This is a genomic window from Stenotrophomonas sp. GW821-FHT02D01 (assembly GCF_059421765.1).
Map to the genome: position 1 here is coordinate 282,670 of NZ_JBWKVP010000001.1, position 53,957 is coordinate 336,626.

44 protein-coding genes and 8 tRNA genes (1 of these 52 running past the window's edge) are annotated in these 53,957 nt (G+C 65.7%); 34 read left to right on the forward strand and 18 right to left on the reverse strand.

Translation table 11 applies throughout. The features are described from left to right. The 3 genes from AC07UW_RS01265 to AC07UW_RS01275 form a co-directional block, all read right to left on the reverse strand. On the reverse strand, positions 1-233 hold the start of the coding sequence (locus AC07UW_RS01265; protein WP_495211253.1) for an FAD-dependent oxidoreductase. It extends 1,798 nt beyond the left edge of the window; only the first 233 of its 2,031 coding nucleotides appear in the window; its start codon is at positions 231-233; its stop codon lies beyond the left edge, outside the window. A gap of 108 nt (positions 234-341) precedes the next feature. Next, positions 342-971 (reverse strand): membrane protein YczE, encoded by a 630-nt coding sequence (yczE, locus tag AC07UW_RS01270; protein WP_336025076.1) that lies wholly within the window; start codon positions 969-971, stop codon positions 342-344. Positions 972-1,076: 105 nt separating this feature from the next. Further along, positions 1,077-2,096 (reverse strand): zinc-binding alcohol dehydrogenase family protein, encoded by a 1,020-nt coding sequence (locus tag AC07UW_RS01275; protein WP_495211254.1) that lies wholly within the window; start codon positions 2,094-2,096, stop codon positions 1,077-1,079. A gap of 358 nt (positions 2,097-2,454) precedes the next feature. Between AC07UW_RS01275 and AC07UW_RS01280 the strand changes: the two genes are divergently transcribed. The 4 genes from AC07UW_RS01280 (at position 2,455) to AC07UW_RS01295 (ending at position 5,520) form a co-directional block, all read left to right on the forward strand. Then, complete coding sequence (locus AC07UW_RS01280) at positions 2,455-3,543, forward strand: OmpA family protein (RefSeq protein WP_176021648.1); 1,089 nt, start codon at positions 2,455-2,457, stop codon at positions 3,541-3,543. Positions 3,544-3,760: 217 nt separating this feature from the next. After that, positions 3,761-4,267, forward strand: a complete 507-nt coding sequence (locus tag AC07UW_RS01285; protein ID WP_025878093.1) for a hypothetical protein — start codon at positions 3,761-3,763, stop codon at positions 4,265-4,267. A 20-nt stretch (positions 4,268-4,287) separates the two neighbouring features. Next, on the forward strand, positions 4,288-5,097 hold the full coding sequence (locus AC07UW_RS01290; RefSeq protein ID WP_025878094.1) for a pseudouridine synthase: 810 nt from the start codon (positions 4,288-4,290) through the stop codon (positions 5,095-5,097). Between the two features lie 84 nt (positions 5,098-5,181). Next, the gene (locus AC07UW_RS01295; protein ID WP_495211255.1) at positions 5,182-5,520 is read left to right on the forward strand and encodes a hypothetical protein; all 339 of its coding nucleotides are present in this window, start codon (positions 5,182-5,184) and stop codon (positions 5,518-5,520) included. A gap of 123 nt (positions 5,521-5,643) precedes the next feature. On the opposite strand, the gene kbl is transcribed toward AC07UW_RS01295, so the two are convergent. Further along, positions 5,644-6,849, reverse strand: a complete 1,206-nt coding sequence (kbl, locus tag AC07UW_RS01300; protein WP_059066100.1) for a glycine C-acetyltransferase — start codon at positions 6,847-6,849, stop codon at positions 5,644-5,646. Between the two features lie 210 nt (positions 6,850-7,059). Here kbl and AC07UW_RS01305 point away from each other — a divergent pair, with 210 nt between their 5' ends. Further along, positions 7,060-7,752, forward strand: a complete 693-nt coding sequence (locus tag AC07UW_RS01305) for a TorF family putative porin (protein WP_495211256.1) — start codon at positions 7,060-7,062, stop codon at positions 7,750-7,752. Between the two features lie 185 nt (positions 7,753-7,937). Here the strand turns inward: AC07UW_RS01305 and tdh are convergent, their stop codons facing one another. Next, positions 7,938-8,960 (reverse strand): L-threonine 3-dehydrogenase, encoded by a 1,023-nt coding sequence (gene tdh / locus AC07UW_RS01310; protein ID WP_099819385.1) that lies wholly within the window; start codon positions 8,958-8,960, stop codon positions 7,938-7,940. 477 nt (positions 8,961-9,437) lie between these two features. Here tdh and AC07UW_RS01315 point away from each other — a divergent pair, with 477 nt between their 5' ends. From AC07UW_RS01315 to AC07UW_RS01345, 7 genes are all read left to right on the forward strand, one after another. After that, a complete protein-coding gene (locus tag AC07UW_RS01315) occupies positions 9,438-11,600 on the forward strand; it encodes a S46 family peptidase (protein ID WP_223494327.1) in 2,163 nt (720 codons plus the stop codon). Positions 11,601-11,798: 198 nt separating this feature from the next. Beyond that, positions 11,799-12,443 (forward strand): histidine phosphatase family protein, encoded by a 645-nt coding sequence (locus AC07UW_RS01320; protein WP_223494328.1) that lies wholly within the window; start codon positions 11,799-11,801, stop codon positions 12,441-12,443. Between the two features lie 42 nt (positions 12,444-12,485). Then, positions 12,486-13,757 (forward strand): bifunctional tetrahydrofolate synthase/dihydrofolate synthase, encoded by a 1,272-nt coding sequence (gene folC / locus AC07UW_RS01325; RefSeq protein WP_495211257.1) that lies wholly within the window; start codon positions 12,486-12,488, stop codon positions 13,755-13,757. 81 nt (positions 13,758-13,838) lie between these two features. Continuing rightward, on the forward strand, positions 13,839-14,876 hold the full coding sequence (locus tag AC07UW_RS01330) for an SPOR domain-containing protein (RefSeq protein ID WP_495211258.1): 1,038 nt from the start codon (positions 13,839-13,841) through the stop codon (positions 14,874-14,876). Positions 14,877-14,922: 46 nt separating this feature from the next. Further along, positions 14,923-15,702, forward strand: coding sequence for a CvpA family protein (locus AC07UW_RS01335; RefSeq protein WP_033830450.1), 780 nt, complete (start codon positions 14,923-14,925; stop codon positions 15,700-15,702). Between the two features lie 30 nt (positions 15,703-15,732). Further along, entirely contained in the window at positions 15,733-17,199 is a 1,467-nt protein-coding gene (purF, locus tag AC07UW_RS01340) for an amidophosphoribosyltransferase (RefSeq protein ID WP_025878104.1), read from the forward strand. Positions 17,200-17,209: 10 nt separating this feature from the next. After that, entirely contained in the window at positions 17,210-18,034 is an 825-nt protein-coding gene (locus AC07UW_RS01345; RefSeq protein ID WP_336025094.1) for a ferritin-like domain-containing protein, read from the forward strand. Positions 18,035-18,108: 74 nt separating this feature from the next. Here the strand turns inward: AC07UW_RS01345 and AC07UW_RS01350 are convergent, their stop codons facing one another. Next, positions 18,109-19,575 carry a T6SS phospholipase effector Tle1-like catalytic domain-containing protein gene (locus AC07UW_RS01350; RefSeq protein ID WP_495211259.1) on the reverse strand — a complete coding sequence of 489 codons (1,467 nt, stop codon included), beginning with the start codon at positions 19,573-19,575 and terminating at the stop codon, positions 18,109-18,111. A 226-nt stretch (positions 19,576-19,801) separates the two neighbouring features. Here AC07UW_RS01350 and AC07UW_RS01355 point away from each other — a divergent pair, with 226 nt between their 5' ends. Further along, positions 19,802-21,055 carry a zinc-dependent metalloprotease gene (locus AC07UW_RS01355; RefSeq protein ID WP_025878107.1) on the forward strand — a complete coding sequence of 418 codons (1,254 nt, stop codon included), beginning with the start codon at positions 19,802-19,804 and terminating at the stop codon, positions 21,053-21,055. Positions 21,056-21,142: 87 nt separating this feature from the next. Here AC07UW_RS01355 and lpxH read toward each other — a convergent pair whose 3' ends face one another. From lpxH to AC07UW_RS01405, 10 genes are all read right to left on the reverse strand, one after another. Next, positions 21,143-21,889 carry a UDP-2,3-diacylglucosamine diphosphatase gene (gene lpxH / locus AC07UW_RS01360; RefSeq protein WP_105163510.1) on the reverse strand — a complete coding sequence of 249 codons (747 nt, stop codon included), beginning with the start codon at positions 21,887-21,889 and terminating at the stop codon, positions 21,143-21,145. 17 nt (positions 21,890-21,906) lie between these two features. Beyond that, on the reverse strand, positions 21,907-22,446 hold the full coding sequence (locus AC07UW_RS01365; protein ID WP_180163719.1) for a phosphatase PAP2 family protein: 540 nt from the start codon (positions 22,444-22,446) through the stop codon (positions 21,907-21,909). Then, on the reverse strand, positions 22,427-23,572 hold the full coding sequence (locus AC07UW_RS01370) for a glycosyltransferase family 4 protein (protein ID WP_495211260.1): 1,146 nt from the start codon (positions 23,570-23,572) through the stop codon (positions 22,427-22,429). Before AC07UW_RS01370 ends, AC07UW_RS01365 begins: the two co-directional genes overlap by 20 nt. Before the next feature lie 166 nt (positions 23,573-23,738). Then, positions 23,739-26,663 carry a TonB-dependent receptor domain-containing protein gene (locus AC07UW_RS01375; RefSeq protein WP_495211261.1) on the reverse strand — a complete coding sequence of 975 codons (2,925 nt, stop codon included), beginning with the start codon at positions 26,661-26,663 and terminating at the stop codon, positions 23,739-23,741. 329 nt (positions 26,664-26,992) lie between these two features. Next, complete coding sequence (locus tag AC07UW_RS01380) at positions 26,993-29,962, reverse strand: TonB-dependent receptor domain-containing protein (RefSeq protein WP_223494336.1); 2,970 nt, start codon at positions 29,960-29,962, stop codon at positions 26,993-26,995. Between the two features lie 316 nt (positions 29,963-30,278). Then, a complete protein-coding gene (gene ppx / locus AC07UW_RS01385; RefSeq protein WP_223494337.1) occupies positions 30,279-31,805 on the reverse strand; it encodes an exopolyphosphatase in 1,527 nt (508 codons plus the stop codon). A gap of 463 nt (positions 31,806-32,268) precedes the next feature. After that, positions 32,269-34,356 (reverse strand): polyphosphate kinase 1, encoded by a 2,088-nt coding sequence (gene ppk1, locus AC07UW_RS01390; protein ID WP_025878118.1) that lies wholly within the window; start codon positions 34,354-34,356, stop codon positions 32,269-32,271. 4 nt (positions 34,357-34,360) lie between these two features. Further along, positions 34,361-35,692 (reverse strand): phosphate regulon sensor histidine kinase PhoR, encoded by a 1,332-nt coding sequence (gene phoR / locus AC07UW_RS01395; protein WP_025878120.1) that lies wholly within the window; start codon positions 35,690-35,692, stop codon positions 34,361-34,363. Between the two features lie 105 nt (positions 35,693-35,797). After that, complete coding sequence (gene phoB, locus AC07UW_RS01400) at positions 35,798-36,487, reverse strand: phosphate regulon transcriptional regulator PhoB (protein ID WP_025878121.1); 690 nt, start codon at positions 36,485-36,487, stop codon at positions 35,798-35,800. Positions 36,488-36,603: 116 nt separating this feature from the next. Beyond that, positions 36,604-38,250, reverse strand: a complete 1,647-nt coding sequence (locus AC07UW_RS01405) for a M48 family metalloprotease (RefSeq protein ID WP_484600460.1) — start codon at positions 38,248-38,250, stop codon at positions 36,604-36,606. A 146-nt stretch (positions 38,251-38,396) separates the two neighbouring features. Between AC07UW_RS01405 and grxC the strand changes: the two genes are divergently transcribed. The 7 genes from grxC to AC07UW_RS01440 all read left to right on the forward strand — a co-directional run bounded on the left by grxC (position 38,397) and on the right by AC07UW_RS01440 (position 43,567). After that, positions 38,397-38,687, forward strand: a complete 291-nt coding sequence (grxC, locus tag AC07UW_RS01410) for a glutaredoxin 3 (protein WP_025878124.1) — start codon at positions 38,397-38,399, stop codon at positions 38,685-38,687. Further along, positions 38,684-39,076, forward strand: coding sequence for a carboxymuconolactone decarboxylase family protein (locus AC07UW_RS01415; RefSeq protein ID WP_005408260.1), 393 nt, complete (start codon positions 38,684-38,686; stop codon positions 39,074-39,076). Before grxC ends, AC07UW_RS01415 begins: the two co-directional genes overlap by 4 nt. 320 nt (positions 39,077-39,396) lie before the next feature. Further along, positions 39,397-40,401: an isocitrate dehydrogenase gene (locus AC07UW_RS01420; RefSeq protein WP_033830456.1), complete on the forward strand. Its 1,005-nt coding sequence runs from the start codon at positions 39,397-39,399 to the stop codon at positions 40,399-40,401. Positions 40,402-40,531: 130 nt separating this feature from the next. Continuing rightward, positions 40,532-40,942, forward strand: a complete 411-nt coding sequence (locus AC07UW_RS01425; protein WP_313248902.1) for a hypothetical protein — start codon at positions 40,532-40,534, stop codon at positions 40,940-40,942. 130 nt (positions 40,943-41,072) lie between these two features. Then, on the forward strand, positions 41,073-41,816 hold the full coding sequence (locus AC07UW_RS01430) for a cysteine hydrolase family protein (RefSeq protein ID WP_313248900.1): 744 nt from the start codon (positions 41,073-41,075) through the stop codon (positions 41,814-41,816). 53 nt (positions 41,817-41,869) lie between these two features. Then, a complete protein-coding gene (locus tag AC07UW_RS01435; protein ID WP_495211262.1) occupies positions 41,870-42,778 on the forward strand; it encodes a LysR family transcriptional regulator in 909 nt (302 codons plus the stop codon). A gap of 27 nt (positions 42,779-42,805) precedes the next feature. Beyond that, the gene (locus AC07UW_RS01440) at positions 42,806-43,567 is read left to right on the forward strand and encodes a sulfite exporter TauE/SafE family protein (protein ID WP_495211263.1); all 762 of its coding nucleotides are present in this window, start codon (positions 42,806-42,808) and stop codon (positions 43,565-43,567) included. 4 nt (positions 43,568-43,571) lie between these two features. On the opposite strand, the gene AC07UW_RS01445 is transcribed toward AC07UW_RS01440, so the two are convergent. Both AC07UW_RS01445 and AC07UW_RS01450 read right to left on the reverse strand, forming a co-directional pair. Further along, on the reverse strand, positions 43,572-44,204 hold the full coding sequence (locus AC07UW_RS01445) for a flavin reductase family protein (protein WP_080149934.1): 633 nt from the start codon (positions 44,202-44,204) through the stop codon (positions 43,572-43,574). 95 nt (positions 44,205-44,299) lie between these two features. Then, a complete protein-coding gene (locus tag AC07UW_RS01450; protein ID WP_099819174.1) occupies positions 44,300-45,058 on the reverse strand; it encodes a Bax inhibitor-1/YccA family protein in 759 nt (252 codons plus the stop codon). Positions 45,059-45,239: 181 nt separating this feature from the next. Between AC07UW_RS01450 and AC07UW_RS01455 the strand changes: the two genes are divergently transcribed. The 14 genes from AC07UW_RS01455 (at position 45,240) to AC07UW_RS01520 (ending at position 53,955) form a co-directional block, all read left to right on the forward strand. Further along, positions 45,240-45,316: transfer RNA gene (locus AC07UW_RS01455), tRNA-Pro, on the forward strand. Positions 45,317-45,354: 38 nt separating this feature from the next. Further along, positions 45,355-45,431: transfer RNA gene (locus AC07UW_RS01460), tRNA-Arg, on the forward strand. A 173-nt stretch (positions 45,432-45,604) separates the two neighbouring features. Beyond that, positions 45,605-45,681 (forward strand) — tRNA-His (locus AC07UW_RS01465). Between the two features lie 79 nt (positions 45,682-45,760). Continuing rightward, a tRNA-Lys gene (locus AC07UW_RS01470) sits at positions 45,761-45,836 on the forward strand. Positions 45,837-45,987: 151 nt separating this feature from the next. Then, positions 45,988-46,063 (forward strand) — tRNA-Lys (locus AC07UW_RS01475). A gap of 477 nt (positions 46,064-46,540) precedes the next feature. Further along, positions 46,541-46,867: a hypothetical protein gene (locus AC07UW_RS01480; RefSeq protein ID WP_495211264.1), complete on the forward strand. Its 327-nt coding sequence runs from the start codon at positions 46,541-46,543 to the stop codon at positions 46,865-46,867. A 122-nt stretch (positions 46,868-46,989) separates the two neighbouring features. Beyond that, a tRNA-Leu gene (locus AC07UW_RS01485) sits at positions 46,990-47,074 on the forward strand. A 191-nt stretch (positions 47,075-47,265) separates the two neighbouring features. Next, a complete protein-coding gene (tig, locus tag AC07UW_RS01490; RefSeq protein ID WP_495211265.1) occupies positions 47,266-48,561 on the forward strand; it encodes a trigger factor in 1,296 nt (431 codons plus the stop codon). A gap of 76 nt (positions 48,562-48,637) precedes the next feature. Then, positions 48,638-49,264 carry an ATP-dependent Clp endopeptidase proteolytic subunit ClpP gene (clpP, locus tag AC07UW_RS01495; RefSeq protein ID WP_025878142.1) on the forward strand — a complete coding sequence of 209 codons (627 nt, stop codon included), beginning with the start codon at positions 48,638-48,640 and terminating at the stop codon, positions 49,262-49,264. A gap of 126 nt (positions 49,265-49,390) precedes the next feature. Further along, the gene (gene clpX / locus AC07UW_RS01500; protein ID WP_099819177.1) at positions 49,391-50,680 is read left to right on the forward strand and encodes an ATP-dependent Clp protease ATP-binding subunit ClpX; all 1,290 of its coding nucleotides are present in this window, start codon (positions 49,391-49,393) and stop codon (positions 50,678-50,680) included. Positions 50,681-50,822: 142 nt separating this feature from the next. After that, positions 50,823-53,276 carry an endopeptidase La gene (gene lon / locus AC07UW_RS01505; protein ID WP_495211266.1) on the forward strand — a complete coding sequence of 818 codons (2,454 nt, stop codon included), beginning with the start codon at positions 50,823-50,825 and terminating at the stop codon, positions 53,274-53,276. Between the two features lie 218 nt (positions 53,277-53,494). Beyond that, complete coding sequence (locus tag AC07UW_RS01510) at positions 53,495-53,767, forward strand: HU family DNA-binding protein (RefSeq protein WP_004146343.1); 273 nt, start codon at positions 53,495-53,497, stop codon at positions 53,765-53,767. Between the two features lie 11 nt (positions 53,768-53,778). After that, positions 53,779-53,853: transfer RNA gene (locus AC07UW_RS01515), tRNA-Val, on the forward strand. A 25-nt stretch (positions 53,854-53,878) separates the two neighbouring features. Further along, positions 53,879-53,955, forward strand: a tRNA-Asp gene (locus tag AC07UW_RS01520). Positions 53,956-53,957 lie beyond the last annotated feature (2 nt).

Sequence of the window (53,957 nt, forward strand, 5' to 3'; positions counted from 1 at the left end):
CCGAACGGCTTGAGCCAGCCGACCACGTTCGGCGCGAAACCACCGGTGACGATCAGGCCGACGCCACCCTCGGCGCGCTCTGCGAAGTAGGCGGCCAGGCGCGGGAAGTCGCGTGCGCGGTCCTCCAGGCCGGTATGCATCGAGCCCATCAGCACCCGGTTGCGCAGCTGGGTGAAGCCCAGGTCCAGCGGGGAGAACAGGTGGGGGTAGGCGCTTTCGTTGGCTGGCGACATGTCGATACGCTTGCGTACGGAAGCGCGAAGGGTGCCGCGAAACGGCTCCCGGGGCAAGGGCTGCCTCGCGCTCGGTGGCGCCGGGCCATGCCCGGCCTACCGGTCAGCTCAGGGCGATTGCGGTTGCCGGCCAGCGGCCGGCACTACCGGTGTGCGGCCGATCCCGAACCAGCCAAGCGTGACCCCGCACAACGGTCCGATCAGCAACGCGAAGGCGAGCGTGCCGACGCCGACATTGCCGCCCAGCCACCACCCCAGCAGCAGCACGCTGCCTTCGATCAGGCTGCGCACCTTCCAGATCGGCCAGCCGGTGCGCGCGTGCAGTCCGGTCATCAGGCCATCGCGCGGGCCAGGGCCGAGCTTGGCGCCGATGTACAGGCCGGTGGCCAGCGCCACCAGCAGCATGCCGGCGCAGAACGTCGCCACCTGCCAGCCGAGACCGACGGCCGGGGGCAGCAGCCACAGTCCGAACTGGGCCGAAGGGCCGATCAGCATCACGTTGAGCACGGTACCGACACCGGGCTTCTGCCGCAGCGGCCACCACAGCAGCAGTACCAGCGCGCCGATCACGTTGGTGGCCAGGCCGAACGACAACGGGGTCTGTGCAGCAATGCCCTGCGACAGCACATCCCACGGCGCGACACCGATGGCGGCGCGGATCATCAGCGAGGCGCCGAAGCCATAAAGGAACAGACCGATGATCAGTTGCAGCAGGCGCAGGGGCAGGGCGGTGGGCATGACGGGCTCGGGGGAGGGGGATCTGTTTCCACCCTATCCCCGAAACAGGCCGTTCAATAGATACAGATGCCGGCCAATCCACTGCGACAGGCTGTGGGTGGTGAATCAGTCGTCCCAGCCGGCCAGCGCCAGCTTGCCGATGGTGCGGCCGCCGGCCAGACGTTGATGCGCGACGTCCAGGTTGGCCGCATTGATCGGGCCCAGCACTTCGCTCAGCGTGCCGCGCAACTGGCCCGCGTCGATCATGCTGGCGGCGCGGTTGAGGATGCGGTGCTGCTCAATGCGGTCGGCGGTGGCAAAGCGCGCGCGGGCGAACATGAATTCCCAATGGATGCCGATGCACTTGGCCTTGTAGGGATCGCCGATGCGCAGCGGGCCGCGGGGTTCCACGATCAGGCCTACATGTCCCTGTGGTGCCAGCAGCTGGCCCAGTTCGTCCCAGTAGTGATCGGTGTCGGCCAGGTTGAGTGCCACCTGCACTTCGTCGACGCCAAGCGCCTGCAGCTGCGGCAACAGGGGCTGGCGATGGTCGATGACATGCTGGGCGCCCATCCGCCGGCACCAGTCGATCGAGGCTTCACGCGAGGCGGTGGCAATGACCTCAAACCCCGCGTGGTGGGCCAGCTGGATCGCCATCGAGCCGACGCCGCCGGCACCACCGATCACCAGCAGGCGCTGGCCGGCGTGGCGGCGATCATCTAGCTGCAGGGGCATGCGCTGGAACAGCAGTTCCCAGGCAGTAAGGGTGGTCAGCGGCAGCGCGGCCGCTTCGGCGAAATCGAGGGTGGTCGGTTTGCGTGCCACCAGCCGCTCATCCACCAGCTGGTACTGCGCATTGCAGCCAGGGCGGGTGACATCTCCTGCGTAGTAGACCTCGTCACCGGAGGCGAACAGGCTGGCCTCCTCGCCCATCGCTTCGACCACCCCTGCCGCGTCCCAGCCGAGAATGCGCGGGGTATCCAGCGACGCGGCCGGTGTAGCTGCACGCAGCTTCCCGTCGACGGGATTGGCGGAAAGTGCTTGGACACGGATCAGCAGGTCACGGCCACGCGGCGGCTGCGGCGGTGGCAGCACCAGATCGCGCAGGGCAGGGGCGGAGTCACGGCACAGGGCGACGGCTTTCATTGCAGCTCCAGCTCGGTTCCTGTCTGCATCATAAGGTTCCTCACCTCGATGGGCGCGCGCTGAACCGCTTTGGGATAACCCGCGCCAAATCTGACGCATCTGGCCGTTAAACCCTTCCAAACCCTTGTGGTGCGTGGGTCTTGCGGATTTTCATCATCCTGTATAGGGTTTCAACGTCGGACCGGTGGCCGGTCGTGCGCGGCGCTTCACATGTTACGGGACTGTTAACATGACCTTCACCCGCCTGAGCATAATGTTCGCGGCGGTGGCGTGCTGAATCGGCTGTCTGAACATCGACGCAGTAGTGCTGGCCCATGCCTCTACCGGTTTCATACCCCCGAAATAGGAGCTGTACTCAATGAACAAGAAGATCCTTACTGCCGCGCTGCTGGGCGGTCTGGCTTTCGCCCAGGCTGCGTCGGCGCAGGAGTTCGATGACCGCTGGTACCTGACCGGTTCGGCCGGCTTCAACTTCCAGGACAACGACCGCCTGACCAACGACGCTCCGTTCGTGACCCTGGGTCTGGGCAAGTTCATCAGCCCGAACTGGTCGCTGGATGGTGAGCTGAACTACCAGAACCCGAACTTCGACGCCAACCAGGATCAGAACTGGTCGCAGTACGGCGTGTCGTTCGATCTGCGTCGCCACTTCATCAAGGAAGGCCGCGGCTGGAACCCCTACATCGTGGGCGGCCTGGGCTACCAGAAGTCTGAAGAAGAGTACGCAGCTGGCCCGAACGGCCCGGCCGACCGCAAGGACGGCAACCTGGCTGCCAAGCTCGGCGTCGGCCTGCAGACCACCTTCGACAAGCGCGTTGCTGTCCGCGCCGAAGTGGCCTACCGCGCTGACTTCGACGACCAGAGCATCGCCGCGCGCGACGAAAGCTGGTTCGGCGACGTGCTGGCTTCGGTCGGCGTCGTGATTCCGCTGGGCCCGGCCCCGGTGGCTGCTGCTCCGGCTCCGGCTCCGGTTGCCCCGAGCTGCGCCGACCTGGATGACGACGGTGACGGCGTCAACAACTGCGACGACAAGTGCCCGAACTCGCAGCCGGGTCAGACCATCGGTCCGGACGGTTGCCCGGTGCCGGTCTCGATCGACCTGAAGGGCGTGAACTTCGACTTCGACAAGTCGAACCTGCGTCCGGACGCTGTGGCCATCCTGAGCGAAGCCACCGAGATCCTGAAGCGTTACCCGGATCTGCGCGTTGAAGTTGCCGGTCACACCGACTCGAAGGGTACCGACGCTTACAACCAGAAGCTGTCGGAGCGTCGTGCTACCGCGGTGTACAACTACCTGACCAAGAACGGCGTCGACGCTGGCCGTCTGGCCGGTCCGATCGGCTACGGCGAGAGCCGTCCGATTGCGCCGAACACCAACCCGGATGGTTCGGACAATCCGGAAGGTCGCGCCAAGAACCGTCGTACCGAGCTGAACGTCCAGAACTAAGTTCTGACGCTCTGCCAGTAAGACACAGCAGGACCCGGCTTCGGCCGGGTCTTGTTGTTTGTACGGTCCGCAATGATGAATCAGCGCTGGAATAGTGACCGTTCGTCGGTAATTTGCTTATTAAACCAATGAGTTGCCGTATTCATTGAAAGTGGCGCTTGAAAGATGACGCGGCATTGCTAAACTCGCCGCGTCACTTCCTTTCGTGGATGCCCTCATGCTGCGCTCTGCATCGGCTGCCGTTCTGGCGCTGGCCCTGGTTCCTGCTGCTCACGCTGCGGTCGATTGCTCGGTCAACACCAGCGCTTCGCCGCTGCCGTTGCCGGCCACGGCCGTCGCCCCGGTGGCCGACGAGCTGTACATCCGCAGCAGCCAGCTGGGCATGTCCAGCGGCGTGCTGGGCAGCAGCTACGATCCGTCGCAGTCGCTGGACCAGGTGTTGCAGCGCTTGCGCATCGATGGCTGCCAGAACATCGCCAAGGCGATTCCGAGCGCGCCGGCGGTGAAGCCGAATGATCCGGCCGCGTACAAGCCGCAGACCGAGTTCGACAACACGCCGTGGCGCTTCGACATGAGCCAGAACGGCAAGCGCATGACCGCCGAAGAGTTCGACGCCTGGATGAAGGCGCGCGGCGTACGCGTGGTCAAGGCGCGTCCGGTTCCGGCAGCCACCCCGGCCGCAGCCGAAGTGCCGGCTGAGACCAAGCCGGTCGACAAGAAGTAAGCGCGGCGGGGAGCAGAGGCTTGCGCACGCGCCGCCCACCTGCCGCCCCCGCTGCCCGCTCCCACGCTGCGCGTGGGCGTGCGAATCCCCCTGCGGTTTCCGCTGGCGTGCGCCATGGCCTGGCGCGCGTGCTGTCCAAGGCCGGTGTGTGCTCGCGCAGCGAGGCCGCGCGCTGGATCGCCGATGGACGCGTTCGTGTCGCCGGGCGCATCGTCCGTGATCCGGAATTCCCGATTGCCAGCCCGGCGCCACCGATCGAGGTCGACGGCCAGCCGATGGGCGCACCGCAACGTCTGTACCTGATGCTCAACAAACCGCGCGGGGTGGTCACCACAGTGCAGGATGAGCGTGGCCGCGACACCGTGTACCGCTGCTTCGATGGTGCCGGCCTGCCGTGGATCGCCCCGGTCGGTCGCCTGGACAAGGCCAGTGAAGGCCTGTTGCTGTTCAGCAATGATCCGCAGTGGGCTGCGCGCCTGACTGATCCGCAGACCGGCCCGCACAAGACCTACCACGTGCAGGTCGATCGCCTGCCCGACGAGGACACCCTGGCCGCGCTGCGCGCCGGTGTCGAAGACGAGGGCGAGTTCCTGCTTGCCCTGGCCGTGCGCGTGCTGCGCAGCGGCGACAAGACCGCCTGGCTGGAGGTGGTCCTCGACGAGGGCCGCAACCGCCATATCCGTCGCCTGCTGGCGGCCTTCGACCTGCAGGTGCTGCGCCTGGTCCGCGTTGCGATCGGAGAGCTCACGCTCGGCGATCTCGGCAAGGGCCAGTGGCGGGCGCTGGAGGTCAGCGACCAGCAGCGGCTGGGGGCCGCTGCACCGGGCTGAGTGATGCCCACGGCCGGCGCTTGCCGGCCACCGTTCCAGGCGTAGGGGGCGCCTGGTTGTCGAATGTCCAGAACGGAGCCTGCCATGTATCACCCGACCCTCAAGCAAACCCTGCGCTGCGCCAGCCTGTTGTTGCCGATCGTGCTGTTGACGGCCTGCGGCGGCCAAAAGAAGGCGGCCAAGGCCGATCGCCCGGCCGAAACCCCGGTGGTTGAAGTAAAGACCCCGGAGCTGGATGGCCGCGGCAGCTATCGCTTCATGATGAGCAACGGCGACCAGAAGATGACCGCCGACCAGTTCGATGCCTGGATGAAAGCCAATGGCATCCGCGTTGCCAAGGGCAACGGGCAGGACGCTGCCGCCAAGCCGGTGGTGGTCGCCAGCAAGGACGAGCCCAAGGACAAGAAGAAAAAGAAGAAATAAGGCCTGGCAGGTGCCGACCTTGGTCGGCACGCCCTGATGGGTAGCGCCGGGCCCGTGCCCGGCGAGCGCATGGCGCGGCTATCGGGAAACCGCCGGGCATGGCCCGGCGTTATCCGTGGGTGATCAGCCCTTGATCACGCCCAGCTCGACGCCGATGCGGGTGAATGCATCGATCGCGCGGTCCAGGTGCTCGCGGCTGTGCGCGGCGCTGATCTGGGTGCGGATGCGGGCCTGGCCCTTGGGCACCACCGGGAAGAAGAAACCGATCGCATAGATGCCTTCTTCCAGCAGGCGCTCGGCGAACTTCTGCGCCAGCGGTGCGTCGTACAGCATCACTGGGCTGATCGGGTGCACGCCCGGCTTCACGTCGAAGCCGGCAGCGGTCATCTTCTCGCGGAAGTAGGTGGTGTTGGCGGCCAGGGTGCTGCGCAGGTCATCAGCCGCGGCCAGCATCTCGAACGCCTTGATGCCGGCAGCGACCACGTGCGGCGGCAGCGAGTTGGAGAACAGGTACGGGCGCGAGCGCTGGCGCAGCAGCTCGATCACTTCGGCGCTGGCGCAGGTGAAACCGCCCAGTGCGCCGCCCATGGCCTTGCCCAGGGTGCCGGTGATGATGTCGATCTTCTCCAGCACGCCCTTCACCTCGGCCGAGCCGCGGCCGGTCGCGCCGAGGAAGCCGGTGGCGTGGCATTCGTCGATGTGCACCAGCGCGTTGTACTTCTTTGCCAGTGCGGTGATCTCGTCCAGCGGCGCGATGAAGCCGTCCATCGAGAACACGCCGTCGGTGGTGATCAGCTTGGTCTTGCAGCCGGCCGCATCGGCGGCCTGCAGCTGCGCTTCCAGGTCGGCCATGTCGCAGTTGGCGTAGCGGAAGCGCTTGGCCTTGCACAGGCGCACGCCGTCGATGATCGAGGCATGGTTCAGTGCATCGGAAATGATCGCGTCGTTCTCGCCCAGCAGCGGTTCGAACAGGCCGCCGTTGGCGTCGAAGCAGGCCGCGTACAGGATGGTGTCCTGCTTGCCGAAGAAGTCGGCGATCTGCTTCTCCAGCTGCTTGTGCAGGTCCTGGGTGCCGCAGATGAAGCGTACCGAGGCCATGCCGAAACCATGGCTGTCCAGCGCGTCCTTCGCGGCCTGGATCAGATCCGGATGGTCGGCCAGGCCGAGGTAGTTGTTGGCGCAGAAATTCAGCACCTTGCGGCCGTCTTCCAGGGTGATCTCGGCGGACTGCGGGCTGGTGATGATCCGCTCGGACTTGAACAGGCCCTGGGCGCGGATGGCGTCCAGTTCCTCAGCATAGTGGCGGGTCAGGGCGGAGGAGTCGGTCATGGCGTGGGCACGGCTCAGCACGGGAAACCGCTGATTCTACCGGGCATCGACGGCTGCGGACCGGGCCGGATGGGGCACCGCCATGGCCGGCACATGTTGCATCGCAATAGCAAACGGGTTAAAAATTCGTGAACCGGGGCTGTCTGGCTCCGGTCGCTGCGCCCGCTGCAGATCCCGCCTTCCACGCCACCGCCCCCACCGGAGACGCTCATGAAGCACGCCCGTGCCTGCCTCGCCATTGCCGCCGCCCTGACCCTCGCGCCGTTCGCCGCCAGCGCCCAGGACAACGAATCTCCGTACAGCTGGAACGTCACCGCCGTCTCGGACTACCTGTTCCGTGGTGTGTCGCAGACCGATGAGGATCCGACCCTGCAGGCCGGCTTCACCTACACCAGCCCGGTGGGCCTGTATGCCGGTGTCTGGGGCTCGGGCGTGGACTTCGGTCCGGGCGATCCGAAGACCGAGGTCGACTACCTGATCGGCTACGGCGTGGACGTCACCGAGCGCGTCAACTTCGACGTGCTGCTGAACCGCTACACCTACCTCAAGTCCAGCCACCAGAACTACAACGAGCTGATCACCACCACCACGCTGGACGACACCTACAAGCTGACGGTGGCCTACAGCAACGATGTGTGGAACAGCAGCACCGACGGCTGGTACTTCGGCCTGGGTGGCAGCTGGGGCCTGCCGAAGGACTTCACGCTCAACGCCAACGTCGGCCGCAGCACCTTCGAGGACAGTATCGCCAAGGACTACACCGACTGGAACGTCGGCGTCGCCCGCCAGTTCGGCCTGTTCAATGTCGGCCTGGGTTACTACGGCACCGATGGCAACGGCCGCGACAACTCCGGCAAGCTGGCCCACAGCCGGGTGATGCTGAGCGTGGCCGTAGGCAAGTAACGCCGCAGGCGTTACGGTAGGTGCCTGGCTTGCCTGGCACGCTTCACGAAAAAGGCGCCCAATGGGCGCCTTTTTCGATTCCGCAGCGTTCTTGATCCCATCTGGGGGAGAGCCCCCTTGTTGTTCAAGGGGGCGCGCCGACGGCGCGGGGATAAGGAAACCTGCGGGGGAATTGACCCGAAGGGTCAATTCCAGCTGAGGACCACCTTGCCGGCCTTGCCTTCTTCCATCAGGTCGAAGCCCTTCTGGAAGTCGTCGATCGGCAGCTGGTGGGTCATCACCTTGCCAAGCGGGAAGCCGGACAGCACCAGCTGGGTCATCTTGTACCAGGTCTCGTACATCTTGCGGCCGTAGATGCCCTGCACGGTCAGGCCCTTGAAGATGATCTTGTCCCAGTCGCAGCCGGCGCCCTTGGGCATGATGCCGAGCATGGCGATCTTGCCGCCGTGGTACATGCAGTCGAGCATGTCGTTGAACGCGCGCGGGTTGCCGCTCATTTCCAGGCCCACGTCGAAGCCCTCCATGTGCAGTTCCTTCATCACGTCCTTGAGCGACGTGTTGGCGACGTTGACCACGCGGGTGGCGCCCATGTCGGCGGCCAGCTTCAGGCGGAAGTCGTTGACGTCGGTCACCACCACGTTGCGCGCACCGATGTGCTTGCAGATGCCCGCCGCGATGATGCCGATCGGGCCGGCGCCGGTGATCAGCACGTCTTCGCCGATGACGTTGAATTCCAAGGCGCAGTGCGCGGCATTGCCGTACGGGTCGAAGAAGGCAGCCAGCTCGGAGGGGATCTGGTCGGGAATCGGCCACAGGTTGCTGGCCGGCATCACCATGTATTCGGCGAACGCGCCGTTGACGTTGACGCCGATGCCGACGGTGTTCGGGCACAGGTGCTGACGACCGCCTCGGCAGTTGCGGCAGTGGCCGCAGACGATGTGGCCTTCGGCCGACACGCGCTGGCCGATCTCGTAGCCGGTCACGCCCGGGCCGATCTCTGCGATGCGGCCGACGAACTCATGGCCGATGGTCAGGCCCGGCTTGATCGTGCGCTGGCTCCATTCGTCCCACAGGTAGATATGCAGGTCGGTGCCGCAGATCGCGGTCTTTTCCAGCTTGATCAGGACCTGGTTGGGGCCCGGGGTCGGCACCGGAACCTCTTCCATCCAGATGCCCTTGGCCGCTTCGCGCTTGACCAGGGCCTTCATCGTTTGCTGCGCCATCGGGGTGGAACTCATCAGGGGGAAAGCGCGGATTATAGGGCGCCACGCGGATTTCCCATGTTGCGCTGCGGGTGCAGTGGTGGAACGAAAGCAGTGCGCAGGCGGGCGTTTCGAACGTACTGCAGACAGCAGCGCCTTCCTGATTCGGAGGGAGGGGGCGTGGTCACCCTGGCCGGGACACGCAAAAGCCCCTCCATGGTGCTCGATGGCGCCTTGCTCGTGCGCGCTGTCCTGCGCACACGGCAAGACCGGGGTTGGGCGTCCTGCCCAACCCGCCAGTCGCATGCGCCCGGCCCATGGCGCCAACGGTCCCGGCCAGGGTGACCACGCCCCCTCTGGACGGTTCCCGTGCGCGCGGCCGACCTGCGCGCGGTGGAGCGAGGTGGGGCCATGACTTCCGGGGTTCGGGCCGGGGCAGGGCGGCGGGCTACAATCGAGGGTTCCACTACCAGGGGCCGCTCCATGCGCTCGAACCTGCTTGCATTCTCCGTCGTCGCCAGCCTTGGGCTGGTCCAGGTCGCCCATGCCGCTGAAGGCATGTGGGTGCCGCAGCAGCTGCCGGAAATCGCCGGCCCGCTGCAGAAGGCCGGGCTCAAGCTGTCGCCGGAACAGCTGGCCAACCTGACCGGTGACCCGATGGGCGCGGTGGTCGCGCTGGGCGGCTGCACCGCCAGCTTCGTCTCCCCGCAGGGCCTGGTGGTCACCAACCACCACTGTGCCTACGGTGCGATCCAGCTGAACTCGACCGCACAGAAAAACCTGATCAAGGACGGCTTCAACGCGCCCAAGCTCAGTGATGAACTGAGTGCTGGCCCGAATGCCCGCGTGTTCGTGCTCGACCAGATCACCGACGTCACCGCCCAGGCCAAGGCGGCCATCGCCGGCGCCGGCAAGGATCCGCTGGCCCGCAGCCGCGCGCTGGATGCTTTCGACAAGGCCCAGGTCGCCGCGTGTGAAGCCGATGCCGGCTTCCGCTGCCGCCTGTATTCGTTCTCCGGCGGCAATACCTACCGCCTGTTCCGCAACCTGGAAATCAAGGACGTGCGCCTGGTCTATGCACCTCCGGGCAGCGTCGGCAAGTTCGGCGGCGACGTCGACAACTGGATGTGGCCGCGCCACACCGGTGATTTCTCGTTCTACCGTGCCTACGTCGGCAAGGACGGCAAGCCGGCGGCGTTCTCGGCCGACAACGTGCCCTACCAGCCCAAGCACTTCCTGAAGTTCGCCGATACGCCGCTGGGCGCCGACGACTTCGTGATGGTGGCCGGCTACCCGGGCCGCACCAACCGTTACGCGCTGGCCGGTGAGTTCAACGAGACCGCCAGCTTCACCTACCCGACCATTGCCCGCCACTACAACGCGGTGCTGAAGATGATCGCCGATGCCGGCAAGGCCGACGCCGACGTCAAGGTGAAGTACGCCGCCACCGCCGCCAGCATGAACAACGTGGCCAAGAACTACCTGGGCCAGCTGGAAGGCTTCAAGCGCATCGATGCCGCCGGCCAGAAGCAGGCCGAAGAAGCGGCGGTGCTGGCCTGGCTGAAGAAGCAGGGCGCTGCCGGCAAGCCGGCGCTGGCTGCGCACGCGCAGCTGCTGCAGCACCTGGATACCAGCAAGTCGACACGCGAGCGCGACCTGTTCGTCGGCCAGTTCAACAACACCTCCGCAGTGGGCGCGGCGATCACCCTGTACCGCCTGTCGATCGAGCGCAGCAAGCCTGACGCCGAGCGCGAAGCGGGTTACCAGGACCGCGACCTGACCACCATCGAGGGCAGCCTGAAGCAGATGGATCGCCGCTACGTGGCGAAGATGGACCAGCAGCTGCAGACCTACTGGCTGGACCAGTACGTGGCCCTGCCGGCCGCCCAGCGCGACAACGAGGTGCTGAACACGTGGTTGGCCGGCAGCGATGCCACTGCGGTGAAGTCGCTGGTGACCAAGCTGGGCGGCACCGGACTGGGCAGCCTGGACAACCGCCTGACGTGGTTCAAGGCCGATCGCGCTGCGTTTGAAGCCAGCAATGACCCGGCCATCCAGTACGCGGTGGCCGTCATGCCGGCGCTGCTGAAGCAGGAAGAGCAGAAGAAGATCCGCGAGGGCGAATCGCTGACCGCTCGTCCGCTGTACCTGCAGGCCGTGGCCGACTACAAGAAGAGCCAAGGCGAGTTCGTCTATCCCGATGCCAACCTGTCGCTGCGCATCACCTTCGGCAACGTGATGGGCTATGGTAAGGACGGCGTGAAGTACACCCCGTTCACCACCCTGGAAGGTGTTGCGGCGAAGGAAACCGGTGAGGATCCGTTCGACTCGCCGAAGGCACTGCTCGATGCGGTCAAGGCCAAGCGTTACGGCGGTCTGGAAGACAAGCGGATCGGTTCGGTACCGGTGAACTTCCTGTCCAATCTGGACATCACCGGCGGCAACTCCGGTTCGCCGGTGCTCGATGCCAACGGCAAGCTGGTCGGCCTGGCCTTCGACGGCAACTGGGAGTCGGTCAGCTCCAACTGGGTGTTCGACCCGGTGATGACCCGCATGATCGCCGTCGACAGCCGCTACATGCAGTGGATCATGCAGGAAGTGGCGCCGGCGCCGCAGCTGCTGAAGGAACTGAACCTGGCCAAATAATCCGGTTGCGGTAGTGCCGGCCGCTGGCCGGCAACCTCGACCAGATAGCCGGAGTTCCTGAAACCCCGCGACGTCTGTCGCGGGGTTTTTTCATGCCCCGTCCGGCCCGGTCCGCCGAACAGGTATCATCCCTGTTCCGCGCACTTCACAGGATGTGAACATGCGCCGGAACTCCTCCCCCAAGGACCCCTTGTTCGCATGCGCATCCTGCTTGCCCGTCACGGCGAAACGCCGTGGAACGCCGAAGGCCGCTACCAGGGCCAGATCGACATCCCGCTTTCGCCCATCGGTGAGGCCCAGGCCCAGGCGCTTGGCGCCCGCTTGGTTTCGGTGGACATCACCCGTGCGGTGGCCTCGCCGCTGTCGCGCGCCCAACGCACCGCGCAACTGGCCCTGGGTGCTGCACGCGCCGACATGCTGCTGACCGAGCCGGAACTGCAGGAGATCGCCCACGGTGAGTGGGAAGGTCTGCTGGCCAGCGAAATCAACGAAAAAGACCCGTCGCGCCTGCAGGCGTGGCGCAATGAACCGGACACCGTGCTGATGCCGGGCGGCGAATCGCTGCGCCTGGTGCTGGAGCGCAGCTGGCGCGGCCTGGCCCGTGCCGCCGAAGGCCTTGGCGAACACGACACCCTGCTGGTGGTTGCCCACGACGCAGTCAATCGGGTGATCCTGTGCAAGGTGCTGGGCCTGCCGTTGTCGCGGCTGTGGACCTTCCGCCAGGCGCCGACCACGCTCAACCTGCTTGAAGGCGCCGACCTGGACAGCCTGGAAGTGGTGCGCCTGAACGACTGCGCCCACCACACGCCGTTCTTCGGCGAAGCCAAGCACCGCGCACTCTGAATTTCCTGTCCTGAACCACCTGTACCTGTTGGAAGCCTTACCGTGAAGAACACCCCGACCACTCTGGCCGAATGGCTGGACTACATTGAACGCCAGCACCCGGCCAGCATCGACATGGGGCTGGAGCGCGTGCGCACCGTGGCCACCGCGATGGGCCTGGGCACGCCGGCCAGGCACACCATCGTGGTCGGTGGTACCAACGGCAAGGGTTCCACCGTCGCCTTCATCGAGGCCATCGCGCGTGCTGCGGGCTGGAAGGTCGGCGCGTACACCTCGCCGCACCTGCTGCGCTACAACGAGCGCGTGCGCATCGATGGCCAGGATGTCGATGACGCCGCACTGGTGGCCGCGTTCAACACGGTCGAGGCAGCGCGCGGTGATGTGACGCTGACCTACTTCGAGTACGGAACGCTGGCCGCGCTGCAGCTGTTCGCCGATGCCGATCTTGATCTGGCCGTGCTGGAAGTGGGCCTCGGCGGCCGCCTGGATGCGGTCAACATCGTCGACGCCGACGTGGCGGTGATCACCACCGTGGACATCGATCACGCCGAATGGCTGGGCGAGGACCGCGAGGCCATCGGTGCCGAGAAGGCGGGCATCATCCGCGGCTGGAAGCCGGTGATCCTGGGCGAGACCGATCCGCCGTCGAGCGTGCTGGCGCGCGCCTACCTGGTGGGTGCCAATGCGATCCGCGGCGGCAGCGACTATTTCTACGAACCGATCGACGCGCAGCGTTGGCGCTGGCGCGATGTCGGCACCCGCCTGGAGCTGCCGACGCCGACGCTGGCCGGGCCGATCCAGCTGGCCAACGCCGGTGCGGCGATCGCGGCGCTGCGCGCGCTGGACAGGCCGGTGCCGCGCGCGGCATGGGCCGCAGGCGTGGCAGCGGCGCGCATCGCCGGGCGCCTGCAGGCGTTCGAGCGCGATGGCGTGCAGGTTCGCGTCGATGTCGGCCACAACCCACAGGCGGCCGGCCAGCTGGCGCGCGCGCTGAAGGCCGAGGCATCCCCCGGGCGCAGCCTGGCGGTGTACGCCGCGCTGCAGGACAAGGACGCGGTGGGCGTGGTGCAGGCCTTGCAGGAGGTGGTGAGCGACTGGACCTTGGCTGGGCTGGATGGCGCGCGTGGGCAGAGTGCGGCGGAACTGCAGGCACGGCTGGCCGCTACCGCGGCAGCTACTGCGGCGCTGGCCGGCACGGTCGAACAGGCGATGGCGCAGGTGCTGGCCCGCGCCGAGCGCGGCGACCGGGTACTGGTGTTCGGCTCCTTCCATACTGCTGCCGCTGCGCTGCAATGGTTGCAGGCCAACGCCTGACCGCCGTTCAGCCATTACCGACGCCGCCCGGTCCAGCACCCGTATAATCGACCGCAACGTCCAGCCTGCCGCCTGCCCTACGTGGATACGCCCCTGAAACAGCGTCTGATTGGTGCCATCGTCCTGGTGGCCTTGGCCGTCATCTTCCTGCCGATGCTCGTCAAGGGCCCGGCCCCGGACAGCGGTGTCGCTTCTGTGCCGATCGCCGCGCCCGATGCGCCGGCCGATGGCCAATTTGAAACCCGTGAACTGCCGCTGGTCGCACCGGCCGGTGGCGCCACCGGGTTGCAGAGTGGCCAGGCCCGCCCCGTCGAGGAGGCCGCCGCCCCAGCGGCACCGCCGACCGTGGACACCTCGCCAGCCGTCGCCGCCGGTAATTACGCGGTGACCTTCGGCGCCTACGGCAGCCAGGCCGACGCCGATGCGGTGATCGCCTACCTCAAGCGTTCGCAGCTTCCGGGCTTCATCGAGACCGCATCGATCAACGGTCGCCCGGCCTGGCGCGTGCGCGTTGGGCCGTATGCCGATCGTGCCCAGGCCGAAGCGGCCCGGCTGCAGGCGGTGAAGGTACGTGCCGACGTGAAGGCAGAAGTCATCACGCTCGATGCGAAGCCCTCGACCAGCGCGCCGGTGGCAAGCACGCCGCCGCCCGCGCCGAGCGCCAGTACTCCCGTCGCGGCGGCCACGCCGTCGGCGACCGGCAACCCGGTGCGCAGTGAAAGCCTGCCGCCGAGTACGCCGACCGCAGCAGCGCCGCCGGCCGCCAAGCCGGAGCCGGCCAAGCCGGTGGCCAAGCCGGAACCGAAGCCCGAGCCCAAGCCGGAAGCGACCGCCAGCAAGCCGGCCACGCCGCCGAGCACGCCGGCCGCACCGGCCGCCAGCGGAGTGGGTTTTGCCGTACAGCTCGGCGCATTCGGCCAGGCCAACGATGCCAACGCCCTGCGCGACAAGGTGCGCGCGGCAGGCTTCAGCGCCTTCGTCGAGCAGGTGCGTACCGAAAAGGGCAGCCTGCACCGTGTCCGTGTCGGGCCGGTCGCCAACCGCGCCGATGCTGAACAGTTGAAGGCGCAGGTCGCCGCCAAGGTCGGCGTGGCCGGCATGGTGCGACCGCACCCATGACCTTTACGCAGCCCCGTTGCCAGCGCCGCCGAAGGAGCGGGGCGCCATGATCGACGTGGTGCTGCTGATCGTGATCGCCGCCTCCACCCTGCTTGGGTTGCTGCGCGGCTTCGTGGGCATCGTCATCGGCACCGTTTCGTGGCTGGTTGCCGCCTGGGCGGCCTTCGCCTTCGGCAATGACGCCGCACGCTGGTGGGCCGCACCGGCTGCGCCCGGCGGCGAGCATTTCATCGGCGGCTACCTCAGCGTCGGCATCGGCGTGATGGTCGTGGTCGCCGTGATCGGCATGGTCATCAAGGCCATCGTCCACCGCAACATGCTGGGCAGTCTGGACCGCCTGCTGGGCGGGGTCCTCGGCGCCGTGCGTGGGGGCCTTATCGCGGCCGTGCTGCTGTTACTGGCCGGCTTCACCCCGCTTACCGCCGAACCCTCCTGGCGCGGCTCGGCGCTGCGCCCGGTGCTGAACCCGGCCGTGGCCTGGATGAACAGCAAGCTGCCGCAGTGGCAGGTGCCGGGCACCGACCTGCTGCCCAAGGCCTTGCCGATGGACGCGCTGTCCCCATCTGCGTTGATGGAGCTGGGCAAGAGCGCCGGCGCCGGAGTGGGCAAGCCGGGGGCGACAGGCGATAATGGCGTACTCGGTCAGATAGTGGCGGGCAGCGGATGGCTGCGGCCTGCGAAGGCGGAACAGGGCGAGGCATACGATCCGGCCGAAGTGCGCCCGGACGCCCCAGCACTACCGGGCAGCATCGAGCCGGACGACCCGGCCAATGTCGACCGCAGACGCGGCGACAACTCTGGCCAGGTACGGCCACCTTCCTTGTAACTGGGCACAGCCCAGCGGAGACCTCGCATCATGTGTGGCATCGTCGGAATCGTCGGCAACCAGAACGTCGCCGGGCAGTTGTATGACGGCTTGACCGTCCTCCAGCATCGCGGCCAGGACGCGGCGGGCATCGCCACCGTCAACGGCAGCCGCCTGCGGGTGCAGAAGGCCACCGGCCTGGTCCGCGATGTGTTCGATGCACGCACTATGTCCACCCTGGAAGGCAGCGTCGGCATCGCCCATGTGCGCTATCCGACCGCCGGTTCGGAAGGCATGGACGAGGCACAGCCGTTCTACGTCAATTCGCCGTACGGCATCGCGCTGGCCCACAACGGCAACCTGATCAACACCGAGGACCTGCGCCAGCAGGTGTTCGAGCAGGACCGCCGCAACGTCAATACCGATTCGGACAGCGAAGTGCTGTTGAACGTGTTCGCCTACGAACTGGAACAGCAGCGCCAGCTCAGCCCGGAAGCCGCCATCCGCGCGGTTGCCGGCGTGCACCGCCGCTGCAAGGGCGGCTATGCGGTGGTCAGCGTGGTGCTGGGCCTGGGCCTGGTCGCTTTCCGCGATCCGCATGGCATCCGCCCGCTGGTGCTGGGCAAGCGCAGTCATGCCGAGGGTGACGAATACATCGTTGCCTCCGAGTCGGCCGCGCTGGACGTGCTGGGCTTCCAGCGCGTGCGTGACGTGCAGCCGGGCGAAGCACTGGTGATCACCGCGCGCGGCGAGTTGTTCTCGGAAATCTGCGCCGAGCCGGCCGAACACACCCCGTGCATCTTCGAGTACGTGTATTTCGCACGCCCCGATTCGATGATCGACAACGTGTCGGTGCACAAGGCGCGCATGCGCATGGGCATCAAGCTGGGCGAGAAGATCCTGCGCCTGCGCCCGGACCACGACATCGACACCATCATCCCGATCCCGGACACCTCGCGCGATGCCGCGCTGGAGATCTCCAACGTACTCGGGGTGAAGTACCGCGAAGGCTTCATCAAGAACCGTTACATCGGCCGCACGTTCATCATGCCGGGCCAGGGCGAACGGGTGAAGTCGGTGCGCCGCAAGCTCAACCCGATCCACCTGGAATTCCGCAACCGCGTGGTGCTGCTGGTGGACGACTCGATCGTGCGCGGCACCACCAGCCAGCAGATCGTGCAGATGGCGCGTGACGCCGGCGCACGCAAGGTCTACCTGGCCAGCGCCGCGCCGCCGGTGCGTTACCCCAACATCTACGGCATCGACATGCCGGCTGCTGAAGAGCTGGTCGCGCACAACCGCAGCATCGAGGAAATCGAAGCGCACCTGGGCTGCGACTGGCTGATCTACCAGGACATCGAAGACATGGAAGCGGCGGTGAGCGAAGGCAATCCGGCGCTGCGCAACTTCGATTCCTCGTGCTTCAACGGCCATTACCCGACGGGCATCGAGCCGGGCTACTTCGAGCGCATCCAGCAGCTGCGTTCGGACGACGCCAAGCACAAGCGCCGCGCCTGAGGTCCAGGCGGTGATCGACGTGCCTGACGTTGGCGGCAATCTGCTGCGCGCCGCGCAGCAGTGCCTGGCCGAAGCCGATCCGCTGCGCAAGGTTGCACTGACCCAGGCCTACGCCAGCGCGTTCCGCGCCGGCCGCTTGAAGGTGCCGGCAGATGCGCCGGAAGCCGACCCGATCCGCATGCCGGGTCGGCCGCTGCGGTTGGTGATGGTGCATCCACGCGAAGTGCCCCGGCGTGGATTGGGCGGGGTGGAAGGACGTGCGGCGTTCATCCATGCCATTGCCCATATCGAGCTCAATGCGATCGACCTGGCCTGGGACGCGGTGTATCGCTTCCGCGGTCTGCCGGCGGCGTTCCATGCCGACTGGGTGAGCTGCGCCGACGACGAATCGCGCCACTTCATGCTGCTGCGTGAACGCCTGCTGGCACACGGCCATGAGTACGCCGATTTCCCTGCGCACAACGGCCTGTGGGAAATGTGCGAGAAGACCGCACACGACGGCCTGGCGCGCATGGCGCTGGTGCCGCGCGTGCTGGAAGCGCGCGGGCTGGACGTGACCCCGGGCATGATCGACAAGCTGCGCAACGTCGGCGATGGCGAAACCGCCGACGTGCTGGACGTGATCCTGCGCGAGGAGGTTGCACATGTTGCTGCCGGTTCGCGCTGGTTCCGCTGGTACTGCGAGCGCGCCGGCGTCGAGCCACGAGCGCGTTTCAAGGAACTGCTGGTCGAGTATGCCGGTGGCTACCTGCATGGGCCGTTCAACATCGAGGCACGCCTGCTGGCCGGGTTCGATGCGGATGAGCTCGCCAACCTGGTCGAACAGGCGGGTTGAAAGAAGAGGGGACGGAGGGAATCAAGTCGTTTGTGCCACAAACGACTTGATTCCCTCCGTCCCCTTTTTGGTTGTCATGCGTTCGGCAACACCACGCGTCTGCCATCCACCGTCGGCCGGTTGATGTAGAACAGCCCCGGCCCGGGGCGATACGGCAGTTCGCTGACACCGGCGTCGGCGGCGTAGGTCAGGGCGGTATCGCCCAGCGCATCGAAATTCCAGTGTGCGGACTGCATCAGGTAACGGCGGCGCAGCAACGCTTCCTGCGTCGGGGTCAACGGCTGGCCGGCAATCAGGCGGCGCGCGATCGGCTGCAGCGCGCTGGGCAGTTCCCAACCCGCCACCTTGGCCGCGTCGGTAGTCCAGGTCACGCCGGCATCGTTGGCGTGCTTCTGCATCACCTGCAGCGCCACCAGCTGGTAGCGCCAATCGATGCGCCGGTGCAGCACCACCGCAGCGGTGACGTACAGCACCGGCGACATCAGCACGCTGCGGCTGCCCGCGCGTCGCTGCTGCTGCCACTGGTGCCAGACATCGACCCACACTTCCTTCGGGTTCAATCCCAGCTGCTGCCGCCAGCGTTCGGCGTCGGCCTGTGCTTCAGCGTACGCGGTGGTCGCCTGCAGCAGTGCCAGGGGCGGTGTCTGGTAGTCCTCCACGCCGGGCCCGCGCAGCTGCTGCCGCCGCGGCCGGCTGAGCAGCTTGGGCCCTTCTTCCACCTGGTCGTAGCCACCACCGATGTTCGCGTGCACGCCGGGTAGTGCGATTTCGCGATGTGCTGGTGCCACCGTGGTCAGCGCATAGTGCTGGCGATGCTCGTCGCGCGCACTGAGCTGCAGCACGGCCTCGGCGATGCCCGCGGGCAGGGCGATACGGGGGTGTTCGTCGGCGCGGCCGCCGTTGACGGCGACCACCGTGTCGAACAGGCCGATGAAGCGCAATATCGGCCGTGGCAGGGCGAAATCGGCGCTGCATGAAAGCCCCGCCTGCTGCAGCAGCTGCCGCCAGCGCGCGCCGTCCCATCCGCGCAGATGATTGGCCACATCACGCGCGGAGGCCGCGCCGCGCGAGTAGCCGAACAGATCCAGCTGCACGCTGTGCAGGGGCGCGCGCCACTGCGTCGCAAGAGCCGACAGTGCCGCCGGCAGCAGCACCTGCAACGCACGCTGCACCTTCGCCTGCACGCCACTGGCGCCGATACCGAAGGCCAGGCCGATCAGGTCGTCCTCGGCATCATCGCGGGTGCCGACGCCTTCCACGTAGATCGCCAGCGAAGGTGTACTGCCGGGCGTGCGCCGGCTGTCCGGATACAACTGATGCAGGCGCGCGATGTTGGTGGCGCCGTTGTCATAGCTGCTGGTCAAACGACTCTGGTAGGTCGAATCATCATCGGCGCGGAGCAGGGCGGGGCGCGGTCGCGGCACCTGCCGGTGGCCCTGCGCCAGGTTGTGTGCGTTGTTGCGGGTGCCATCGAAGAACAGGCCGATCCGCAGCAGGCCCGGATCAGCCGTCGTGTCACCGCTGTGCTGCGCTGGCGCCATGTGCATCCCCTGTCGTGGCCACGTCACGGTAGCGCGAAAGCCGTGTGTTGGCGAAGTGTACTGACGCTTTTGACCTGACTGAACGCAGATGCGGTCGATCACAGATCGCGATTTCCATTCCTCTCGTCTATTGAATTCACACGCCCTGCGCAGGCCTGATGGCCGGACCCGGCACCCCGGGTCGTGCTGCATCAACGCTGTCCACTTCACTTCAAGGAGCGACAAGATGATGTCCAGATCGATAGGTAAAGCGACAGGTGGTCTGTTGTTGGGATTGTCGGTAGCGGCGGCCGCCCATGCGGCGCCGCTGTTCGAGCCGGTCACCGTTCTCAGCCGTGCATCGGCCACCAGCGAGCCGGCACTGGGGCGATTGCTGGCCACCCCGTCCACCGCCGCCGTACAGGAAGTGCGTGTCGATGCTGCCGCCACCGCGCAGCCGCAGCTGGAATTCGAGCTGCTCGGGCAGAAGGTGCAGGCCGTTCGCAGCAAGGTCGAGGCGCTGCCCGATGGTGGCAGCATCTGGTACGGCCAGTTGCGCGCGCCGTCCGATCGCCTGCAGGCGGCTACGTCCAATGGCCAGGACGATCCGGGCAATTCGCTGATCCTGGTGCGCTCGGGCAATACCCTCACCGGCTCGATCCGCAAAGACGGCAAACTCTATCGTCTGCGTCCGCTGGGCAATCGCCACGTGCTGGTCGAGGTGGATGAATCGCGGATGCCGGCCGATCATCCGGCCGACTACAACCAGTTGCCGAAGATCGCCATGCCTGCCAATGATCGCCTCGGCACTGCGCAGGCCTCGTCAGGCAGCCCGGCGACCATCCGCGTGCTGGTGGTGGCAACCAACGCTGCAGTGACCGCCTATGGTGGCAACATGCAGTCGCTGGTGCAGTTGGCGGTTGCCGAATCCAACCAGGGGTATACCAACAGCAACGTAGGCCTCACCCTGCAGCTGGCCGGTTATGAGACCACCAACTACACCGAGTCCGGCAATTTCACCACCGACCTGTCGCGCTTCCGTGGCACCAGCGACGGCTACATGGACAGCATCCACACCAGCCGCAACAACACCGCCGCCGATGTCGGCGTACTGCTGATCAACAACACCAGCTATTGCGGACTGGCCTCGGGCATCGGTTCCACCGCATCGACCGCGTTTGCCGCGGTGTACTGGGATTGCGCCACCGGCTACTACTCGTTCGCCCATGAAATCGGCCACCTGCAGAGCGCACGGCACGACATCGCCAGTGATCCGAGCACGTCACCGTATGCCTATGGCCATGGCTATCGCTATGAGCCGGCCAGCGGATCGCGCTGGCGTACGATCATGGCCTATGACTGCTCGGCCGGCTGCCCGCGGCTGAACTACTGGTCCAATCCGAACATCAGCTACAACGGCGTTCCGATGGGCATCGCCAGCAGTGCCGACAACCAGCGCGTGCTGGTCAATACCAAGGCCACCATCGCGGCCTTCCGCTGAGTCCAGGCGCCGACCAGGGTCGGCGTCTACCAGGGCGCGTGCACCTGCTCTGGTAGATGCCGCCCTTGGTTGGCATCCTGCGATCCATCATGCGCGGCTGAGCGTATCCAGGGTCCAGCCGTTGACATCCACGCGCAGCACCGAACCCTGTTCGTACCAGTCGCCCAGCACGATGCGGGTGCAGCTGCGTCCGCCGGCCTGCAGGGTGTGGATCGCCGGGCGATGGGTGTGTCCATGGATCATCGTGTCCACGCCGTGGCGCACGTAAGTGGCTTCCACTTCGGCCGGGGCCACGTCGGTGACAGTTTCGAACTGCGCACGGTCGCCCTGCTTCATTTCCGACTGGCGCGCCTGGCTGGCATCACGCGCCTTCTGCGCGAAGGCGATACGCGCTTCCAGCGGCTGCGACAGGAACTGCGCCTGGAAGACCGGGTCGCGGGTCTGGGCACGGAACTGCTGGTAGGGGATGTCATCGGTGCACAGCAGGTCACCGTGCTGCAGCAGCACCGGGCGGCCGTACAGCTCGATCATGCACGGGTCCGGCAGGATGCGCAGGCCTGCGCGGCGGGCATAGTCTTCGCCCAGCAGGAAGTCACGGTTGCCGCGGATGAAGAAGACCGGCACGCCGCTGTCGGACAGTACCTTCAGCGCATCGGCCACCGCGTCGGCTGCGGCCGAGGGGGTGTCATCGCCGATCCAGGCTTCGAACAGATCGCCGAGGATGTACAGCGCATCGGCGCCAGGCGCTTCCTCGCGCAGGAAGCGCAGGAACAGGTCGGTGATGGCCGGACGGCTGGGGTCCAGATGCAGATCGGAAATGAACAGCGTGGTCATGCGGACATTCTAGGGCATCACACCGGCAACGGCAGCCAGGCCAGGCTGGCCGAGGCCAGCAGTGCAGCGATGCCGGTGGCAGCCAGAACGTCGCTTGGGTAGTGCAGGCCCAGCACTACGCGCGACAGGCCCACGCCGAAGGTGAACGGCACCAGCAGCGGCGCCAGCCAAGGGTAGTAGGCCAGCGCGACGATGGTGAACGACACCGCGTGCAGGGTATGGCCGGACGGGAAACTGAACTCATCCAGCGGCGCCACCCAGGCACGGATACGCAGGTCGGCCGCGTACGGCCGTGGCCGCCGGGTCCAGCGTTTCAGTCCCTTGTACAGCAGCAGCGCGGCCAGGCCGGTGGCGGCCATGTGCACTGATGCGCGCAGGCCGTCGAAGCCATCGATGAGCACCAGCGCGCCCATCAACATGTACCAGAACACGCCATCGCCGAGCCGGCTGATGATCGAGAAGACGCGGCGCACGCGGCGACGTCGGCAGTAGTGGTTGGCACGGCGACACAAGCGAGCTTCGCGACCGGCCAGCAGCTCAAGCGGCGTGGTGCGCATGTCCGCTCCTCCGCGCGCTGGCCAGTTCCGCCAACAGGTTTTCAAACTCCGCCACCACCTGCTGCGGGTGCAGCCGCTTCATCGCCCGTGCCGCGTTGCCACCCAACCCGCGGCGCTGGGCATCATCGACAGCCAGTTGCACCGCTGCCTGCACGAACTGCTCGTCGTCATCCACTGCGGCACCGTTCTCGCCGTTGCGCAGGTATTCGCGGGCTGCGCCGTAGTCGAAAGCGACCGTGGCCAGGCCGCTTGCCATGCTTTCCAGGGTCACGTTGCCGAAGGTCTCGCTGCGGCTGGGGAACAGGAACAGATCGCCACTGGCGAAGTGTCGGGCCAGAGCATCGCCGCGCTGGATGCCGCAGAAGATGAAATCGGGATTCTCATGCGCCAGTTTCTCGCGCGCCGGGCCATCGCCGACCCAGATGAAACGCGCTTTCGGGCGCACCTGCTGCAGCTTGCGGAAGGCCTTCACCGCCAGGCCGAGGTTCTTTTCGGCGGCGATGCGGCCAACGTAGATCGCCGCCAGGCCCGTGCCATCGATACCCCATTCCTCGCGCAGCGCCGGGTCGCGGCGTGACGGGTCGAACTGCTGGCTGTCGACCGCACGGGCGAGCAGGCGCACGCGCTCGAAGCCCTGGTCGGTCAGGAATTCCTGCAGTTCGCGGGTGGGCACCAGGGTCGCGTCGGCCTGGTTGTGGAAGCGGCGCATCCAGCGCATTGCCGCCGACTGCAGCCACGCCACGCCATAGTCGGGCAGGTATTCGTCGAAGCGGGTGTGGAATCCGGTAGCCACCGGAATGCCGAGGCGGCGAGTGGTGCGCAGTGCCGACCAGCCCAGCGGACCTTCGGTCGCCACGTAGACCGCATCGGGGCGCTGCTGCCGCCAGTGCCGGCCCAGCCGGATCGGTGCCGGCAGGCCGAAGCGCAGGCCGGGGTAGCGCGGCAAGGCCGCGCCCGGTACCAGCAGCGTGCCCGGTGCCGCCTCCAGCGCTTCGCTGGCCTGTCGTGGACGGATCAGGTCGACCTCATGGCCGGCGGCGCGCAATCCCTGCTCCAGGCCCTGCACGGTCAGTGCGACGCCGTTGATCTCCGGCGGGTAGGTTTCGGTGACGATGGCATAGCGCATGGCGGGCCTCCGGTTTTACGCATGCTCGGGCCTGGCGATGTAGCCGACATGACCGCTTTGCGACAACGCGATGACGGTCGAGCAAGACGGTGCCTGCGCAGTTCAGGAGCACAAACAAACCACGGCCCCGAAGGGCCGTGGTCGTGGTGTTGCGCCAACGCGTGGATCAGAAGCGCTGCTGGTACTTCATGTAGACGAAGCGACCGATGTCAAAGCCGCTGTAGTGGGAGAAGTTGGAACTTGGCTGGCTGTACAGGATCGGGCCCTGGCGAGCGAACACGTTGTTGGCGCCGATCGAAACGGTGGCGCTCCACGGCAGGTTGTAGCGCGCCTGTACATCATGGAACGCGACCGAACCGCGTCGGTTGTAATCGCGGCTGCCGCTGTACCAGGGCGCGCGCTGGTCCGGATGGGAACATTCGTCTGGATGGTCCTTTGCGTCCAGGCAGCGTTCCTTGACTGCGGAGAAGTAACGCAGGCTCCAGGTGAGGCCGACGTTGCCCTGCTCCCAGCCCAGTGACGCGTTGGAGCGGACCCGGAAACCAATGCCATCGTTGGTGGCGATGCCATTGCTGGGAATCGGCGGCACATCCGCCTCGTTGGTGGTCCGTTCCTCGGCGGCAACCACATAGGTGGTCTTCCAATCGGCGCGCAGCGTGCCCCAGCGGGTTTCGACCTTGTGGCCGATCTCCAGGTCATAGCCTTCTGCCTGGCGGAAGCCACTGTTGCGGCTGCCATAGTTGAGCTTGTTGACAATGCCCAGTTCCGGGTCACGGGTGAAGCTGCCGCAGCGCTCGGCGATGCCCAACTCGTAGCAGTCGCGGAGGATGTCATTGGGATGATCGGAAACGATGGTGTTCTCGATGCGGATCTTCCACCAGTCCAGTGCGATGTGAAGTCCTTCGGCAAAGGTTGGGCTCCAGACCAGTCCCAGTGTGCGGCTGGTCGAGGTCTCCGGTTCCAGATCCGGATTGGAGCCGTTGGTGAAGGGAAGGGGTGTCTGTCCACTGCTGCCGGTGATCGGCTCGTTGCCTTGGCCGAGCTGTCGGTAGCTGTCCGCATTGGCGATGTCGGCGGCGCAGCGTACACGCACTTCCGGACTGCTCGCCGCAGCACCGTAGACGGTGTCGCAGGGATCGCGGAAGCCGGTGGTGAAGGTTTCAGAACCACCGCCATACAGATTGGAAATGGTCGGTGCGCGGAAGCCCTGTGCCCACGTGCCACGGACCAGCAGCTGGTCGATCGGCTTCCAGGTGAACCCGAACTTGCTGTTGAGGGTGCCGCCGAAGGTGGTGTAGTCCGAGTATCGGGTAGCGGCGCTCAGGCTCAGCTCACGCGCACCGGCAAGGTCGCGAAGCACCGGCACGCTCAGCTCCAGGTAAGCCTCGTCTACACGGTAGCCACCGCCGGTGGGGCCTGCGGCCAGGTTGGTGGTGGCACCGGTCTGTGCCAGCGCATCGGGGACGAAGCGGCCATCCTCGCGGCGGCTCTCCGCCCCCACTGCGAAGCCCAGCTCACCTGCAGGCAGGGTGGCGAGACTGCCGCTGAGGTTGGCGAACAGGTTGCGGGTAGTGGTACGGCCGCGGGTGAGCTCCTCAGGGAACAACCAGTCCTGCAGTTCCGGGTTGCCGGTCAGGCCATAGGGATCATCCTGGCCATGGGGCACCAGCGGGTTCCAGGGTCTGCAACCGGTGATCGGCGCATCCGGTGTGCCGCACTCAACCTTGCCGGTTGCCGGATTGTAGAAGGACGGCCCGGTGGCATCGGCGACGCGTTGCTTGTGCAGGTTGCCGGTGGCGCGTTGGGTCAGTTCGCTGCGGTTGTACTGGTAGCCGGCTTCCCAATCGAAATCGCGACCGCCGAACGCGAAGCTGCCCTCGAACGCCGCCACGCCCTGCCAGGTGGTCAGTTCGCTGGTACTGACCCGCGGAATCTCCCAGGTACGGCGGTTCCAGTGCACGTCGCTGGGCGTTTCGTAGCCGTGATGGCTGCCGAACGGATTGAACCAGCTGTCGACAGACATCGGCGTGATGCCGGCTGCGCCGGACTGGAACGGATAGCCGGCGACCTGACGCCTCGTGGTGCGTTGGTTGTAAGCCAGCTGGGTGTTGAAGCGGACCTGGTCGTTCAGATCCACGCGTGCGTCAACGAAGATCGAGTCGCGCTTGATCGGTGTCTGCAGGTGCATCTGCTCGTTGCCGTTGCTGACATCACCGGTGAACGGCGTGTTGTCGCTGAGATGGAAGCTGTCCGGGCCTCCCGGCTGGCTGCCACGGTCGAGCGAATAGCTGCAGCCACGGCTGTTGCTGCAGCCCGGGCCCTTGAAGCCGGTGATGCGTCCCCACTGGCCCACCGTGGTCCAGCCATCGTCCGGATGACGATCGGTATAGGTATGGGCGCTGAACCCTCGGTCCTTCGCCCACACGCCCTTTTCTTCGACATGCTCGGCGGCGAGGCTGATCGAGGCGCGTTCATTCGACCAGCCTGCAACCACGTCGTACTGGGTGCGGGCCCCGTCGCCTTCGCTGAACTGGCCGTGGTAGACGCTGGCGGTCACGCCCTCGACGTTGCGACGGGTGATGATGTTGACCACGCCGGCCATCGCGTCGGAACCGTAGATGGCCGATGCGCCGTCCTTCAGTACTTCCATGCGCTCCACGGCAGCGGCAGGAATGCTGGAGATGTCCTGATAACCAGAGGTGGTCATGCCCAGGCGCTTGCCATTGACCAGCACCAGCGTGCGCTGCGGGCCGAGGCCGCGCATGTCCACATAGCTGCCACCGGAGGCCTCGCCGGCACTGAGCGGGCTCGCGCGGCTGAAGGCAGGGCTACCCATTGCGGTCAGGTTCTGCAGGATGTCGGCAACCGAGTTGAAGCCCTGTCGCTCGATGTCTGCACGGCTGATGGTCAGCACCGGTTGCGCGGTTTCCAGGTCGACCTGACGGATGCGTGAGCCGGTGATCTCGATGCGGTCCAGCGTGGTGGCTTCCGGAGCCTGCTGGGCGAGCGCAGGAACAGCCAATGCAGTGGTTGCGGTCATCGTCAGCGCGCGACGGATCGCCAACCCAAGTTCGGGAATACGGATGGTCATGGGCCTCTCTCTCTTCCAATTCATCGGTGCGCGGCCAAGCAGGGCAGCGCCAGTTCCACCGCGGGCGGTGGACGTTCAAACCTAGTGAAGGCCTGCAGAGAGGAGTAGAGGAACGCGACGAGAACGCCCGGATCGGCGATGACGCTTTTGTACAAAGCGGAATCGAATCAATCGATTGCCAGGTGACTTTTGTTCTGGCTGAAGGTGTGCCCGTGCACGGGTGCGGGATTGGAAGCGTCAAGAGCGATGTAGATGGCGACAATCTGCGCGGGCACAAAAAAACCACGGCCCCGAAGGGCCGTGGTCGTGGTCTTACGTCAGCGTCTGGATCAGAAGCGCTGCTGGTACTTCATGTACATGAAACGACCGATGTCGTAGCCACCGTAGTAGGAGAACGACGAATTCGGCTTGCTGTACATCACCGGGCCTTCCTTGCCGAACACGTTGTTGGCGCCAACCGACACGGTGGCATCCCACGGCAGGTTGTAACGGAACTGCACGTCGTGGAAGGTGACCGCGCCACGCTGGTTGTAATCGCGGGTACCCTTGATCCACGGTGCCATGAAGCCCGGGTCGGAGCACTCATCGGCGTAGCGGGTGGCGTTGAGGCAACGCTCCTTCACGCCGGAATAGTAACGCGCGGTCCAGCTGACGCCGAAGTCACCGATATCCCAACCCAGCACCAGGTTCGAACGCACCCGGAAGGCCAGGCTGGTGCTGGTGCCGATGGTGTTGGCCACGCCGTTGATCGGGGTGGGAACCACGCCGGTATCGTTGGTCGAACGGTAAATGTTCTTGCTGACGTAGGTGCTGGTCCAGCCAGCGCTCAGCTTGCCGTAGCTGGTATCCACGCGGTAGCTGACGTCGAGGTCGTAGCCTTCGGTCTCGGCGAAACCGGCGTTACGGTTGCCGAACTTCAGGCCAGTGACGATGCCGGTGGCCGCATCACGGGTGAAGCGGCTGCAACGCGCTTCGATGCCCTGCTCGTAGCAGTCGGTGAGGATCTGGTTCGGGCTGTCATCGACAATGGTGTTGTCGATGCGGATCTTCCACCAGTCCAGAGCAACGTTGAGGTTGCTGACGAAGGTCGGGCTCCACACCAGGCCCAGCGTCTTGCTGGTCGAGGTTTCCGGGGTCAGCTGCGGGTTGGAACCGGACACGAACGGCGTTGGCGTTGCGTCCTGCGCGGTGGTCACCGGCGTATTGCCCTGGCGCAGCTGACGGAAGTTGCCGGCATCTGCGATATCGCGTGCGCAACGTCCGCGGACTTCAGCACTGTTCTTGGAAGCGCCGAACACGGTGTCGCAGGGATCGCTGAACTGCGCGAAGGTTTCCGAACCGCCACCGTACAGGTCACTGATGGTCGGTGCGCGGAAACCTTCGGCCCAGGTGCCGCGGACCAGCAGCTGGTCGATCGGCTTCCACTTGAAGCCGAACTTGCTGTTGAGGGTGTTGCCGAAGGTGTTGTACTCGGAGAAACGCGTGGCGGCGCTGAAGCTCAGTTCCTTGGCACCCGGCAGGTCGGCCAGGATCGGCACGTTGAGCTCCAGGTACGCTTCCTTCACCGTGTAGCTGCCACCGGTCGGGCCAGCAGCCAGGTTGGTGGTGGCGCCGGTCTGGGCCAGCGCGTCAGGCGTGTACTTGCCATCTTCCTTGCGGCTTTCGACGCCGAAGGCAAAGCCCAGGTCGCCGGCCGGCAGGGTCATGATGCTGCCCGACAGATTGGCGAACGCATTCTTGGTGGTGGTGCGGCCGGTGGTTTTTTCGGCCGGGAACAGCCAGGACAGCAGCTCTTCGTTGCCGGTCAGGCCGTTCGGATCATTCTTGCCAAACGGCACCAGCGGGTTCCACGGCTTGCAGCCATCGATGACCGCGCCCTGGCGGCCGCACATTACCTTGCCGGTGGCCGGATCGAGGAACGACGGGCCCACGGCATCACGCACGCGCTTCTTGTGCAGGTTGCCGGTGGCGGTGGCGGTCAGCTCGTTGCGGTTGTACTGGTAGCCCACGTCCCAGTCGAAGTAGCGCTGGCCGATCTCGAAGGCGCCATCCAGCGACACCACCGCACGATAGGTCTTAAGTTCGCTGGTGCTCACGCGCGGCACTTCCCAGGTGCGGCGGTTCCAGGACACTGCGGTCGGGTTGGCGTAACCGTGCTGGCTGCCGAACGGGTTGAAGTAGCTGTCCCTGGACATCTGGCCAGTGGCGTTCGGATCATTGGGAATCGACACCGAGCTGGACTGGGTCGGGTAGCCCGCGATCTGGCGCTCGGAAGAACGCTTGTTGTAGCCGAACTCCGTGCGCAGGTTGATGTCGTCGGTCAGCTTGAAGCGGCCATCGAAGTACACCGAATCACGCTTGATCGGGTACATGACGTGCATCTGGTCGTTGGCATTGCTGACGTCACCAGTGAACGGCGTCGCATCGGTCAGGTGGTAATTGGCCGGGTTGGTCGGGTCGGCACCGCGGTTGAGCGAGTAGCCGCAGCCCAGCCTGGTATCGGTGCAGCCCGGGCGACCCTTCAGGCCGGTGATCTGGCCGTACTGGCTCAGCGTGGTCCAGTTGGAGGGGTCATTGGGGTTGTGGTCGCTGGTACCGTACTTGCTGAACCAGCGGTCACGGGCCCACACGCTCTTTTCTTCGGAGTGCTCCAGCGCCAGCGTCAGCGACACACGGTCGTTGCTCCAGCCACCCACCACGTCGAAGCGGTCGCGCGCGCCGTCGCCTTCGCTGTACTGGCCGTGGTAGACGTTGGCGGTCACGCCGTTGACGTTGGAACGGGTGATGATGTTGACCACGCCGGCCATCGCATCGGAACCGTAGATGGCCGAAGCGCCATCCTTCAGCACTTCGATACGCTCCACCGCGGACACCGGCAGCGAGGACACGTCCTGCAGGCCTGAGGTGCTGATGCCCAGGCGCTTGCCGTTGACCAGCACCAGGGTGCGCTGCGCGCCCAGGTTGCGCATGTCGATGTAGGTGCCGCCGGTGTTTTCGCCCGAGCTCAGCGCGTTTGCGCGGCTGATCGCCGGACTGCCCATCGCGGTCACGTTCTGCAGGATGTCGGCAACGGAGCTGAAGCCCTGGCGTTCGATATCGGTACGGCTCAGGGCCAGCACCGGCTGCGCCGTTTCAACGTCCACCTGGCGGATACGCGAACCGGTGATCTCGATGCGGTCCAGGTTGGTCGGCGAAGCGGTGCTGCTGCTCTGGGCGAACGCCGGCAGCGCAGCCAGCGTCGCGGTGGTTGCCAGGGCGTAGCGGATGGCCTGCCCCAGTGCGGTGGTGCGTGAAGTCATGACGAGCTCTCTCTCTCGGGTCGTGCAAAGGACGCCAAAACGGGCGTCGAAGGAATCGGCAGGTCCAAGACCGAGCCGATAACCCGATAGTAGTCTCGTTGGTTAATGCTCTGTAAAGAGCGCGTGTCGGTTTGTGTCGTTACGCATCACGCGCTTTCACCAAACGTGAACAAAAGCAGGGGTTTACGTCAGGACGAGGCGCACACCGTCCCCGCCAACTGCTGCATTGCAGCAGGAATTGGCGGTCGATTGCGCGAACTGTAACGAAATGTAATCGGGCGCCGGCCGGCGATCGGAGGGCGTCCCGTCGCCCTGCTCAAACCACGAACGGACGGAACTGGATGCCGAGTCCAGCGATGCCCTCGGTCTCGCCGATCAGGTCGGCACGCAGCAGCGGGCGCGCATCGATGAAGGCCTGCGGCACGATCAGCGACAGCCGGTTGTCGTCGGCGGTCAGTTCCAGCGCCGGCAGCGGTGCGTCTTCATGCGCTCGGTTGAGCAGTACCGCCAGGCGCAACAGGGCAACCAGGCGACGTGCCGTCAGCAGCAGGCGTTCGGGAATGGCATCGAAGGCGGTCTTGCTGATGCCGCGGCGGTGATTGCGCACCAGCGTCGCCAGCATCTGCTGTTCCTGCCGCGAGAAGCCGGCGATATCTGAGTTTTCCAGCACGTAGCTGCCATGCACGTGGTAACCGCTGTGGGCGATCATCAGCCCCAGCTCATGCAGGCGTGCGGCCCAGCCAAGCATGCGTGCGTCATCGGCATCCAGCTTCCAGCGCTCCTGCACCTGCTCCAGCAACGACAGTGCGGTGTCCTGCACGCGGCCGGCCTGCACCGTGTCGATGCCATAGCGATGGGTGAGGGCGGCCACCGATTCATCGCGCGGGTCGTTGTCGCCGGCACGGCCGAGAATGTCATAGAGGATGCCCTCGCGCATCGCAGCCTTGCTGACCAGCAGCTTCTGCAGGCCCAGCGCCTGGAAGGCGGCTTCCAGCACCAGGATGCCGCCGGCGATGATCGGGCGGCGATCGCTGGACAGGCCAGGCAGCACGATGTCGTCGATCTTCTTGGCCTTCAGCAGCTCATCGCGGAGCTGGGGCAACGCCTCGGCGGTGATCGCGCCCTTGCTCAGCTTCATCGTCGCGCAGATCTCGCTGATGGCCTTGTGGGTACCGGACGAGCCAAGGGCTTCCTGCCAGCCCAGCGCGCGGTACTTGCTGGCGAAGGGCTGGAACTCCCGGCCGATCTCGGCCAGTGCATCCTTCCAGCGCTTCTTGCTGAGTTTGCCGCCCGGGAAAAAGCGACGGGTGCTGGCGATGCAACCGGCCTGCAGGCTTTCGCGCTCCAGGGTCTGCATGCCCTTGCCGATGATGAACTCGGTCGAGCCGCCGCCGATATCGATCACCAAGCGGTGCTGGTCGGGCTTGGGTGGCTGCGCATGGGCCACGCCCAGATAGATCAGGCGCGCCTCTTCGCGGCCACTGACCACTTCGATGGCGTGCCCTAGCGCGGTTTCGGCCGGCATCAGGAAGGCCTGCGGCGAACGCAGCTGGCGCACGGTATTGGTGGCCAGTGCACGCACGCGATGCGGCGGAACGTTGCGGATGCGCTGGCCGAAGCGGGCCAGGCACTCCAACGCGCGCTGTCGCGCTGCGGCGGAGAGTCCACCCTTGCCGTCCAGGCCGTCGGCCATGCGCACGGTTTCGCGCAGGCGGTCGATCACCCGCAGCTGGCCAAGTGTGTAACGCGCGATGACCATGTGGAAACTATTGGAGCCAAGGTCGATGGCGGCCAGCAGGTCGCCATCCTGCAATGCGGGCGGAGTCGTGGTGGTATGCGGCATGGGCGAATGTTAGCCGAAGGGGCGGTGAACTCGTCACCGCGTGGCCTTCACAATTTGGAGGGGGAGTGCGGCAGGGCTGCGCCCTGCACCCGCTGAATCAACGTCAACGTCAAAAGCGGGGTATCCGTGGGAGGGCGGGGTGAGTCAGGTTGCGGGGGACGCCGTGAACCCCGCTCCGCGGTCCGGCCCAGCCGCTGGCGGCTGTGCGTTCGGGCGCTTGCGAAGCAGTGCTTCGCAAGCAAAGCGCCCTCACCCCTGGGGGCTTGGCCGCGGCATCCATGCCGCGGACACCCCCGCAACCGGACCCACCCTGCCTTCGACGGGTCCACGCTGCTATTGGAGGGTGTCGACCTTGCCTGCTGTTGGTGGGTGTCGACCTTGGTCGACACGGTAGATCCACGCCATGCGTGGACGAATCCAAACGTGCCAACCAAGGTTGGCACCTACCAGGTCACCTACCGGGTCAGAGGCCCTGCATCAACGCCATCTGCGCCGAATGCGGGGCTTCGTCGTGGGCCGGTGCGCGCTTGTGGTAGATGCCTTCGGCATCCAGCTCCCAGGCGTTGAGGTTGTCGTCCAGGTAGTTCTGCAGCACCTCGCGGTACACCCGCTTGGCCAGCGCCGGGTCGAGGATCGGGAAGCAGGTTTCCACCCGGCGCAGCAGGTTGCGTTCCAGCCAGTCGGCGCTGGCGCAGTACAGCTCCGGTGCGCCGTCGTTGCCAAACCAGTAGACCCGGCTGTGTTCCAGGAAACGGCCGACGATCGAGCGCACGCGGATGTTGTCCGACACGCCCGGTACGCCCGGACGCAAGGTGCAGGCGCCACGGATGATCAGGTCGATCTGCACACCCGCCTGCGAGGCGGCGTACAGCGCACGGATCACCTGCGCTTCGTTGAGGGCGTTCATCTTGGCGATGATCCGCGCCGGTCGCCCGGCCGCTGCGATGCGCGTCTCGCGCTCGATCCTCGCCAGGATCCCGGTGTGCAGGGTGAAGGGCGACTGCAGCAGGCGCTTGAGCTTCATCTTCGATGCCAGCCCGGACAGCTGCTGGAACAGCAGGTGCACGTCGTTGCCGATGTCCGCATCGGCGGTGATCAGGCTCAGGTCGGTATACGCGCGCGCGGTACCGCTGTGGTAGTTGCCGGTGCCAAGGTGCACGTAGCGGCGCAGCTTGCGGCCTTCGCGGCGCACGATCAGCAGCATCTTGGCGTGAGTCTTGTAGCCGACCACGCCGTACACCACCTGCACGCCGGCTTCCTGCAGCCGATCGGCCAGGCCCAGGTTGGCTTCTTCATCGAAGCGCGCGCGCAGCTCGACCACCACGGTCACGTCCTTGCCGGCGCGCGCCGCCTGGATCAGTGCATCGACGATCAATGAATCCTTGCCGGTGCGGTACAGGGTCTGCTTGATCGCCAGCACGTTCGGATCGAGCGCGGCCTGACGGATCAGGTCCAGCACCGCCGCGAACGCGTCGAAGGGGTGGTGCAGCAGCAGGTCCTGGCGGGCCACGGTCTCGAAGATGCCGTCGCTGTCGCGCAGGGTGCGCGGGGTCATCGGTGGATACTTCAGGTCCGGCTGGGCGATCAGGTCGTACAGCTGGATGATGCGGTTGAGGTTGACCGGTCCGTCGATGCGGTACACCGCGTTCTCGGTCAGGCCGAAGTTCTGCAGCAGGGTGCGTACGATGTCGCGCGGCATGTCGTGGGCGATCTCCAGCCGCACTGCAGGCCGGTAGCCGCGGTCCACCAGCTCATCGCGCAGGGCCAGCGCCAGGTTTTCCACTTCCTCTTCATCCACCACCAGCTCGGAGTTGCGGGTGACGCGGAACTGATAGGCGCCCAGCACTTCCAGCCCCGGGAACAACTCGTCCACGAAGGTGGACAGCACCGAGGACAGGAACACGAAATTCTGCGGGCCGCCGAGTTTTTCCGGCAGCTGGATGATCCGCGGCAGCGAACGCGGTGCGCGCACGATGGCCAGGTGGCCGCTGCGGCCGAACGCATCGGTGCCCTTCAGCACCACCACGATGTTCAGCGACTTGTTGAGGATCTTCGGGAACGGATGAACCGGATCCAGGCCCAGCGGCGACAGCACCGGCATGATCTCGTTGCGGAAATAGGCACGCAGCCAGCGCTTCTGGCGGTGGGTCCAGGAGTTGCGGCCGAGCACGCCGATGCCGGCCTCCATCAGCGCCGGGCGCAGCGTCTGGTTCCAGCAGCGGTACTGCTGGTCCACCAGCTCGGCGGCGCGCTCGTGGATGGCATTGAGAATGGCCTGCGGGCTCATGCCGTCCGGTGCCGGCGGCAGGCCGAACTCCTGTGCATGACGGACCGCGGCGGCACGGATCTCGAAGAATTCATCCAGGTTCGTGCAGGAGATGCACATGAAGCGCAGGCGCTCCAGCAGCGGCACCTGCGGGTCCATCGCCTGCGCCAGCACGCGGAAGTTGAAATCCAGCTGCGACAGTTCGCGGTTGATGTACAGCGCCGGGTCGCGCAACGGATCGCTGTCCGTGCTCACGGGGAGGGGGAGGGATCCGAGGCTGCTCATGGCGTCATTCTTCGAAGGAGGTCAGGGGGGCGGACTCACGCGGTCGCACGTGGTCGGCATCGAAATGGCAGGCGAACACCGAGCCCTTGCCGACCTCGCTGTCGATTTCCAGGCGTGCGTGGTGCAGACCGAGGATGTGCTTGACGATCGACAGGCCCAGGCCGGTGCCGCCGCTTTCGCGCGAGCGGCTGCTGGAGACGCGGTAGAAGCGTTCGGTCAGGCGCGGCAGGTGGGTGGCCGGAATGCCGTAGCCTGTATCGCGTACCGCCAGCACCACGCCGTCGCCCTCGCGGCGGAACTCCACCGCAATGCGGCCACCGGCCGGGGTGTAGCGCACCGCGTTGGTGACCAGGTTGGAGAACGCGCTGTGCAGTTCCTTGGTCGAGCCCTGCAGGTCCACGCCGGCCAGGTCATCGATGCTGATCTGGTGGCGGCCCTGGCTGTGCGCTTCGGCTTCGCGGCGCAGGGTGGCCAGCATGGGCTGCATGGCCACCGTCTCGGCCTCGCTGTGTTCCTGCGATTCGAGGCGCGACAGGGTCAGCAGGTCCTCCACCAGCTGAGCCATGCGCTGGCTCTGCTTGCGCATTTCCTCCAGCATCGGTCCGGTCCCCGGGAAATCCTCCGGGTCCATCATGTCCAGGTAGCCGTGGACCACGGTGAGCGGCGTGCGCAGCTCATGTGAAACGTTGGCCACGAAGTCGCGGCGCACCTGTTCCAGGCGCAGCAGCTTGCTGACGTCACGGGCGATCAACAGCCAGTAGTCGGACGAATAGGGAATCAGGCGCAGGTTCAGGCGGATCGCAGGATCGACCGGCGAGGGCACGTCCAGGATCGGTTCGGCATTGCGGCCACCGGCCAGCCAGTGCGCCAGCGGCATCGGCTGCAGGCGTTCGACCAAGGCCTCACCCAGATCGCCCGGATGATGCAGGCCGAGCAGGGCCGTGGCCGCTTCGTTGAACCACTGCACGCGCTGGCTGTTGCGGTCCAGCACCACCACGGCATCGGGCAGCGCGGCCGCTGCAGCGCGATAGCTGCGCAGCATGTCCAGCAGTCGCCGCTTGCGTACGCGCATCTCGACCTGGTTGCGATACAGCAGGCGGTCCAGCTCGTTCCAGACGCCGGTGCCCTCGGCGGCGGTGTCCCAGCGCTGGCGCGCGGTCAGCCGGCGCAGCACGCGGCGCAGCCGCCAGTAGTGCCAGACCAGCGTCGCCAGTGCCGCCAGCGCGATGCACAGCCACAGGTGGCCAGTGAACCAACCGACCAGACCGGCCAACAGCAACACGGTGGCCACGGTGGCCAGTGTCTTCAACCAGGCAGAGCGGATGTGGCGGGGCATTGCGGTCTCGTCGTGGGTTGCGGCGGTTCACGCAGGTGAACCGGAAGTTATAGCAGAGTTGCCGACGCCGGCACCGTGGGGTGCACGGCACCGGCACGACGAGGCTCAGGTTGCGGTGGAGAAGCGGTAACCGGCGCCGCGCACGGTCTGCACCATGTTCTCGGCGTTGAACGGTTCCAGCGTCTTGCGCAGGCGGCGGATATGCACGTCGATGGTGCGTTCTTCCACATACACGCTGCCGCCCCACACGTGGTCCAGCAACTGTGCGCGCGTATACACGCGCTCGGGGTGGGTCATGAAGAAGTGCAGCAGGCGGTACTCCGTCGGGCCGATCGGCACCGGCTGGTCGTTGGCGAACACGCGATGGGCGGCACCGTCGATGCGGATCGCACCCACCGCCACGCTGCCGTCCTCGTCATCGTCGCGGGCGCGGCGCATGACCGCGCGGATACGCGCCAGCAGTTCGCGCGCCGAGAACGGCTTGACCACGTAGTCGTCGACACCGGCTTCGAGGCCGCCGACGCGGTCGTTCTCTTCGCCGCGCGCGGTCAGCATGATGATCGGCACTTCGCGGGTGAGGGTTTCCTTGCGCCAGCGCCGGGCCAGGTCCAGGCCGCTGGTGCCGGGCAGCATCCAGTCCAGCAGGATCAGGTCGGGGACGCGGTCGGCGATGGCGGTCTGGGCCTCGCGGGCGTCACCGGCGTGGACAGGTTCGTAATCGCCCTTGCGAAGGGCGAAGGCGACCATTTCGCGGATCGCGGGCTCGTCATCGACGATCAGGATGCGTTTCTGCACGAGGGCACCGTAGGGCTCAGTTACTGGAGTGGTGCCAGTAGACTACGGTTTGATGACATGTTTGTGACTGCCTGGCCGGCATCTGGCATTGCTGCCATCTGCCGGTCATGCCGCACTCAGCGGCGGTCCAAGTCCGGGTCCTGCACGCCCTGCCGGCGCAGCTCGAGAACGGTAGGCGTGATCGACTCGATCCGCGCATCCACCCGGGCCCGACCGACATAGTCCAGCGCGGGGTTGCGCTTGAGTGCCTGCAGCTGCATCAGGGCCTGTTCCGGGCGCCCGCCCAGGAACGCCGCCTCGGCATAGGCCTCGCTGGCGCGGACACTGTCACCGGCCAGTTCACTGGCGCGGGCGTAGCGCTGCTGGAAGACCGGATCGTTACCGCTTTGCGACAGCAGGGGGCGCAGCATTGCCTGCGCCCGCTGGCCCGCGGCCTGGCCGCCCTGCTCGTTCAGGATCTCTGCATAGGTCAGGGCCACCGGCCGGCTGTTGGGGTGTTCGTGCAGCAGCTGCTCGAAGCGCGCATTGGCCTGGGTGGATTGGCCGGTGCGCGACTCCGCTTCGGCCAGTGCCAGGGCGACCCACAGGCTGTCCGGGTGGGTCTTCAGCAGGTCGGTGAGGGTCTGCCGGGCCTCGCTGGCACCGCTGCGGCCGCCGCGCATCGCGGCCAGCGCCTGGCCATAGCGCTGGGCGTCATCCAGACCGTCCTTCTGCCTCCGCGCAAGATCGGTGTACTCGCGTTGCAGGTCGGCCGGGCTGTCGGCGCTGAGCACGCGCAGGCGCTCACGGGCCCAGTTGAAATCGCCACTGGCTCCGCGGCTGAGCTGGCCGATCGGAACTCGCAGCACGCTGCCGGGCAGCAGCGGGTTGATGCCGCGCAGCAGCGGATCGCCCAGGGTCGGGTCGGCCGGATCCACCCGTTCCTTGCGCTCGCCGCTGGGCGTGCGCGTGGTCAGCAGCACCGTGTCCTTCTTCATCTGTTCGGCGCGGGCCTTGGCCTCGCTGATGCGGGTGGTGTTGACCGGGTGGGTGCGCAGGAAGTCCGGAACGCTGTAGCCGCCATCGTTGCCGCGCATCGCCGAGGACATGCGCTCGAAGAAGCCGGCCATCGCATCCACGTCGTAGCCGCTGCGCGACAGCGTGCGGATGCCCAGCCGGTCGGCCTCCGATTCGTTTGAGCGGGTGTAGTCGATCTGCCGTTGCTGCATCAGGCCCATGCCCGAGCTGATCGCGGCCATGGTCGCGTTGCCCGAGGACGAACTGTTGCTGGCCTGGGCGGCAACCACTGCCGCCAGCATGCCCAGCAGGATCGGGATCTGGTCGCGCTGGGCGCGCTCAACCCCGCGCAGCACGTGCTGCTGGGTGACGTGGGCGATTTCGTGGGACAGCACCGCCGCCACCTCGTCTTCGCGCTCGGCGGTCAATACCAGGCCGGCATTGACGCCGATATAGCCGCCGAGGGTGGCGAAGGCATTGATCTGGCGGTCCTTCATCACGAAGAACGTGTAGGGCTGGCGCGGCTGGTCGCTGTTGGAGCCAAGGCGGGTACCCATGGTCTGCAGCCAGTCGTTGACCAGGGGATCGTCCAGCAGGTAGCCATAGTTGCGCAGCTCGCGCAGCATCATCGCGCCGTACTCGGCCTGCCGGGCCGGGGTCAGCAGTTCGCCCGCCGAGGAGCCGATGTCCGGCAGCTTCTCCTGGGCCTGCGCCAGCGGGGCGGCCAGGGCCAGGGTGAGGGCAGCGGTGAGCAGCAGGGGTCGCAAGCGGTCGGTCCTCGGGCAGGGTCTGCCCAGCGTGGCAGGGCAGGGGGCAACCATTCGTTAATCAATCCACAGTGTTGCGGGCGTGGCGTGGAAATTCCAGCGCACCGGTACCATATATGGACCGTCGATCCATCGTGGAGTTTCCCGTGACAGCCCAGTCCGCCGGCGCTACCCCCGCCATCACCATCTATTCCACCGCCGTCTGCCCGTACTGCGTGGCCGCCAAGAACTTCCTCAAGAGCAAGGGCCAGCAATGGACCGAGGTCCGCATCGACCTGGACCCGGTCGAGCGCGAGAAGATGATGGCCAAGACCCGCCGTACCAGCGTCCCGCAGATCTTCGTGGGCGACGTCCACGTGGGCGGGTACGACGACATGATGGCCCTGCATCGTGAAGGCAAGCTCGAGCCGCTGCTGGCCGGGCAGGGCCAGGCATGAGCGCCGCCGACGACGGCAGCAAGGACCGGATCGCCGAGTTCACCGACTTCCGCAAGCGCATGAATGAACGCATCCTGGGCGAGCCGAACCAGGTGGTGCGCCGCTTCTTCGCGCTGGATACGCAGACCTACCAGGCCGGCGCGCTGGACGTGAAGACCAAGGAACTGCTGGGCCTGGTCGCCTCGATGGTGCTGCGCTGCGACGACTGCATCAGCTACCACGTGGCCCAGTGCAAGGACGCCGGCGTCACCCGTGAGGAGTTCTTCGAGACCTTCTCGGTAGGCCTGGTGGTCGGCGGCTCGATCGTGATCCCGCACCTGCGCCGCGCGGTGGACTTCCTCGACCAGCTCGAAGGTGGCGCCGCCGCCCCGGCAGCGCACGAGCACTGAGCCCGGCCGCTACCGCGAACCGGGCTCTCTGGTAGTGCCGGCCGCTGGCCGGCACCCGGTGGACCCAAATCGGCAGAGGTTGCCGGCCAGCGGCCGGCACTACCGCGCATGCGCCGGGCCTTCCCCGCGATCCAGCAGCCCAGGAGCCCCCTTGTCGTTCAAGGGCGCGCGGGCAATTCTGCCTGAGCCGGGGACTGGGACCATGGTCTATTTGGGGCCTCGGCCCCGGCTAAGGCATAATTGCGGATGAAACTTCCTTTGCGCCGGCGTTTCCGGGCACGTCCGGACGGCGTTTTTCCCCCTGTTCGGAACATCGATCAATGACGCAGAAAATTACGGTCATCCGCGGCGACGGCATTGGCCCGGAAATCATGGACGCCACCCTGTTCGTGCTCGACCAGCTCAACACTGGCCTGGAGTACGAAGACGCCGACGCCGGCCTGGTGGCCCTGGAGAAGCACGGCGATCTGATGCCGGCGGTGACCCTGGAATCGATCGCGCGCAACAAGGTCGCGCTGAAGAGCCCGCTGACCACGCCGGTCGGTGGTGGCTTCACCTCGATCAATGTCAGCCTGCGCCGCCACTTCGACCTGTACGCCAACGTGCGTCCGGCCCACACCTTCCCGAACACCAAGTCGCGTTTCGACAACGTCGACCTGATCACCGTTCGTGAGAACACCGAAGGTGCGTACCTGGCCGAAGGCCAGGAAGTGTCGGCCGACGGCGAGACCGCGTTCTCCGGCACCCGCATCACCCGCAAGGGCTCCGAGCGCATCGTGCGTTACGCCTTCGAGCTGGCCCGCAGTGTCGGCCGCAAGAAGGTCACCGCCGTGCACAAGGCCAACATCATCAAGTCGACCTCGGGCCTGTTCCTGGCCGTGGCGCGCGAAGTCGCCGCGCAGTACCCGGACATCGAGTTCCAGGAAATGATCGTCGACAACTGCTGCATGCAGCTGGTGATGCGTCCGGAACAGTTCGATGTGATCGTCACCACCAACCTGTTCGGTGACATCATTTCCGACCTGTGCGCTGGTCTGGTCGGTGGCCTGGGCCTGGCCCCGGGCGCCAACATCGGCAAGGACGCGGCAATCTTCGAAGCCGTGCACGGCACCGCGCCGGACATCGCCGGCCAGGGCAAGGCCAATCCGTGCGCCCTGCTGCTGGCAGCGGCGCAGATGCTGGACCACGTCGGCCAGCCGGAGAACGCCGAGCGCCTGCGCAAGGCCATCGTCGCCACGATGGAAGCCAAGGATTCGCTGACCGGCGACCTCGGCGGCACCGGCAACACGATGGGCTTCGCCAAGGCGATCGCCAGCCGCCTGTAAGCGACGGCTGTCCTGCTGGGGATCGTCACACGCAGATTCCCGCAGGGCTTCGGGTAGTTGCAGGCGGGCCGTCCTTGTACGGCCCGTCTGCGTTTTGCGCTGCGCGTTCTTCACCGACAGGGTTTTATGGATGTCTGAGACGGCTGTGTGGATCCTGGTGGCTGCTGCCGTTTACCTTCTGGGTGTAGCCATCTACTTCGTCTTCTACTGGCCATGGTCCCGTTCGCAGCGCGCGCTGCGCCGCCTGCGCAGGGAGGGGACACCCGTTCGCAGCATGCGGCGGTCCGAGGAGCGCGTACTGCAGTTGATCGAGTTTCCGGAAGGGGCGCCGGTTCTCCTGCTGGAAGGGGCCTGCGCGGAATTCGTCATCAGGAGCGCCAATGCGCCTCCCCGCCATGTCCACACTCTGGCTGGCGTGCCGGTGAAGTATCCGGCGAGCCTGAAGCATGCCCTGCGCGCCGGTAGCAATACCGCCGAAGTCGTGCTCGGGCGCGAGTACGCGATGATCGTACGGCTCAATGGGGCAAAGCTGACCTCGTAACTTCGCCCAAGCTCGACGGCACGAAATGATCTGTGCGATTCGTGCACAGATCGTGTGCCGGCCGATGGCTGGTTCGTGCATTCAATGCTCCTCATCCTGTGCCCACTTTCCACCGCACAGGAGCTTGACCATGAACCTCACTGCTTTCGGCCTGGCCGGCCTGATCGGCATGGCTGCCACCGCCCCGGTTGTCGCCGCCGAGCCGGTCCACCCCACCATCCGGCATATGGCCGGCGCTCCGGCCGTCACCTCGCTCGACGCAGCGAAGACCGCCGTGCTGGTGATCGACTTCCAGAACGAGTACTTCGACGCCAGCGCCGCGCCCGGTTTCGCCGGTGGTCGCATGGTCATTCCCGATGGTGTAGCGGCCCTGCGGCAGACGCGTCGTGTGGTCGACTTCGCTGATGCCAACGGCATCCGCGTGATCCATGTGCAGCACGTACTGCCGGCAGGCGCGCCGCTGTTTGCAGAAGGCAGTGTCAACGCCGCATTCCACCGTGACATGCAACCGCGCAAGGGCGAGACCGTGGTGCAGAAGGACAACGTCAGCGTGTTCGCCGGTACCTCGGCAGCGGCACTGGACAAGGTGCTGAAGGATGCCGGTATCGACACCCTCATCGTCACCGGGCTGCAGACCCATGCCTGCGTTGCCGGTGCTGCACGCGATGCTGCTGCGGCGCCGCGCGGCTACCGGGTGATCGTGGCTTCCGATGCCTCTGCCAGCCGTGATCTGGATCTGGCCAATGGCGGGACCATCGGCCATCGCGCATTGCATGAAGCGTCGCTGGCGCAGATCGAGGATGCCTTCGGCGACGTGATGACCACCTCGGCGATTCTGGCCCTGCCGGTGCGCAAGGCAGGCAACGGCACTTGATAAGCTGGCGGGGTCCGCAGCCTGCGGGCCCCGCCGACTGGAGCGCGCTGCCGATGGACCATTTCGCCGCCCTGCGAGCCCTGCGCGCGATCGTCGACGCCGGCAGTTTCAGTGCCGCCGCCGAGCGGCTGGGTACCACCCATTCGGCGATGTCGCGGCAGTTGCGTCAACTTGAAGAGCACCTGCAGGTGCGGCTGCTGGATCGCAACAGCCGGCGGCTGTCGTTGACCGAGGCCGGGCGCGACTACTACCGCGAGGCGGTGGCGCTGCTTGACCGGCTGGAGGCCGCCGATGACCGTGCGCGGGCCGGCCAGGCCCAGCCCAGCGGGCGCGTGCGGGTCAGCGTGCCGCAGGTGGTCGCCAGCCAGGAGCTGCCGCATTGGCTGCCTGGCTTCCTGGCGCGCTATCCGCAGGTTGCGCTGGAACTGTCGGCCGACGATCAGCTCGTCGATGTTGTCGGCGGGGGCTTCGACCTCGCCCTGCGCATCGCGCCGTCCTTGCCTGACAGCCAACTGGTCGCCCGTGAACTGGCGCGATGCCCGCGCATCCTGGTTGCGGCACCGGCGTACCTCGCTCGGCAGGGACTGCCTCGGCAGGTGACCGACCTGCAGAACCACACCTTGTTGGGGTTCAACCCTGTTGCGGCGATGACGCCGTGGCAGCTGCACGGACCGCGCGGTGTCATCGCCAGCGTGGAAGCAGGCCAACGACTGCGCGTGGACGCCACGCCGGCACTGTATGCGGCCGTGCTGGCCGGCATGGGCATCAGTCTGTTCATCGCGCTTACGGTGCAGGAAGATCTTCGCGCCGGCCGCTTGATCCGCGTGCTGCCCAGCTGGCACGGTGGCACGCGCTGCTATTTCGCGCTGTATCCCCATGCGCGTGCGCTGGCGCCGAAGGTGCGCGCGCTGGTCGATCATCTCGCCACGCATTACGCTGCAGCGTCGGGTGCGGCAGGGTAAGTCGCACGGCAGTGGTGAGGAGTGGGGATGGAGCCGGTGTATCTGCTGGTCGCGCTGGGCGCGATCGTCGCGGGGTTCGTGCAGGGCCTGTCGGGATTTGCGTTCGGCATGGTTGCGATGTCGTTCTGGGCGTGGGGGCTGGATCCCCGGCTTGCGGCGACGCTGTCGGTGTTCGGCGCGCTGGTCGGCCAGTTGCTGGCGGTGTTCACCGTGCGCCGTGGCTTCAACCTGCGCCTGCTGCTGCCGTTCGTGCTCGGTGGGTTGGCGGGCATTCCGCTTGGCGTGCTGGTGCTGCCGCAGCTGGACATGGTCTGGTTCAAGGCGCTGCTGGGAGGATTCCTTGCGCTGTGGTGCCCGGTGACGCTGATGGCGCGTTCGTTGCCACGCGTCACCGTTGGCGGCCGGTTCGGCGACGCGCTGGCCGGTATGGCCGGCGGTGTGCTCAGTGGCATCGGTGGCTTCGCCGGGCCGGTGCCGACGCTGTGGAGCACGCTGCGTGGCTTCGGCAAGGACGAGCAGCGCGCGGTCATCCAGAACTTCAACCTGGCGATGCTGGCGGTGACCATGGCCACCTATGTCGGTACCGGCATGGTCACCCGGCAGATGCTGCCGTACTTCGCCATCGTCGCGCCGGCGATGCTGGTGCCAACGCTGCTGGGGGCGAAGCTGTATGTCGGTATCAGTGAAGTGCGTTTCCGGCAGATCGTGCTGGGGCTGTTGACGGCCTCCGGCGTTGCCATGCTGGCCTCGTCGCTGCCGTTGCTGCTGTCCCGCGGGGCGGCGGGATGAGGGCTCAGGCGGGCCGCAGCATGCGGAAGCGTTGATCGGCGGTGATCCGGAAATAGTCGGCCGGTCCGCCACCGCGCAGGATGGTGTCGCTCGCTGCGGTGTCGTAGATGCCGTCGACGAGCAGCCGCGTATCGATATGCACGGCGACCACTTCTCCCAGTACCAGCCAGCCATTGGTGTCATTGCCGGCCGCATCACGCAGGCGCACGATCTGCGTGCAGCGGCACTCCATGCTCACCGGGCTCTGCGCCACGCGCGGCGGTGCAACCTGCTCCGAGGCCAGTGGTGTCAGCCCGGCCAGGACGAACTCGTCCACGTCCGGCGCGACTGCGCGGCAGCTCTCGTTCATTGCCTGGGCCAGATCGAATGTGGCGAGGTTCCAGACGAACTCGCCGGTGGCTTCGATGTTGCGCAGCGAGTCCTTGCGGCCCTGGCTGCTGAAACCAATGATCGGCGGCGTGTAGTTGAACGCGTTGAAGAAGCTGTAGGGCGCCAGGTTCACATTGCTGTCGGCATCACGACTGGAGATCCAGCCGATGGGGCGCGGGCCGATGATGGCGTTGAACGGATCGTGTGGCAGGCGATGGCCATCGGCCGGGCGATAGCTGTGGAAGCGGGGAGGGAGGGGGGCTGCCATGGGCGTGTTTCCGCGGGAGTCGAGCGTGCTCGACGCTACAAAAAAGGCCGCGATCCCGACGGACCGCGGCCTTGTCGTTTACGGCATGGACTGGATCAGCGCTGCTGGATCTTCGACAGCAGGCGCAGGAACTCCACATACAGCCAGACCAGGGTCACCATCAGGCCGAATGCGCCATACCATTCCATGTACTTCGGCGCGCGCTGGGCCACGCCGGTTTCGATGAAGTCGAAATCCAGCACCAGGTTCAGCGCGGCCACGACCACCACGAACAGGCTGAAGGCGATGCCCAGCCAGCTGGCGTCATGGATCACCGGCACGTTGATGTTGAAGAAGCCCAGCACGAACGAGGCCAGGTACAGCAGGGCGATGCCGCCGGTGGCGGCGACCACGCCGAGCTTGAAGTTCTCGGTAGCCTTGATCAGGCCGCTGCGGTAAGCGAACAGCAGCGCGAACAAGGTGCCGAAGGTCAGCAGCACCGCCTGGAACACGATGCCCGGGAACTTCATGTTGAACACGGCCGAGATGGCGCCCAGGAACAGGCCCTCCACCAGCGCATACATCGGTGCGGTGACCGGCGACCATTCCTTCTTGAACACGGTGATCAGGGCCAGCACCAGGCCACCGATCGCCCCGCCCATGGCGTACAGCTTGGCGCCGGCCATCACCTGGCCATAGTCGTCTACGGTCTGGTTCCAGGCAAACGCTGCAGTCAGCACGGTCAGCAGCAGCAGGAAGCCGGTCTTGTTGACGGTGCCGTTGAGGGTCATTACCTGGCCGGGGCTGGTTACCACCGAGCCACTGGCCAGATCGAGGAAGGTCGACTCGGAAAGAGCCGGGTTGCCGCTGCGCATGCGAGGTCTCCGTGCGAAAAGGGGGCGATTCGGCCATCCGGCCGCTGGCTGCGAGCATAGCCGATGACTGCGTAAGCCGTGGTCATGGCGGGGCAGGGCAGGCATTGCGCGTTGACAGTTCGCACGGCGCTTGGCCACAATGGTCAGCTCCCCGGGTTCACGCCCGAGGGGATTGCAACACCGGGGTATAGCGCAGTCTGGTAGCGCGCCTGCTTTGGGAGCAGGATGTCGGGGGTTCGAATCCCTCTACCCCGACCAATCCACATCACGTCGGATTGGACGCCGTTCCGGTTCGGGCGCCCGTAGCTCAACTGGATAGAGCACCGGCCTTCTAAGCCGGCGGTTACAGGTTCGATTCCTGTCGGGCGCGCCATTGGTGCGACACCGGAACGCAGCCGGCGGATGTGAAGAAGTGCTTGCAAAACCCTGGCGACTCCACCAGAATGTCGGACTCGCTTCGGCGGACCGGAACTTCGGTGACAGTCCTCGGGCAACGTATCAAGCGTCAACGTCGGCGATATCGGCGGTGAAGCGAAAGTTTCAGTGGTGGCTGTAGCTCAGTTGGTTAGAGTACCGGATTGTGATTCCGGTGGTCGGGGGTTCGAATCCCCTCAGCCACCCCACTGATTCAACCGCATCGGCATCGCCGAAACGGTATTGCAATAAACAGGTCGCCGGCTATAATGTGCGCCTGAGTTTCAAGGGCTGTTAGCTCAGTTGGTAGAGCAGTTGACTCTTAATCAATAGGTCCAAGGTTCGAATCCTTGACAGCCCACCAAGACAGAAGCCATCGGGTCCGCCCGGTGGCTTTTTTCTTCAAGATGTAACCCTTCGCGATGGATCGCCGGTTGCAGTGCTTGTTTCAACGACGTTGAAGAAAGTGCTTGCAACGCCGTCGCGGATCGGGTCATAATTCGCCCCCCGATTTCGGGCTGTTAGCTCAGTTGGTAGAGCAGTTGACTCTTAATCAATAGGTCCAAGGTTCGAATCCTTGACAGCCCACCAGACGAAAGCCACTTGGTCCGCCAAGTGGCTTTTTTCTTTATGTCTCCGCTGGCGTGGAGCCGGCCGGAGGATAGCCCCCTTGAGTCAAGGGGCGCGGCGAAGCCGGGGGATGTGGGTGTTGGTGAGAGGGGACCGCGCGGTGCGCAGCAGCGCGGCGTGGGGCGGCAGCGCGAATGCGCAGCCGCGTCCCCAAGGTTCGAATCCTTGACAGCCCACCAGACGAAAGCCACTTGGTCCGCCAAGTGGCTTTTTTCTTTTCTGCGGCAGCGTCGGTAGATCCACGCCATGCGTGGATATCGCAGGCAGGCATTGATGGGTTCATCCACGCATGGCGTGGATCTACTGAAGCACGGCTGAAATCAGCGTCACATGCGTCATCAGCATGTTCAATGCTGTGAGCTGCTTCTCACCGGTTGCTGCCGGCATCGCTCCCAATAGGTGTTCCGCGCCGAAGGCGCATGCATGAGGAGTGCTTCGATGACGTTCAACAAGAGCATGGGCGTGATACTGTCCGGCCTGGTGGTGATCGCCCTGTCGGGCTGCAGGGCGGACGAGGCCACTGCCGGGGCCGCGCCGGATCACGCGCAGACGGTCGAACGACCTGCGGATGTCGACCATGTCGCTGCACGGCCGGTGGACGGCAACGTCGCCGCGCATCCGGCCGGGGCGACAGGGGAGGTGCTGTCTACCGGCGCGGTTGAAGTGGTGCGCTCCGTCGATGGCGCCACGCTGGAAACGCCCAGTGATGATGCGGCCGGCGTCACTGCGGGCGAAGCACCGAAGCCCGCGCCGACCGCCCACTGACCCGGATCGGCCTGGGCGGGATGCGCCCAGGCCGACTCCAAAGGGCAATTTCCCTGTTCAGTTTTGTGGAAGCCTTCCGCTTTCCGCCCCCGCCTGCAACAATGAACACCTGAGCCGGCCACGCGAAAGTGGCGGAATTGGTAGACGCCCTGGATTTAGGTTCCAGTGCCGCAAGGCGTGGGGGTTCGAGTCCCCCCTTTCGCACCAGGCCGGCCCGTCCCCCGCCCAGTCGGGCATTCCGCGTCAACCCCTGCGCCCGGCCGTGCTGGCGGCGCCGCCCGAATTGGGCGAAACTAAAGGGCTGCGGCAAGCAGGCGCGTCATCGACGTCGTGTCCTTACAACCGTTTCATCCATCATCGAGCCGGGGGCCAGGGCGCCACCGGTGGCAGGAGTCAACATGCAAGCTTCGATCGAAACCATCGGCAACCTGGAACGCCGCCTGAGCTTCTCGCTGCCGGAAGACCGTCTGCAGAGCCACATCAACGGCCGCCTGGGCGAAATCGCCCGCACCACCCGCATCAAGGGTTTCCGTCCGGGCAAAGTGCCGGCCAAGGTGATCGAGCAGCGCTTCGGCGCGCAGGTCCGTGGCGAGGCGCTGGACGGCCTGCTGCGCGAAACCTTCGACGCCGCCGTGCGTGAGCACGACCTGCGCATTGTCGGCAGCCCGCGCATCGACAAGGGTGACGAGGGTGAGTTCTCCTTCGTGGCCACCGTCGAAGTGGTGCCGGACTTCGGTGACATCGACGTCAGCAAGCTGACCGTGGTGCGCCACACCGCCGAAATCACCGATGCCGACATCGACCAGATGATCGAGAACCTGCAGACGCAGCGTCGCAGCTGGTCGCCGGTCACCCGTGCCGCGCAGGACGGCGACCTGGTCGCACTGGAAACCTGGTCGCAGGCTGGTGACGAGCGCCTGCCGGCCGAAGGCATCGAGAAGGGCAGCATCGTGCTCGGCCAGGGCATGATGTTCGAGACCATCGAGCAGGGCCTGGTCGGCATGGCCAAGGACGAAGAGAAGACCCTGGACGTCGAGTTCCCGGCTGACTGGCGCGTGCCGGCGCTGGCTGGCAAGACCGTGCAGGTCACCGTGAAGGTCAGCGACGTGTCTGAGCCGGTCGTGCCGGCCGTCGATGAAGCCTTCATCAAGAGCTTCGGCGTGAAGGGCGGCGACGTCGAGCAGTTCCGCAGCGACATCCGCGCCAACCTCGAGCGCGAGCTGAAGGGCGCACTGATGAACCGCCTGCGTCGTGAAGTCGGCGAGCAGCTGATCGCGGCCTACGCATCGGTGGAAATGCCGCCGCGCCTGGTCGAGAACGAAGCCCGTGCCATGCTGGCCCAGCAGGTCGAGCAGATCCGCCGCAGTGGCCGCAACCCGGGCGAGATCCCGGCCGACGCCCACGAAGGCTTCAAGGACGCTGCTGCCAAGCGCGTGCTGGTCGGCCTGGTGGTCGGCGAAGTGGCCCGCAGCAACGACCTGCGCCTGGAGCCGAAGCGTCTGAATGAAACGATGCGTCTGATCGCCTCGACCTACGAAGAGCCGGAACAGGTCATTGAGATGTACCGCAACGACCCCCAGCTGATGTCTGGCCTGCAGAACCGCGTGATGGAAGAGCAGGTGATCGACTGGATCGCCGAGCGCGCCCAGCACACTGAAGAAAAGCTGTCGTTCCAGGACGCGATCCGCCAGTAATCCCGGGCGGATCCCCGGATACCCCGCGCCAGCCCTGGCGCGGGGTTGTTTCCCCCCAAGATAGGTGCCTCACGAAATGGACAACCGAACCAAAGCCCTGAACATGGTTCCCATGGTGGTCGAGCAGACCAGCCGCGGCGAGCGTGCCTACGACATCTATTCGCGCCTGTTGAAGGAGCGCCTGATCTTCCTGGTTGGCCCGATCGACGATCACATGGCCAACGTGGTGGTGGCGCAGCTGCTGTTCCTGGAAGCGGAAAATCCGGAAAAGGACATCAGCATCTACATCAACTCGCCGGGTGGCGTGGTCACCGCCGGCATGGCGATCTACGACACCATGCAGTACATCAAGCCGGACGTGAGCACCATCTGCGTTGGCCAGGCCGCCTCGATGGGCGCGCTGCTGCTGGCGTCCGGTGCGGCGGGCAAGCGCTATGCGCTGCCGAACTCGCGGGTGATGATCCACCAGCCGCTGGGTGGCTTCCAGGGCCAGGCCACCGACATCGACATCCACGCACGCGAGATCCTGACCCTGCGTGCGCGCCTGAACGAAGTGCTGGCCAAGCACACCGGCCAGTCGCTGGAGACCATCGCGCGCGATACCGAGCGCGACAACTTCAAGAGCGCGGTCGATGCGGTCGCCTACGGCCTGGTCGACCAGGTCCTGGAGCGTCGTCCGGAAGAGTCGATCCAGGCCGGCTGACCGGCACTCACGGGGCCATGGCAGGCCCCGTTCCTGCAGGGTCGGGTGGACTGATGTCCCTCCGGCCCTGTGTTATTCTCGAATCGAACCCCCGTTCAGCGGGTGGGGTAACTGGGTAAGCGAAGCATGAGCGAAGACCGCCAAGGTCGTTCCACGGACACCGGCAAGATCCTCTACTGCTCTTTCTGCGGCAAGAGCCAGCATGAAGTGCGCAAGCTGATTGCCGGTCCGAGCGTGTTCATCTGCGATGAGTGCGTGGAGCTGTGCAACGACATCATCCGAGAGGAGCTTGAGGAAAAGGCGCAGTCGGCGCGCAGTTCGCTGCCCAAGCCGCGCGAGATCCTCGAGGTGCTCGACCAGTACGTGATCGGACAGAACCGCGCCAAGCGGACCCTGGCCGTGGCCGTGTACAACCATTACAAGCGCATCGAGAGCCGCCAGAAGAACGACGAAGTCGAACTGGCGAAGTCGAACATCCTGCTGGTCGGTCCGACCGGTTCGGGCAAGACCCTGCTGGCCGAAACCCTGGCCCGCCTGCTCAACGTGCCGTTCACCATGGCCGACGCCACCACGCTGACCGAAGCCGGTTACGTGGGCGAGGACGTGGAGAACATCATCCAGAAGTTGCTGCAGAAGTGCGACTACGACGTCGAGAAGGCACAGCAGGGCATCGTCTACATCGATGAAATCGACAAGATCTCGCGCAAGAGCGAGAACCCGTCGATCACCCGCGATGTGTCCGGCGAAGGCGTGCAGCAGGCCCTGTTGAAGCTGATCGAAGGCACCGTGGCCAGCGTTCCGCCGCAGGGTGGCCGCAAGCATCCGCAGCAGGAATTCCTGCAGGTGGACACCAAGAACATCCTGTTCATCTGCGGCGGCGCGTTTGCCGGCCTGGACAAGGTGATCCAGCAGCGTTCCAACGACGCCGGCGGCATTGGCTTCGGCGCCAAGGTGAAGAGCAGCGAGCGCAAGCAGGAAGTGGGCAAGGTGCTGGCTGAAGTCGAGCCGGAAGACCTGATCAAGTTCGGCCTGATTCCCGAGTTCGTGGGTCGCCTGCCGGTGGTCGCGACCCTGGAGGAGCTGGACGAGCCGGCCCTGATCCGCATCCTGACCGAGCCGAAGAACGCCATCACCAAGCAGTTCAAGAAGCTGTTCGAGATGGAGAACGTCGAGCTGGAGTTCCGTCCGGACGCCTTGTCGGCCATCGCCAAGAAGGCGCTCAAGCGCAAGACCGGTGCCCGTGGCCTGCGTACCATCGTCGAATCGGTCCTGCTGGACACCATGTACGACCTGCCGTCGCAGGAAAACGTCAGCAAGGTTGTCGTGGATGAATCGGTGATCGAGCACAAGTCCGAGCCATACCTGATCTACCAGACCCCGCCGGCTCCTGAACAGAAGGCCGCTGGCGCCGAATGATTCTTTCAACTTGTTGAATAGAAAGAATTTTCTCGGAACGTCTTGCATCTGAAAGCCGATGGCCCCATAACGGGGCCATCGGCTTTTTTTGTCTCCGGAAGATGCCCTCCCGGAGACGGTTTTCCCCTTCCCTGGAGCCCCCATGGCCCGTTCCCCAAGTGAGACCCTCGACCTGCCGGTCCTGCCGCTGCGCGACGTAGTGGTATTCCCGCACATGGTCATTCCGCTGTTTGTCGGCCGCGACAAGTCCATGCATGCGCTGGAACAGGCGATGGAAGCGGACAAGCGCATCCTGCTGCTTGCGCAGAAGTCGGCCGAGACCGACGACCCGCAGGCCGCCGACCTCTATCAGGTCGGCACCCTGGCGCAGGTGCTGCAGCTGCTGAAGCTGCCCGACGGCACCATCAAGGTGCTGGTCGAAGGCCTGTCGCGCGTGCAGGTGACCAGCGTCAGCGAACGCGATGGATCGCTGCACGGCCAGGCCGTGGAAATCGATGCCACCGATGCACGCGAGCCGCGCGAGATCGAGGCGATCGCCCGCTCGCTGATGTCGCTGTTCGAGCAGTACGTCAAGACCAACCGCAAGCTGCCGCCGGAGCTGCTGCAGACCCTGGCCGGCATTGATGAGCCGACGCGCCTGGCCGACACCATCGCCGCGCATATCAGCGTGCGGTTGTCGGACAAGCAGCGCCTGCTGGAAACGCTGGCCGTGGGCGAACGCCTGGAGATGCTGGTCGGCCTGGTCGACGGCGAGATCGACGTGCAGCAGATGGAAAAACGCATCCGCGGCCGCGTGAAGTCGCAGATGGAAAAGAGCCAGCGCGAGTACTACCTCAACGAACAGATGAAGGCCATCCAGAAGGAACTGGGTGACCTGGACGATGCGCCGGGCGAACTGGAAGAGCTGGCGCGCAAGATCGCCGAAGCGGGCATGCCCAAGCCGGTGGAAGCCAAGGCGCGCAACGAGCTCAACAAGCTCAAGCAGATGTCGCCGATGTCTGCCGAAGCAGCGGTCGTGCGCAACTACCTGGAGTGGCTGCTGGGCGTGCCGTGGAAGAAGCGCAGTAAGGTGCGCAAGGACCTGAAGGCCGCGCAGGACACCCTCGATGCGGATCACTACGGCTTGGAGAAGGTCAAGGAACGCATCCTTGAATACCTGGCAGTGCAGTCGCGGGTGAAGCAGATGAAGGGTCCGATCCTGTGCCTGGTCGGGCCGCCGGGCGTGGGCAAGACCTCGCTGGGCCAGTCCATCGCCAAGGCCACCAACCGCAAGTTCGTGCGCATGTCGCTGGGCGGCGTGCGCGACGAAGCCGAGATCCGTGGCCACCGTCGTACCTATGTCGGTTCGATGCCGGGACGTATCGTGCAGAACCTCAACAAGGTCGGCAGCAAGAACCCGCTGTTCGTGCTGGACGAGATCGACAAGATGTCGATGGACTTCCGTGGCGATCCGTCCTCGGCGCTGCTGGAAGTGCTCGACCCGGAGCAGAACAACGCGTTCAACGACCACTACCTGGAAGTGGACCTGGACCTGTCCGAAGTGATGTTCGTGGCGACCTCCAACTCGCTCAACATCCCCGGCCCGCTGCTGGACCGCATGGAAGTGATCCGCATCCCCGGTTACACCGAGGATGAGAAGCTCAACATCGCCACCCGTTACCTGTCGCCCAAGCAGATCAAGGCCAACGGCCTGAAGCCGGAAGAGCTGGAAATCGGCAGCGATGCGATCCAGGACATCGTGCGCTACTACACGCGCGAATCCGGCGTGCGCAACCTGGAACGCGAGATCGCCAAGATCTGCCGCAAGGTGGTGAAGGAAATCGCGCTGGGTGGGCCGCAGCCGGTGGCGAAGGCGAAGAAGGGCGCGCGCAAGTCCAAGGCGCTGGTGAGCGTGTCGAGCAAGAACCTGGACAAGTACCTGGGCGTGCGTCGCTTCGACTTCGGCCGTGCCGAAGAAGAGAACGAGATCGGCCTGGTCACGGGCCTGGCCTGGACCGAAGTCGGTGGCGATCTGCTGCAGATCGAATCGACGCTGGTACCGGGCAAGGGCCAGCTGATCCTGACCGGCCAGCTCGGCAACGTGATGAAGGAATCGGCGTCGGCGGCGTTGTCGGTGGTGCGTTCGCGTGCCGAGCGCTTCGGCATCGATGCGGACTTCCTGCAGAAGCACGACGTGCATCTCCATGTACCCGATGGTGCGACGCCGAAGGATGGCCCCAGTGCCGGTGCGGCAATGGTGACCTCGCTGGTGTCGATGCTGACCAAGGTGGCCGTGCGCGCCGATGTGGCGATGACCGGCGAAATCACCCTGCGTGGTCGCGTCACCGCGATCGGCGGCCTCAAGGAGAAACTGCTGGCGGCCCTGCGCGGCGGAATCCGAACGGTGATCATCCCTGATGAGAACCGCAAGGATCTTGCCGACATTCCGGCCAACGTCACCCGCGACCTGGAGATCGTGCCGGTGAAGTACATCGAGGAAGTGCTCGATCTGGCCCTGGAACGTCCGCTGGCACCGAAGAAGACGCGCAAGAGTGCGCAGCGCGTCACGGTGCGCAGCAAGGCCAAACCGAGTGGAAACGCGCGCGTCAAGCATTGATGCGTCCTGTCGAAATGCTTGAAACCCGCGTCGTTGCTGGCTTTCCAGCTTGCGTGGGGGTAGGGCCGCTGGTATAAAAGCAGCACTCGCGAATGAGTGATCGCAGTCAGCGCTCACTGAATTCGGCGAACCGTTTCCACATGGCAACCGCATGCAGACGTCGTGCGGTTGCTTCCCTGTCGAATACGCGGAACCCACCGCCAAAGGAGTTGTAAAGAATGAACAAGACCGAATTGATCGATGCCGTTGCTGAAGCCGCCGACCTGACCAAGGCCGAGTCCAGCCGCGCTGTCGATGCCGTCGTTGCTGCCGTCACCAAGGCGCTGAAGGACGGCGATGCGGTCACCCTGGTTGGCTTCGGTACCTTCCAGGTCCGCGACCGTGCCGCCCGCACCGGCCGCAACCCGAAGACCGGCGACACCATCAAGATCGCTGCTTCGAAGAATCCGTCGTTCAAGGCTGGTAAGGCCCTGAAGGATGCTGTAAACTAAGCGGCTCGCTGGGGTGCTTAGCTCAGCGGTAGAGCGTCTCCTTTACACGGAGAGGGTCGGGGGTTCGAAACCCTCAGCACCCACCACAGCACCGCGGTAAGTTTGAAATGTGGAGCGGTAGTTCAGCTGGTTAGAATGCTGGCCTGTCACGCCGGAGGTCGCGGGTTCGAGTCCCGTCCGCTCCGCCAAC

Coding starts and splice junctions, on each gene's coding strand:
- lon (WP_495211266.1), top strand. CDS start 50,823: ATGGCCCGTTCCCCAAGTGAGACCCTCGACCTGCCGGTCCTGCCGCTG.
- AC07UW_RS01350 (WP_495211259.1), bottom strand. CDS start 19,575: ATGGCGCCAGCGCAGCACAGCGGTGACACGACGGCTGATCCGGGCCTG.
- AC07UW_RS01375 (WP_495211261.1), bottom strand. CDS start 26,663: ATGACCATCCGTATTCCCGAACTTGGGTTGGCGATCCGTCGCGCGCTG.
- AC07UW_RS01280 (WP_176021648.1), top strand. CDS start 2,455: ATGAACAAGAAGATCCTTACTGCCGCGCTGCTGGGCGGTCTGGCTTTC.
- phoR (WP_025878120.1), bottom strand. CDS start 35,692: ATGCCCCGCCACATCCGCTCTGCCTGGTTGAAGACACTGGCCACCGTG.
- AC07UW_RS01440 (WP_495211263.1), top strand. CDS start 42,806: ATGGAGCCGGTGTATCTGCTGGTCGCGCTGGGCGCGATCGTCGCGGGG.
- clpX (WP_099819177.1), top strand. CDS start 49,391: ATGAGCGAAGACCGCCAAGGTCGTTCCACGGACACCGGCAAGATCCTC.
- tdh (WP_099819385.1), bottom strand. CDS start 8,960: ATGAAGGCCCTGGTCAAGCGCGAAGCGGCCAAGGGCATCTGGATGGAA.
- AC07UW_RS01480 (WP_495211264.1), top strand. CDS start 46,541: ATGACGTTCAACAAGAGCATGGGCGTGATACTGTCCGGCCTGGTGGTG.
- AC07UW_RS01335 (WP_033830450.1), top strand. CDS start 14,923: ATGATCGACGTGGTGCTGCTGATCGTGATCGCCGCCTCCACCCTGCTT.
- AC07UW_RS01370 (WP_495211260.1), bottom strand. CDS start 23,572: ATGCGCTATGCCATCGTCACCGAAACCTACCCGCCGGAGATCAACGGC.
- AC07UW_RS01435 (WP_495211262.1), top strand. CDS start 41,870: ATGGACCATTTCGCCGCCCTGCGAGCCCTGCGCGCGATCGTCGACGCC.
- AC07UW_RS01355 (WP_025878107.1), top strand. CDS start 19,802: ATGATGTCCAGATCGATAGGTAAAGCGACAGGTGGTCTGTTGTTGGGA.
- kbl (WP_059066100.1), bottom strand. CDS start 6,849: ATGACCGACTCCTCCGCCCTGACCCGCCACTATGCTGAGGAACTGGAC.
- AC07UW_RS01380 (WP_223494336.1), bottom strand. CDS start 29,962: ATGACTTCACGCACCACCGCACTGGGGCAGGCCATCCGCTACGCCCTG.
- AC07UW_RS01425 (WP_313248902.1), top strand. CDS start 40,532: ATGTCTGAGACGGCTGTGTGGATCCTGGTGGCTGCTGCCGTTTACCTT.
- ppx (WP_223494337.1), bottom strand. CDS start 31,805: ATGCCGCATACCACCACGACTCCGCCCGCATTGCAGGATGGCGACCTG.
- AC07UW_RS01420 (WP_033830456.1), top strand. CDS start 39,397: ATGACGCAGAAAATTACGGTCATCCGCGGCGACGGCATTGGCCCGGAA.
- AC07UW_RS01445 (WP_080149934.1), bottom strand. CDS start 44,204: ATGGCAGCCCCCCTCCCTCCCCGCTTCCACAGCTATCGCCCGGCCGAT.
- AC07UW_RS01285 (WP_025878093.1), top strand. CDS start 3,761: ATGCTGCGCTCTGCATCGGCTGCCGTTCTGGCGCTGGCCCTGGTTCCT.
- AC07UW_RS01415 (WP_005408260.1), top strand. CDS start 38,684: ATGAGCGCCGCCGACGACGGCAGCAAGGACCGGATCGCCGAGTTCACC.
- AC07UW_RS01510 (WP_004146343.1), top strand. CDS start 53,495: ATGAACAAGACCGAATTGATCGATGCCGTTGCTGAAGCCGCCGACCTG.
- ppk1 (WP_025878118.1), bottom strand. CDS start 34,356: ATGAGCAGCCTCGGATCCCTCCCCCTCCCCGTGAGCACGGACAGCGAT.
- AC07UW_RS01365 (WP_180163719.1), bottom strand. CDS start 22,446: ATGCGCACCACGCCGCTTGAGCTGCTGGCCGGTCGCGAAGCTCGCTTG.
- AC07UW_RS01295 (WP_495211255.1), top strand. CDS start 5,182: ATGTATCACCCGACCCTCAAGCAAACCCTGCGCTGCGCCAGCCTGTTG.
- tig (WP_495211265.1), top strand. CDS start 47,266: ATGCAAGCTTCGATCGAAACCATCGGCAACCTGGAACGCCGCCTGAGC.
- AC07UW_RS01430 (WP_313248900.1), top strand. CDS start 41,073: ATGAACCTCACTGCTTTCGGCCTGGCCGGCCTGATCGGCATGGCTGCC.
- AC07UW_RS01315 (WP_223494327.1), top strand. CDS start 9,438: ATGCGCTCGAACCTGCTTGCATTCTCCGTCGTCGCCAGCCTTGGGCTG.
- AC07UW_RS01320 (WP_223494328.1), top strand. CDS start 11,799: ATGCGCATCCTGCTTGCCCGTCACGGCGAAACGCCGTGGAACGCCGAA.
- AC07UW_RS01275 (WP_495211254.1), bottom strand. CDS start 2,096: ATGAAAGCCGTCGCCCTGTGCCGTGACTCCGCCCCTGCCCTGCGCGAT.
- yczE (WP_336025076.1), bottom strand. CDS start 971: ATGCCCACCGCCCTGCCCCTGCGCCTGCTGCAACTGATCATCGGTCTG.
- purF (WP_025878104.1), top strand. CDS start 15,733: ATGTGTGGCATCGTCGGAATCGTCGGCAACCAGAACGTCGCCGGGCAG.
- AC07UW_RS01305 (WP_495211256.1), top strand. CDS start 7,060: ATGAAGCACGCCCGTGCCTGCCTCGCCATTGCCGCCGCCCTGACCCTC.
- AC07UW_RS01450 (WP_099819174.1), bottom strand. CDS start 45,058: ATGCGCAGCGGCAACCCGGCTCTTTCCGAGTCGACCTTCCTCGATCTG.
- lpxH (WP_105163510.1), bottom strand. CDS start 21,889: ATGACCACGCTGTTCATTTCCGATCTGCATCTGGACCCCAGCCGTCCG.
- clpP (WP_025878142.1), top strand. CDS start 48,638: ATGGACAACCGAACCAAAGCCCTGAACATGGTTCCCATGGTGGTCGAG.